This window comes from Allobosea sp., from assembly GCF_035944895.1.
GTDB lineage: Bacteria > Pseudomonadota > Alphaproteobacteria > Rhizobiales > Beijerinckiaceae > Allobosea.
Genome location: NZ_DASZAT010000012.1, coordinates 1 through 56,460 on the forward strand (window position 1 = coordinate 1; position 56,460 = coordinate 56,460).

Annotated in this window: 51 protein-coding genes and 1 riboswitch (1 of these 52 only partly in view); of the genes, 35 read left to right on the forward strand and 16 right to left on the reverse strand. The window is 69.5% G+C overall.

What is annotated here, in order from left to right; all coding sequences use genetic code 11:
- A partial coding sequence (locus VGV58_RS22120) for a c-type cytochrome (RefSeq protein ID WP_414644090.1) occupies positions 1-147 on the forward strand: 147 nt, incomplete at its 5' end.
- A gap of 134 nt (positions 148-281) precedes the next feature.
- On the forward strand, positions 282-746 hold the full coding sequence (locus VGV58_RS22125; protein ID WP_326876212.1) for an NUDIX hydrolase: 465 nt from the start codon (positions 282-284) through the stop codon (positions 744-746).
- Positions 747-755: 9 nt separating this feature from the next.
- On the opposite strand, the gene VGV58_RS22130 is transcribed toward VGV58_RS22125, so the two are convergent.
- Complete coding sequence (locus VGV58_RS22130) at positions 756-1,496, reverse strand: 2OG-Fe(II) oxygenase (protein WP_326876213.1); 741 nt, start codon at positions 1,494-1,496, stop codon at positions 756-758.
- A 185-nt stretch (positions 1,497-1,681) separates the two neighbouring features.
- On the opposite strand from VGV58_RS22130, the gene VGV58_RS22135 reads away from it, so the two are divergent.
- Together VGV58_RS22135 and cueR are read left to right on the forward strand one after the other, a co-directional pair.
- A complete protein-coding gene (locus VGV58_RS22135; protein WP_326876214.1) occupies positions 1,682-4,216 on the forward strand; it encodes a heavy metal translocating P-type ATPase in 2,535 nt (844 codons plus the stop codon).
- A complete protein-coding gene (gene cueR / locus VGV58_RS22140; protein WP_137882742.1) occupies positions 4,213-4,605 on the forward strand; it encodes a Cu(I)-responsive transcriptional regulator in 393 nt (130 codons plus the stop codon). The genes VGV58_RS22135 and cueR overlap by 4 nt, the downstream gene beginning before the upstream one ends.
- A gap of 84 nt (positions 4,606-4,689) precedes the next feature.
- Here cueR and VGV58_RS22145 read toward each other — a convergent pair whose 3' ends face one another.
- On the reverse strand, positions 4,690-4,971 hold the full coding sequence (locus tag VGV58_RS22145) for a hypothetical protein (RefSeq protein ID WP_326876215.1): 282 nt from the start codon (positions 4,969-4,971) through the stop codon (positions 4,690-4,692).
- A gap of 202 nt (positions 4,972-5,173) precedes the next feature.
- Between VGV58_RS22145 and VGV58_RS22150 the strand changes: the two genes are divergently transcribed.
- The 4 genes from VGV58_RS22150 (at position 5,174) to VGV58_RS22165 (ending at position 9,320) form a co-directional block, all read left to right on the forward strand.
- Entirely contained in the window at positions 5,174-6,622 is a 1,449-nt protein-coding gene (locus tag VGV58_RS22150; protein ID WP_326876216.1) for a cytochrome P450, read from the forward strand.
- A gap of 52 nt (positions 6,623-6,674) precedes the next feature.
- Positions 6,675-6,956 carry a hypothetical protein gene (locus tag VGV58_RS22155; RefSeq protein WP_326876217.1) on the forward strand — a complete coding sequence of 94 codons (282 nt, stop codon included), beginning with the start codon at positions 6,675-6,677 and terminating at the stop codon, positions 6,954-6,956.
- Positions 6,957-6,960: 4 nt separating this feature from the next.
- Positions 6,961-7,416 carry a glycine zipper domain-containing protein gene (locus VGV58_RS22160; protein ID WP_326876218.1) on the forward strand — a complete coding sequence of 152 codons (456 nt, stop codon included), beginning with the start codon at positions 6,961-6,963 and terminating at the stop codon, positions 7,414-7,416.
- A 68-nt stretch (positions 7,417-7,484) separates the two neighbouring features.
- Complete coding sequence (locus VGV58_RS22165; RefSeq protein WP_326876219.1) at positions 7,485-9,320, forward strand: hypothetical protein; 1,836 nt, start codon at positions 7,485-7,487, stop codon at positions 9,318-9,320.
- 16 nt (positions 9,321-9,336) lie between these two features.
- Here VGV58_RS22165 and VGV58_RS22170 read toward each other — a convergent pair whose 3' ends face one another.
- Positions 9,337-9,909, reverse strand: coding sequence for a hypothetical protein (locus VGV58_RS22170; RefSeq protein ID WP_326876220.1), 573 nt, complete (start codon positions 9,907-9,909; stop codon positions 9,337-9,339).
- A gap of 203 nt (positions 9,910-10,112) precedes the next feature.
- On the opposite strand from VGV58_RS22170, the gene VGV58_RS22175 reads away from it, so the two are divergent.
- From VGV58_RS22175 to VGV58_RS22195, 5 genes are all read left to right on the forward strand, one after another.
- Complete coding sequence (locus tag VGV58_RS22175; protein ID WP_326876221.1) at positions 10,113-12,485, forward strand: hypothetical protein; 2,373 nt, start codon at positions 10,113-10,115, stop codon at positions 12,483-12,485.
- A complete protein-coding gene (locus tag VGV58_RS22180) occupies positions 12,482-16,021 on the forward strand; it encodes a hypothetical protein (RefSeq protein WP_326876222.1) in 3,540 nt (1,179 codons plus the stop codon). Before VGV58_RS22175 ends, VGV58_RS22180 begins: the two co-directional genes overlap by 4 nt.
- A 126-nt stretch (positions 16,022-16,147) precedes the next feature.
- Complete coding sequence (locus tag VGV58_RS22185; RefSeq protein ID WP_326876223.1) at positions 16,148-17,635, forward strand: hypothetical protein; 1,488 nt, start codon at positions 16,148-16,150, stop codon at positions 17,633-17,635.
- Positions 17,632-20,289 carry a penicillin-binding transpeptidase domain-containing protein gene (locus tag VGV58_RS22190; protein WP_326876224.1) on the forward strand — a complete coding sequence of 886 codons (2,658 nt, stop codon included), beginning with the start codon at positions 17,632-17,634 and terminating at the stop codon, positions 20,287-20,289. Before VGV58_RS22185 ends, VGV58_RS22190 begins: the two co-directional genes overlap by 4 nt.
- Positions 20,286-23,321 carry a hypothetical protein gene (locus VGV58_RS22195; protein ID WP_326876225.1) on the forward strand — a complete coding sequence of 1,012 codons (3,036 nt, stop codon included), beginning with the start codon at positions 20,286-20,288 and terminating at the stop codon, positions 23,319-23,321. The genes VGV58_RS22190 and VGV58_RS22195 overlap by 4 nt, the downstream gene beginning before the upstream one ends.
- 128 nt (positions 23,322-23,449) lie before the next feature.
- On the opposite strand, the gene VGV58_RS22200 is transcribed toward VGV58_RS22195, so the two are convergent.
- The 5 genes from VGV58_RS22200 to VGV58_RS22220 form a co-directional block, all read right to left on the reverse strand.
- Positions 23,450-24,985: a hypothetical protein gene (locus tag VGV58_RS22200; RefSeq protein ID WP_326876226.1), complete on the reverse strand. Its 1,536-nt coding sequence runs from the start codon at positions 24,983-24,985 to the stop codon at positions 23,450-23,452.
- A 70-nt stretch (positions 24,986-25,055) separates the two neighbouring features.
- Positions 25,056-25,613 (reverse strand): hypothetical protein, encoded by a 558-nt coding sequence (locus VGV58_RS22205; RefSeq protein ID WP_091834600.1) that lies wholly within the window; start codon positions 25,611-25,613, stop codon positions 25,056-25,058.
- Positions 25,610-27,076 carry a hypothetical protein gene (locus VGV58_RS22210; protein WP_326876228.1) on the reverse strand — a complete coding sequence of 489 codons (1,467 nt, stop codon included), beginning with the start codon at positions 27,074-27,076 and terminating at the stop codon, positions 25,610-25,612. The genes VGV58_RS22205 and VGV58_RS22210 overlap by 4 nt, the downstream gene beginning before the upstream one ends.
- Before the next feature lie 274 nt (positions 27,077-27,350).
- The gene (locus VGV58_RS22215; protein ID WP_326876229.1) at positions 27,351-28,301 is read right to left on the reverse strand and encodes a hypothetical protein; all 951 of its coding nucleotides are present in this window, start codon (positions 28,299-28,301) and stop codon (positions 27,351-27,353) included.
- A gap of 47 nt (positions 28,302-28,348) precedes the next feature.
- A complete protein-coding gene (locus VGV58_RS22220; protein ID WP_326876230.1) occupies positions 28,349-28,978 on the reverse strand; it encodes an OmpA family protein in 630 nt (209 codons plus the stop codon).
- A gap of 307 nt (positions 28,979-29,285) precedes the next feature.
- Between VGV58_RS22220 and VGV58_RS22225 the strand changes: the two genes are divergently transcribed.
- Complete coding sequence (locus VGV58_RS22225) at positions 29,286-30,239, forward strand: hypothetical protein (protein WP_326876231.1); 954 nt, start codon at positions 29,286-29,288, stop codon at positions 30,237-30,239.
- A 117-nt stretch (positions 30,240-30,356) separates the two neighbouring features.
- On the opposite strand, the gene VGV58_RS22230 is transcribed toward VGV58_RS22225, so the two are convergent.
- Positions 30,357-31,328, reverse strand: coding sequence for a D-2-hydroxyacid dehydrogenase (locus VGV58_RS22230; protein ID WP_326876232.1), 972 nt, complete (start codon positions 31,326-31,328; stop codon positions 30,357-30,359).
- Positions 31,329-31,434: 106 nt separating this feature from the next.
- Positions 31,435-32,439 carry a threonine-phosphate decarboxylase CobD gene (cobD, locus tag VGV58_RS22235; protein ID WP_326876233.1) on the reverse strand — a complete coding sequence of 335 codons (1,005 nt, stop codon included), beginning with the start codon at positions 32,437-32,439 and terminating at the stop codon, positions 31,435-31,437.
- Between cobD and cbiB the strand changes: the two genes are divergently transcribed.
- Positions 32,438-33,418, forward strand: coding sequence for an adenosylcobinamide-phosphate synthase CbiB (gene cbiB, locus VGV58_RS22240; protein ID WP_326876234.1), 981 nt, complete (start codon positions 32,438-32,440; stop codon positions 33,416-33,418). The two genes, cobD and cbiB, sit on opposite strands and share 2 nt — an antisense overlap.
- Here cbiB and cobO read toward each other — a convergent pair.
- Together cobO and cobU are read right to left on the reverse strand one after the other, a co-directional pair.
- The gene (gene cobO, locus VGV58_RS22245) at positions 33,415-34,023 is read right to left on the reverse strand and encodes a cob(I)yrinic acid a,c-diamide adenosyltransferase (RefSeq protein ID WP_326876783.1); all 609 of its coding nucleotides are present in this window, start codon (positions 34,021-34,023) and stop codon (positions 33,415-33,417) included. The two genes, cbiB and cobO, sit on opposite strands and share 4 nt — an antisense overlap.
- Before the next feature lie 7 nt (positions 34,024-34,030).
- Positions 34,031-34,543, reverse strand: coding sequence for a bifunctional adenosylcobinamide kinase/adenosylcobinamide-phosphate guanylyltransferase (cobU, locus tag VGV58_RS22250; RefSeq protein ID WP_326876235.1), 513 nt, complete (start codon positions 34,541-34,543; stop codon positions 34,031-34,033).
- A gap of 58 nt (positions 34,544-34,601) precedes the next feature.
- Positions 34,602-34,782, forward strand: a riboswitch (cobalamin riboswitch).
- Positions 34,783-34,817: 35 nt separating this feature from the next.
- Between cobU and VGV58_RS22255 the strand changes: the two genes are divergently transcribed.
- Genes VGV58_RS22255 through cobJ form a run of 9 tightly spaced genes read left to right on the forward strand, consistent with a single transcriptional unit; the run spans position 34,818 to position 44,195 of the window.
- A complete protein-coding gene (locus tag VGV58_RS22255) occupies positions 34,818-34,991 on the forward strand; it encodes a CbtB domain-containing protein (RefSeq protein ID WP_082613285.1) in 174 nt (57 codons plus the stop codon).
- Between the two features lie 12 nt (positions 34,992-35,003).
- Complete coding sequence (locus tag VGV58_RS22260; protein WP_326876236.1) at positions 35,004-35,759, forward strand: CbtA family protein; 756 nt, start codon at positions 35,004-35,006, stop codon at positions 35,757-35,759.
- Positions 35,760-35,806: 47 nt separating this feature from the next.
- Positions 35,807-36,232, forward strand: coding sequence for a DUF1636 domain-containing protein (locus VGV58_RS22265; RefSeq protein ID WP_326876237.1), 426 nt, complete (start codon positions 35,807-35,809; stop codon positions 36,230-36,232).
- Positions 36,229-37,278 (forward strand): cobalamin biosynthesis protein CobW, encoded by a 1,050-nt coding sequence (cobW, locus tag VGV58_RS22270; RefSeq protein ID WP_326876238.1) that lies wholly within the window; start codon positions 36,229-36,231, stop codon positions 37,276-37,278. Before VGV58_RS22265 ends, cobW begins: the two co-directional genes overlap by 4 nt.
- 4 nt (positions 37,279-37,282) lie before the next feature.
- On the forward strand, positions 37,283-40,729 hold the full coding sequence (cobN, locus tag VGV58_RS22275; RefSeq protein ID WP_326876239.1) for a cobaltochelatase subunit CobN: 3,447 nt from the start codon (positions 37,283-37,285) through the stop codon (positions 40,727-40,729).
- Positions 40,726-42,009, forward strand: coding sequence for a precorrin-3B synthase (gene cobG, locus VGV58_RS22280; protein WP_326876240.1), 1,284 nt, complete (start codon positions 40,726-40,728; stop codon positions 42,007-42,009). Before cobN ends, cobG begins: the two co-directional genes overlap by 4 nt.
- Positions 42,010-42,025: 16 nt before the next feature.
- Positions 42,026-42,658 (forward strand): precorrin-8X methylmutase, encoded by a 633-nt coding sequence (locus tag VGV58_RS22285; RefSeq protein ID WP_326876241.1) that lies wholly within the window; start codon positions 42,026-42,028, stop codon positions 42,656-42,658.
- Positions 42,655-43,407, forward strand: a complete 753-nt coding sequence (locus tag VGV58_RS22290) for a precorrin-2 C(20)-methyltransferase (RefSeq protein WP_414644056.1) — start codon at positions 42,655-42,657, stop codon at positions 43,405-43,407. The genes VGV58_RS22285 and VGV58_RS22290 overlap by 4 nt, the downstream gene beginning before the upstream one ends.
- Positions 43,404-44,195, forward strand: a complete 792-nt coding sequence (gene cobJ, locus VGV58_RS22295) for a precorrin-3B C(17)-methyltransferase (RefSeq protein ID WP_326876243.1) — start codon at positions 43,404-43,406, stop codon at positions 44,193-44,195. Before VGV58_RS22290 ends, cobJ begins: the two co-directional genes overlap by 4 nt.
- On the opposite strand, the gene VGV58_RS22300 is transcribed toward cobJ, so the two are convergent.
- Positions 44,138-44,899 carry a cobalt-precorrin-6A reductase gene (locus tag VGV58_RS22300; RefSeq protein ID WP_326876244.1) on the reverse strand — a complete coding sequence of 254 codons (762 nt, stop codon included), beginning with the start codon at positions 44,897-44,899 and terminating at the stop codon, positions 44,138-44,140. The two genes, cobJ and VGV58_RS22300, sit on opposite strands and share 58 nt — an antisense overlap.
- On the opposite strand from VGV58_RS22300, the gene cbiE reads away from it, so the two are divergent.
- The 5 genes from cbiE to bluB are packed head-to-tail and all read left to right on the forward strand — an operon-like array spanning position 44,898 to position 49,246.
- Positions 44,898-46,148, forward strand: coding sequence for a precorrin-6y C5,15-methyltransferase (decarboxylating) subunit CbiE (gene cbiE, locus VGV58_RS22305; RefSeq protein ID WP_326876245.1), 1,251 nt, complete (start codon positions 44,898-44,900; stop codon positions 46,146-46,148). The genes VGV58_RS22300 and cbiE overlap by 2 nt on opposite strands.
- Complete coding sequence (locus VGV58_RS22310) at positions 46,145-46,531, forward strand: cobalamin biosynthesis protein (protein WP_326876246.1); 387 nt, start codon at positions 46,145-46,147, stop codon at positions 46,529-46,531. Before cbiE ends, VGV58_RS22310 begins: the two co-directional genes overlap by 4 nt.
- A complete protein-coding gene (cobM, locus tag VGV58_RS22315; RefSeq protein WP_326876247.1) occupies positions 46,528-47,295 on the forward strand; it encodes a precorrin-4 C(11)-methyltransferase in 768 nt (255 codons plus the stop codon). Before VGV58_RS22310 ends, cobM begins: the two co-directional genes overlap by 4 nt.
- Positions 47,292-48,617, forward strand: coding sequence for a cobyrinate a,c-diamide synthase (locus VGV58_RS22320; protein WP_326876248.1), 1,326 nt, complete (start codon positions 47,292-47,294; stop codon positions 48,615-48,617). The genes cobM and VGV58_RS22320 overlap by 4 nt, the downstream gene beginning before the upstream one ends.
- A complete protein-coding gene (gene bluB / locus VGV58_RS22325; RefSeq protein WP_326876249.1) occupies positions 48,614-49,246 on the forward strand; it encodes a 5,6-dimethylbenzimidazole synthase in 633 nt (210 codons plus the stop codon). The genes VGV58_RS22320 and bluB overlap by 4 nt, the downstream gene beginning before the upstream one ends.
- Here bluB and VGV58_RS22330 read toward each other — a convergent pair.
- The gene (locus VGV58_RS22330; protein ID WP_326876250.1) at positions 49,243-50,439 is read right to left on the reverse strand and encodes an MFS transporter; all 1,197 of its coding nucleotides are present in this window, start codon (positions 50,437-50,439) and stop codon (positions 49,243-49,245) included. The two genes, bluB and VGV58_RS22330, sit on opposite strands and share 4 nt — an antisense overlap.
- Before the next feature lie 147 nt (positions 50,440-50,586).
- Here VGV58_RS22330 and VGV58_RS22335 point away from each other — a divergent pair, with 147 nt between their 5' ends.
- Positions 50,587-51,507 (forward strand): LysR family transcriptional regulator, encoded by a 921-nt coding sequence (locus tag VGV58_RS22335; protein ID WP_326876251.1) that lies wholly within the window; start codon positions 50,587-50,589, stop codon positions 51,505-51,507.
- Here VGV58_RS22335 and VGV58_RS22340 read toward each other — a convergent pair.
- Positions 51,491-52,144, reverse strand: a complete 654-nt coding sequence (locus tag VGV58_RS22340; RefSeq protein WP_326876252.1) for a CoA transferase subunit B — start codon at positions 52,142-52,144, stop codon at positions 51,491-51,493. The genes VGV58_RS22335 and VGV58_RS22340 overlap by 17 nt on opposite strands.
- 15 nt (positions 52,145-52,159) lie before the next feature.
- Positions 52,160-52,867 carry a CoA transferase subunit A gene (locus VGV58_RS22345; RefSeq protein WP_326876253.1) on the reverse strand — a complete coding sequence of 236 codons (708 nt, stop codon included), beginning with the start codon at positions 52,865-52,867 and terminating at the stop codon, positions 52,160-52,162.
- Positions 52,868-53,065: 198 nt separating this feature from the next.
- Between VGV58_RS22345 and VGV58_RS22350 the strand changes: the two genes are divergently transcribed.
- From VGV58_RS22350 to VGV58_RS22370, 5 genes are all read left to right on the forward strand, one after another.
- Positions 53,066-54,334 carry a phosphopantothenoylcysteine decarboxylase domain-containing protein gene (locus VGV58_RS22350; RefSeq protein ID WP_326876254.1) on the forward strand — a complete coding sequence of 423 codons (1,269 nt, stop codon included), beginning with the start codon at positions 53,066-53,068 and terminating at the stop codon, positions 54,332-54,334.
- A gap of 4 nt (positions 54,335-54,338) precedes the next feature.
- Positions 54,339-54,824, forward strand: a complete 486-nt coding sequence (gene dut / locus VGV58_RS22355; RefSeq protein WP_326876255.1) for a dUTP diphosphatase — start codon at positions 54,339-54,341, stop codon at positions 54,822-54,824.
- Positions 54,821-55,273: an RrF2 family transcriptional regulator gene (locus VGV58_RS22360; RefSeq protein ID WP_326876256.1), complete on the forward strand. Its 453-nt coding sequence runs from the start codon at positions 54,821-54,823 to the stop codon at positions 55,271-55,273. Before dut ends, VGV58_RS22360 begins: the two co-directional genes overlap by 4 nt.
- Before the next feature lie 92 nt (positions 55,274-55,365).
- Positions 55,366-56,340, forward strand: a complete 975-nt coding sequence (gene cysK, locus VGV58_RS22365) for a cysteine synthase A (RefSeq protein ID WP_326876257.1) — start codon at positions 55,366-55,368, stop codon at positions 56,338-56,340.
- Positions 56,337-56,460: the start of a GNAT family N-acetyltransferase gene (locus VGV58_RS22370; RefSeq protein ID WP_326876258.1), read on the forward strand. Its footprint extends 329 nt past the window's final position; the window shows 124 of its 453 coding nt (coding positions 1-124); the start codon lies at positions 56,337-56,339; its stop codon lies off the right edge, out of view. Before cysK ends, VGV58_RS22370 begins: the two co-directional genes overlap by 4 nt.

The following is a 56,460-nucleotide window of genomic DNA, read 5'->3' on the forward strand; positions in this document are numbered from 1 at the left end:
GAGGCGGTCTTCGCCGAATACATTCGGGATCCCAAGGCCAAGATCCCCGGCACCAAGATGGTCTTCGCCGGCATCAAGAATGACAAGGAGATCGCCGATCTCACCGCCTTCCTCAAGCAGTTCGGCAAGGACGGCAAGAAGCTCTGAAAGACCACTCAAGACCCGCCGCTCCGGCTTGCGGCGGGTTCGCGGCCGGCGCGCTGCGCCTGAAAGTATTGCCGGCTACAAATTTGACTGGCGAGCAGCCCCCCGAATCACCATATGCTGCCGCCGGAGGGCACATGGGGAAGTTGGCAAGGGCAGCGAAGGCGACCGTCTCGAAGAAGGCGGGCGAGCCAAAAGTTCAGATCGGTGCGATCCCATATCGGCACCGGCCGGACGGTGCTGTCGAGATCATGCTGGTGACGACGCGCGAGACGCAGCGCTGGATCGTGCCGAAAGGCTGGCCGATCCGCGGGCTGAAAGGCCATGAGGCGGCGGCACGCGAAGCCATGGAGGAAGCCGGTCTCCTCGGCGACGTCGGCAAGAAGCCCGTCGGCCGCTACACCTACTGGAAGCGGCGCACCCGCGATTTCGTGCTGTGCAAGGTCAGGCTCTATCTTCTGGCAGTGAAGGAGCAGCTTCCGAGCTGGCCAGAACAGGACCAGCGTCGCTGCCAATGGTTCACCCAGGCCGATGCAGCCGATCTCGTCGATGAGCCGGCGCTCGGCACGATTCTCCGGGACCTGACGTTCAAGGCGTCCTGACGGCCTGGTTCAGCGCGCATCATGGAAGATCAGCCCGGTCGTATAGCGCTCGCCAGAGCGCACCCGACTGACACCATGGCGCAGATTGACGCGATAGGTTCCGCGCGTCCCCTGCACCGGCCGGTGCTGCACGGCAAAGATCGCAGCTTCGCCCTGCCGCAGCGGGACAACTTCCGGCCGGGACTGCATGCGCGGGCGCTGCTCGACCAGAGTGAACTCGCCGCCGGTAAAATCCTTTCCCGGCTCGGAAAGCAGGATCACCATCTGGAAGGGAAAGAACAGGTCGCCATAAAGATCCTGGTGCAGGCAATTATAGTCACCAGCGCCGTATTTCAGTAGCAGCGGCGTCGGCCGTTGCTGGCCTTGCCCATGGCAGAGCGCGAGGAAGTCGTCGAGCGCCTCCGGATAGCGCTGGGCAATGCCGAGCGCCGCATTCCAGCGATTGGCGATCGGTGCGAGGCGGCCATAGATCAACGGACGCAGCGCCGCGATCACATCGGGCAGCGGATGGGCGAAGTACTGGTATTCGCCGCGCCCGAAGCCATGGCGCGCCATGACGATACGGCTGCGGAAACGCTGAGGCTCGGCATAAAGCGCGCGCAATGCGGCACACGCATCGGCATCGAGCAGCGGGCCAGTCAGGCCAACGCCATGCTCGTCGAGCTCGCTCTCGATACGCGGCCAGTCGAGGGCGGCCGCGACGTCATCCACCGCCCGTCCTTCCGTCTCACGAAGCGCCGCTATTGCCATGTTCCACGTCCTTCACCGATCCTGCTGGCGATGAAGAAACGCGTCGGCAGCGGTTCGCGACACCCGGTTTCTGCCTGGCAGGAAGCCGGCGGAGCCATCGCGGCAATCAGAAAAAATAGCCGCTTGACCTTCCCATGATGGGAAGGTGTAGCCATCTTCCAACGAGAGAAGGAAGGTGATGCGTCATGACGATGCATGCGAAGCATGAAGGGTCCGCGAGTGGGCTCAGCGTGATCGATATCCCGGTCGACGGGATGACCTGCGCGTCCTGCGTCGGGCGCGTGGAAAAGGCGATCACGGCCGTTCCCGGTGTGAGCGCGGCTGCGGTCAATCTTGCGACCGGCAAGGCGCGGGTGACGCTGGCCGGAGCTGACATCAGCGCCGTCGCTGATGCGATCCGCGGCGCCGGCTACGAGCCGGCTGCGACGACGATCGCACTGGCGATCTCCGGCATGACCTGTGCCTCCTGCGTCGGCCGGGTCGAGAAGGCCTTGCGCGCCGTGCCGGGCGTTCTGAGCGCCGAGGTCAATCTCGCGACCGAGCGAGCCACAGTCCGGGCCGCCGATGGCGGCATCACGCCGGCGCTCGTCGCCGCCGTCGCGGCCGCCGGCTACGAGGCCAAGCCCCTCGACGAGGGACGCAGCGACGGCGGCGATGCCGCCACTGCGCGCCGCGAGGCCGAGCAGGCCGTGCTCGGCCGCGCGGTCGTCGTCGCGGCGCTGGCGACCCTGCCGCTGCTGGTGCTCGAGATGGGGCCGCATCTGAGCGACACCTTCCATCACTGGCTCTATGCCCGCATCGACGCCTTCGTGCTGAAGCTCATCGCCTTCGGCCTCACCACCATCGTGCTGTTCGGGCCGGGCCTGCGCTTTTTCCTCAAGGGCTGGCCGGCGCTGCTGCGCGGGGCGCCCGACATGAACGCGCTGGTCATGCTCGGCGCCGGCGCGGCCTATGCCTATTCGGTGGTCGCGACCTTCGCGCCGGACTGGCTGCCGGCCGGTACCGACTACACCTATTTCGAGACCGGGGCGGTGATCGTCACCCTGATCCTGCTCGGGCGCTGGTTCGAGGCCCGCGCCAAGGGCCGGACCAGCGAGGCGATCAAGCGGCTAGTGCAGTTGCAGGCGCGCTCCGCCCGGGTGTTGCGTGACGGTGTCGAGAGCGAGATCGCGATCGAGCATGTCCGGGTCGGCGATCTCGTCCTGGTCCGGCCGGGCGAGAAGATCCCGGTCGACGGCGAGGTCATCGACGGCGCGTCCTATGTCGACGAGGCCATGGTGACCGGCGAGCCGGCCCCTGCCCACAAGAGCGTCGGCTCGACCGTGATCGGTGGCACGATCAACCGCAACGGCGCGCTGCGCTTCCGGGCCGATAAGGTCGGCGGCGACACGCTGCTCGCCCAGATCCTGCGCATGGTTGAACAGGCGCAGGGCGCCAAGCTGCCGATCCAGGCGCTGGTCGACCGCGTCACCAACTGGTTCGTGCCGGCGGTGATCGCCGTTGCGCTGGTGGCTTTCGCGGCCTGGCTCGCCTTCGGCCCCTCGCCCGCGCTGACCTATGCCCTGGTCAATGCCGTCGCCGTGCTGATCGTCGCCTGCCCCTGTGCCATGGGCCTGGCGACACCCACCTCGATCATGGTCGGCACCGGCCGCGCAGCCGAACTCGGCATCCTCTTCCGCCAGGGCGCCGCGCTGCAGGGCCTGAGCGAGGTTACGACCATCGCATTCGACAAGACGGGAACGCTGACCAAGGGCCGGCCCGAGATGACGCACCTCATCGCCGCCGAGGGCTTCACCGAGGAGGAAGCGCTGCGCCTCGCCGCCTCGGCGGAAAGCGCCTCCGAGCATCCCTCCGCCGAGGCGATCGTCGCCGAGGCGAAGCGGCGCGGTCTTGTGCTTGCGGCCGCGGCTGGCTTCACGGCCGAGCCCGGCCTCGGCATCTCGGCCCAGGTCGAGGGGCGCGAGATCCTGGTCGGCTCGCAGAAGTTGATGGCACAGCGCAGCGTCGCTCTCGGCGACTTGACGAACAAGGCCGCCGCATTCGCTCGCGACGGTGAAAGCCCGCTCTATGTCGCTGTCGACGGCAGGCTCGCCGGCCTTGTCACCGTGGCCGACCAGGTCAAGCCCGGCACGCCCGCTGCGATCGCGGCGCTGAAGGCACTCGGCCTGCGCATCGTCATGGTGACCGGCGACAACCGCGCCACCGCCGAGGCGATCGCCGCCCGGCTCGGCATCGACGCCGTCGAAGCCGAGGTGCTGCCGACAGATAAGGCGGCGATCGTCACGCGCCTGCAGGCCAATGGCGGCAAGGTCGCCTTCGTCGGCGACGGCATCAACGATGCGCCGGCCCTGGCCCAGGCCGATATCGGCATCGCCATGGGCGCCGGCACCGACATCGCGATCGAGAGCGCCGACATCGTGCTGATCTCCGGCGACCTGCGTCATGTGCCGGAGGCGATCGGCCTGTCCAAGGCGACGATGACCAATATCCGCCAGAACCTCGGCTGGGCCTTCGGCTATAATGTGTTGCTGATCCCGGTCGCGGCCGGCGCACTCTACCCGCTCTGGGGCGTGCTGATGTCGCCGGTCTTCGCCAGCTTCGCCATGGCCTTCTCCAGCGTCAGCGTGCTGGCCAACGCACTCAGGCTGCGCCGCTTTTCGGCGCGGCAGGACATTGCCGCGGCGCCGAACCCGGCCCCGGCCTTCGGGAGGATGGGATGAATATCGGACAAGCCGCCGAGGCCTCCGGCGTCAGCGCCAAGATGATCCGCTATTACGAGCAGATCGGCTTGATCGAGCCGCCGGCCCGTTCGCAGTCGGGCTACCGGGTCTATGCCGAGCCGAACGTCCACACGCTGCGCTTCGTGCGCCGCGCCCGCAGCCTCGGCTTCTCGGTCGAGGAGACCGGGGCGCTGCTGGCACTCTGGCGCGACCGCTCGCGGGCGAGCGCCGACGTCAAGACGCTGGCGCTGAAGCATGTCGCCGAGCTCGAGGAGAAGGCGGCCGCCCTGCAGGCGATGGCAGCGACGCTGCGCCATCTCGCCAGCCATTGCCATGGCGACAAGCGGCCGGACTGCCCGATCCTCGACAAGATCGGTTCGCCGAACTGAGAGCCCGCACAGCAAAATGCCGGAGACCTTTCCAGGCCCCCGGCATTTGCCGATACGGGAAGACTGCGTCGTCGGCAGCGCCGCTCAGCGCCGCATCGCCTCGGCGAGGCGCGGCGAGAAGGTGCGTGTCGGCCGGCGGACGACCACGACGGACCGGTTCGGCGTCATCACCGTGGTGCGGTGCGCAGCCTTGCGGATCAGCGGCACGACCTCGGCGACGGGCACGCCCATCAGCTGAGCAGCGAGCTCGGCCTGGTGCTCCGGCGAATCGCTCATGCACTGCGCCGCCGTCACCGCCTCTTCGAGGGTCGGCAGCTCCTTGCGCGGGCGCAGGATGCGCGGCGGGGGATTCTTGTAGTCGGGCATCTCGATTGCTCCTTGGATGCCTAAAATAGCACTTATTGTGCACTGCACAAGATTTGCTGGATTATTCTCTGCAATGCAACAATCGCAGATCGGACTGGCACGCGATTTGCGCCTTCGGAATGCCTGAAACCGGCCGGAGATTGTCAACCTCAGAGCCGGTTCCGATCGGCCGGCTCGAATCGTCTCCATCGGGAGGGATCTCATGAGTGCAGCGGATGCGGCCATGCGGGCCGCGCAGCCCCGTCGACGCCGCCCACCTGCTCCCGTGCCGGAAGAGCACGAGTTCGGCCGGCTCGAATTGCTGCTGCGCCTGCGCCGCAACCCGCTGACGATCTGGCGCACCCGCCATTTCCGCGAGCCGATCGTCGCCGGCGAAGGTCTGTTCGGCTATGGCGTCGTCATCTCCGATCCGGACGCCGTCCGGCATGTTCTGGTCGAGAACGCGGCGAACTATCGCAAGGACGACCTGCAGCGCAGCGTCCTCGCGCCCGGGCTCGGCGAAGGCCTGCTGACGGCGGAGGGCGAGGCCTGGAAGCGGGCGCGGCGGACCTTGGCGCCGCTGTTCACGCCACGCAGGGTCGCGGCGCTGGCCGAGCGCATGACGGCGCCGGCCGAGCGGACGGTGATGCGCATGGCACGCCGACGCAGCGGCCGCATCGTCGACATCAGCACCGACATGACGCGCGTGACCTACGACATCCTGGCCGAGACGATGTTTTCCAACGCGATCGCCGGCGGCGCCGACGCCTTCGGCAAGGCGCTGACCCGCTATTTCGAGACACAAGGGCGGATCGACCCGCTCGATGTGCTCGGCGCCCCCTCCTGGCTGCCGCGGATCGGCCGCTGGATGGCGCGCCCGGCGATCTCGTTCTTCGAGGCGCAGGTCAAAGCGATCATCGCCGAGCGGCAGGGCCTGCATGCCGGCGGGACCTGGCATCCGGAGACGCCGGACCTGCTCGACGCCCTCCTCGCCGCACGCGATCCCGAGACCGGGACGGGCCTCAGCGACGCCGAGGTCGGCGCTAACATCGTCACCTTCATCGGTGCCGGCCACGAAACCACCGCCAACGCCCTGACCTGGGCGCTCTATCTCACATCGCTCGCACCGGATGTGCGCGACGCGCTGGAGGCCGAGATCGACGCCGCCGGCGAGAATCTCGCCGCTGCCGCCCTGTCGGGCGAGCGCCTCGCGCTCACCCGCGCCGTGATCGAGGAGGCGATGCGGCTCTACCCGCCGGTGCCGTCGCTGTCGCGCACGGCGCTGGCCGACGACATGGCGGGCGCCTGCGCCATCCCCAAGGGTGCGCTGGTGGTGATCTCGCCCTATCTGCTGCACCGGCACGAGACGCTCTGGCAGGCACCGGAGCAGTTCCGGCCCGAGCGCTTCCTGCCCGGCGCCCGCGACGCCATCCCGCGCTATGCCTACCTGCCCTTCGGTGCCGGCCCACGCGTCTGCATCGGCCAGCAATTCGCCATGGTCGAGGCGGTGATCGTTCTGGCCACGCTGCTGCGGCGGCTGCGCTTCGACTATGCCGGCGAGGAGGCGCCGATGCCGGTCCAGCGCATCACGCTGCGCCCGGGGCGAGGCATGCCGATGCGCGTCACCGTGCGGCAGGCCGAAGGACGGCCGCAGCCGACCGCGGCGAATTAACCACAGGCACCGGAAAAGCGTTAAAGATGAGCCCGATGTTTTTAAAGATATCGTGCCGGTGGTGTTCGGCGCGACGGAACAGCCACAACGCGAAACGACGCGGAGCCCCGTCGTTCTTGGCTCTTCGACCCATGACTGGACCGCGAACAATTTGGAACTTGGCAGAATCGTGACAAAGCGTGGCGGCTCTTGCCCAAAAAAGGCCAATATGGAACAGATGCCAGGTGTGGTGCTGCGTGGTCCTGCCCGGTTCTGCGAAACCGGCTCTGCCGGGGGCAAGGGCTACCAGATTGCCGGCACCATCAATTTTGGAAGCAACTTTTTACTGGGGTGACGTAATGCATGCCAAGACCTTGAAGGCCGGAACCATCCTCGTCGCGGGCGCCCTCGCGCTCGGCGGCTGCACCCAGTCGCAGGAACGCGTTGCGGCCGGTGGCGCGCTCGGTGCCGGCGCCGGCGCCCTGATCGGCGGCGCGGCCGGTGGCTGGCGCGGCGCAGCGATCGGCGCCCTGATCGGCGGCGTCGCCGGTCTCGTCATCGCCGACGCGATCGAGAAGGAGCGTGCCCGCGAGGCCGCCTACATCGCTGCTCGCTCGGGCGGCTCGAACACCCAGAGCTTCCGCAACTCGAGCGGCCAGGCCGTCGTGGTGCGCGCCCGCACCGTGCGCACCTACAACAACAGCCAGGGCCAGCGCATCCGCGTCGTCGAGCGCAGCGTAACCCGCGAGGGCAAGGCTGCCGGCACCGACCAGGTCGAGGTCAATCTGGCGACGAACGAAGCGTCCGGCATCTGAGCCGCGGCGAAACGAGAACCGGCCCTCCCTCGCTTGCGAGGGAGGGCCCCCATGAGCACCGAACCGAGATGACTGCGCGAGCGCTGACGAAACGAGCCCTATGCCTGACGGTTGCCTGCCTCGTGGCGGCACCGCCGATGGGGGCTACGGCGCAGACGCAGATGATGGCGGGCTTCGATCCGTACAACCCGTTCGGCTCGGCCGCCCAGATCCTCTGGCAGCGCATCCAGCAGCAATGCCCGCAGCTCAAGCTGCCGGTCACCATCGGCATCGCCTCGCGTCCCGCGACGCGCGACGCCTTCACGACCGACCAGGGCAACAACATCATGCAGCAGATTCGGGCTGCATTCTCGAACATCCCCGGCATCACGATGGCGCCCTGGCTCGACATCGACCCGATCAAGGGCATCGTCGACACCGGCGTGCTCGACAATCCGCTGGCCGGCGACAACAAGGAACAGCTCAGCAAGATCCAGCTCGAGGTCCGGGCTTCCGGCTACAAGGCTGGCGCGGCGACGCGCTTCAACCTGTCGGCGCATGGCTGGAACGGCTATGAGAGCTGCTCGCCGAGCCTCGATCCGTTCCCTGTCTCCCAGGATTTCATCGGCGAGGAATACAGCTCGACCGACGAGCTCTTCAACAAGGTCGCCGCCGGGGTCTGGGCGGCCTCGGTCGATACCGGCAATCCGATGACCTTGTCGGTCAGGATGCTGAGCGGGCTGCCTGTCAGCCCCGGCTGGCAGGAATTCTTCTCCGACAAGCTGCGGCGCGCGCTGAGCAAGCAGAACGCCGAGGAGAAGGAAACCAAGATCCGGGCCGAACGCCACGTTTCGCTGGTCATCGCACACGACCCCGCAACCACCGAGGACAAGCGCTGGGAGGGCATGGTCACAGTCGATCCGCGCCCGCTCGGCTATCGCATCTCGGTCAGCGTCAATCGCCGGAACACGACGCCGGTCTCCGAGGACGGGCTGGTCGCGCTCGACGAATTGCCGACGATGCAGCAATGGGCGGCGCTCGGGCCGGAGGCCCAGACGCCCCGGCTCGACCAGACGCCGATGCGGGTCAATGCGCGGATCGAGGGCGGCCGCGCCCTGCAGCAATATCCCTTCCTGGTCGCGCAGGAATCCTATGTCGAGGTCGACATCCCGACCGCCAGCGTCCGCGGCCCGCACCCGGCCGTGCCCGTCGACGTGCTCGGCCGCAACAACGCCGTGTTGAAGACCATCCACATCGTCAATCCGAGCCGGCCGAACCTGCGGCGCTACAAGCTCGGCCCCGGCGAATACACGATCCGGGTCGCCAGCGCCGGCCCCGTCGCGCAGGACTTCCAGCTGCGCGCGCGCGCCACCGACACCAAGGACATGCTGATGCCGGAGGCACCGGGACGGCTGCTGCGCCGGTTCCAGGACTGGTATGCCAGCGTCTCCGAGGATCCACGTACCGGCCAGCGCACCTGCTATGCCTATACTGCCGCGCAGGAAGCCGGGCCGCGCTACTGGCGCGAACAGGCGCCGTTCATCCTGTTGCAGGCCAGCAGTGCCGGCGTCGGCAACGGCGACCTCCAGCACCTGATCGAGGACAAGCGCTATTACAAGCCGAATACGCCCTTCGAAGCGGTGATCCGGGAAGGTGGCGGCATGGTGCGCCGGCTCAACGCCGCCCCGACCGCCGCGGGCAATTTCATCCGCCCGACGAAGCAGGGCTCGAACGGCCAGCCGATCCTCGATATGGACGCGGTCGCCGGCTACAACAGGGGCACCACGCTCGAGATCCAGGGCACGGCGACCGATGGCCGGCCGGCCCATGTGATCTACTCGCTGCAGGGCTACCGCGCTGCCGTCAACGCCATGTCGCTGGAATGCGGCCGCCGCGACCTCGCCAACGCGCTGGTCTGGAAGTAGTCGCCGGCCTATGCGCTCAGGCCAGCGCCAGCGCGGCCCGCGCCGGTCCCGCATCCTGCGCCGGCTCGAACCGGATCAGGCCTCGACGGACATTGGCGGCCGTGTCGAGCACTGCCGGAAGCGAGCGCGCGGACCGCTCGAGCACACCGAGCATGGCCGGTACGAGGCGGGGATCGTTCCAGACCTCCTGCGCCCGGCGACCGAATGGCGCCAGGAAAGGCTCGACCCCGCTCCAGGCCAGAATGATCTCGCGCGGGCGCGCCGCCGCGGCCTCCAGCCCCGACAGGATGCGCTCGATGATCGGGGCCCAGACGCCGTCATCGTAGCGCCCGACCGGCAGGAGCACGATCAGCCGCGCGGCGCCCAGCAGGGTCGCCTGGGCCTGCGAAGCCGCCTGAGCCGGATCGCGGAACAGGCGCGGCAGCAGGCGCGGCGCCAGGAAGCTCGCATCGACTTCGCGCGCGTCCACGCCGGACGCTTCGGAGAGAGCCAGGCGATGGTGCGTGACATCCTCGCCGGCGTTCGCTTGAGCGAGCGCAGCCGGCAGAGCGGCCGGCAAGGCGGCGAAGCAAACCGATTCTGCCGTCATCGCATCCCGCTCCGTCTTCAACCCGCACCGGCCTTCGTCGGCAGTCCGACGCGGCAGGTTTCCGCAAGTGCAGCCAGCCGGCCGCAAGATCAGGCCCGCACCGACAAGGTCGAGCCGAGCGCATGTCTTGCAAGACGGCGGCCCATCGCGCAAGGTCCGCTTACGTCGCCCCGCCCAATTCGTCTTCCCCGGAGCCTGTTTCCGTGACTCTTTCCGTGGCGCCGGTCGCCATCATCTGGGACGGCTCACGTCATGTCGCCGCGATCTGGCGGGACAGCGCATCAGCCCGCTTCATCGCTGCCGAAGAGGCGAGCGGCCGCATCAGCCTGATCGCCGCCGCAGACGCCGGGACGGCGCCGCTGTTCGCGACCCTGCCTCCCGGCAGCCATGTACTCCATGCCGTAACTGTCGAGCCCGATGGCGGGCTGGTCACGATCCCGGTGCAGCTCGACGACAAGCTGTCGCTGACCGAGGCCGATCGCAGCGCGGCCGACCTGGCACTGGTGCAGACCTATCTCGACGATGAAGGCCGGCTGGCTCAGCAGACCGGCCCCGCCGGCGCGGCCCCAACGGCGCTGGCGGCATTGCTGGCCTCCGGACTCAACCGGGCCAGCGGCTCGGACAGCGAGGGTTATCGGCTGCTGGCCGGCCCCTTCCTGCATCCGGACGACGAACGCGCCACGACGACGACACTGACGGCGCGCCGCGGCGAAGCCGGCGGCCTGACGCTTGCCTTCAGCGGCGACGAGGCCGAAACGGCGGTCGAAGGGCTGCTGGTGGCGCATCTGCCGGCAGCGATGCGCGAGGCGCGGCAGAACCTGGCGCAGATCGACCAGGACCTCCGGCTCTCCATCGAGGCCGAGCTCGATACGCTGGCTGCCTCGCCGGCCGATCAGCGCAACGTCGATGCGACGGGGCTTGGCCGCGTCGCCGCGCTGCGCCGCGGCTTCCGCCTGCTCCGGGCCCGCGCCGAGGCCGAAGGCGGCGTGCTCGCGCTCGCCGACTGGGTCGAGGCGGACGAGATCATCATCTTCGCCGAACCGCGGCGCCAGCTCGTCTGGGCGGGCGATGGCGAAGCCGTCAGCGGCAATCCGTTGACGCTGCGCTGGCAGGAGGGCGCCTTCGCGGTGCTCTCGCATGGCACGCGCTACACGGCATCGGCCGCAACCGGACTGACGCTCGGCCAAAGCGGCGGCAACGCGCTGGTCATTGCGACCGCCGGGAGTGCCGCGCCCTTGCATGACGACCTCGCCCTCGCGGCAGGGCGGCTGGCCGAGGGGCTCTGGCGAGCGACGAGCGCGGCCCGGCCGGCACGCCTCGGCGCCATCCTGCGCGAGATCGGCCTGCGCATGGCCCAGGCGCCGACCGGCGCTCTCGCCCGGCTCGATGCGCGCAGCAAGGCCCCCGAGGCGCCGGCAAGCCTGATGGAGGCGCTGGCCACGACGACAGGACTCGACCCGGACCGCATCGACGAACTCGGCGAGCGCACGCTCACCGAACAGCTCGCCATGCTCCTGCGTGCACTGGCGCAGCCGCAGTTCGCGGCGCGAGCCTGCGCCGCACGCCTCGTTCTGCCCATGCCGGGATCGGCACAGGACGAGGCCGGGCTGGAGCGCCTGCTCGCCTGGTACGAGGACCCCAATCTCCCGCAAGCGCTCGCCCGCGAAGCGATGGCGCTGGCCGGGCATGATCGGCGTGCGATGCGGCTTCTCCACGATGTCGCCGCCAGCGTCCATCAGAGCTGGATCGAGGCCGGGCTCGCCGCCGAGGTCGAGCAGGCGATGGCAGCGGCTGCGACGCAACGCGGGCAGCGCCGGCTCTCCCCGCTCGATGCCTTGTTGCTGGAATTGCGCCGACAGCCGCAGCGACAGCCGACACCGGGCCTCGAGGCGATCGCCCGCATGCGCAGCGAGCTCGGCGATGCCGCACGGCAGGCAAGCCAATCGCCGGCGATCACGGACGAGCTCGGGCGGCGGCTCGGCGAGCTGACCCCTGGCGAGATCGTCCTGCTGCACAGCCATTTCGCGTCCCTGAAACGCGAGGTCGAGCAGGCAGCGGCCGCCGCCGACCTCATCCGCGACTGGGAAGAAGTGGCCGGCTGTCCGGGTCTCGCGGCGCGCGCGCATCGATCAGGCGATCCCGTGCGCGGTGCGCAACGGCTCGCGACGGCCAGCCGCAATTTCGCCGGCTCTCTGTCGCGGATCGAAAGCCTTGCCCCGGCCCTGGCCGAACTTGCCACCGCGATCGACGGGCTGCTCGGCCCGGCCGGCGAGGGCACGGCGCGCAATCAGGCCCTGCGGCAGACGCTCGACGGCTATGGCCGCCTGCTTCTGGCGCAATTGGTCCGGCACGAGGCCGACGGCGCCTTCGCCAGCTTGCCCTTCGCCGGGAAGGCGCTGGCCGATTCTCAGGATACCGGCTTCGGCGCCGCCTATCGCCGGCTGAGGGCGGGCAGCGGCGACATGCTGCCGCGCTATCTCGCCGCCGCCGCCGCGCTCACCGGGCTCGATCACCAGTGGGGCACTGCCCTCGCCGCCAGGACCGGGGCAGGCGACGCTTCGAGGCAGGACGCATGACCACTCTGCCTTGCTACAATCTCGAGACCCGTCTCGGAAGCTTCGCCGCGACCATCGCGCTCGACCGCAGCGGCGAACTGATCGACCTCCTCGCCTTCGAGGCGCCCGAAGACATGGTCAAGGCGGTGACGGTCTCGCTGGTCTCGCATGCGCCGAGCCTTGCCAGCGGCATCGATATCGGCTGGCTGCAAGGCAATGCCCTTCTCGACAAGGCCGCAGTCCGGGCGGGCGAGCGTCTGGTGCTGGGGTTGAAGCGCGAAGCCGTGATGCGCGCCGTGGCGAACCACCGCGCGCAGGCCGATATCGACAGTGACGCCAGCCTCGAGATCGCGTTTTCCACCATCGTCGAGACCGGCAGTGGCACCCGCGCCTCGCCGCGACGCCTCCTCAAGATCGCTGCGCTCGCCGGCGCATCCCAACCTGAATGGCGGATCGAGCCGGTCGAGATCGACCTCGACTCACTGCAGGCCGGCAAGCAGATCGCGATCGGCCAGCTCGCGATCGACATCCCCAAGGACATCGTGCTCGAGGGCCGGCGCGGGCTGACCATCGAGGCGAGCTGCTTCGGTATCAAGGCGCAGCATCTCTCGCTCGGCGTCGCCGCCCCGATGGACCATTCGGTCTCGCTCCGGCGCTTCCCGGATGCCGGCACATCGACCAGCCGGCATCTGATCTGGCTCGCCGATGCGCCGGCGCTCGCCGGCCAGGAAGTGCGGCTCGACGTGACGCTGACGCGCGACGCCGTGCTCGACTTCGTCGACGAGACCAGCCAGGCCAATCCGAAGGCGCCGCTGCAGGTCAGGCTGACCGCCAAGCTCGGCGGCTGGGTCGCCCAGGACGGCGCCGGCCATGATCCGGACGGGCCGGCCAAACCCTGGTCGAGCGCGCTCGAATCCCGTTCGGTGCCGATCCTCAGCCAGAAGCGCGGCGAGGCCGCGCTGACCATCGCCGGACAGCACTTCACCTGCCCGCTCGGCGGAACCGCCCAGTTCGAGATCACGGGTGGGCTCAATGCCGAGGTCGACCCGGACGACGAGACCTCGATCGTGCGCTGCGACGGGCTGGTGATCGACCTGCGCCGCTGGCCGCTGACCCGGACCGCGCCGCTGACCGTCGAGGTCAGCAGCAGGATGGGCGACAGCGAAATCGCCGAGCCGCCCACGCCCTTCCCGCTCGAGATCGTGCGCGAGGGCGATTTCGGCCGGCGCGGCCGTGCCGTCGTGCCGATGCAGAACCTGACGACAACCTTGTCGCGCGCCGTGCGCACCAGCGGCGCCAATGTGCTGCGCGGCGAGATCACCGTCTCGCTGGCGATCAAGGCCGGCGACGAGGCTGGCCGGGCCTTCGCGCAGGCGAGCCTGCCGCTGCGCTATAGCCGCCGCGTCCATCGCCTGCCGATCTGCATCGACCTCGGGGCCTCTGCGACCTCGATCTGGTCGGGCGCACCGCGTGCCGCCGGCCGGGCGACCGAGATCAAGCCGCTGGCGCTCGGCACCTGGCTCGCCGCCCATGTCGATCCGCGCCATGGCGAGGCCGCCCTCAAGGATGCCGGCGCCGCGCCGCTGATCCCGAGCCATGTCGGCCTCGATTCCGGCAACAACCTGCGCGCCGACCACGCGCCGCACGCTTTGCCCGACCTAGCCCTGATCGGCTCCGACCGCGCCAGCGTGGCGCGCCGGCTCAAGGCCTTCGCGCGGCGCTATGACGTCTCGGCGCCGGCCCCGCCGCCACAACCCGGCCTGCCCGAGAGCGGCAAGCGGATCGATTCGCTCAAGCATGCGCTGACCTCCGGCGCGGTCTCGCTGACGCTGAACGAGCAGGTCCATCGCTACGATGCCGCCACCGACCGCGTCGTCGCCACCAACACCGTCGAGATCGCGCCTTTGGTCGCAGACGTGCTCGACGAACTGGTCGACCTTTATGTGCTGCGCCTCGGCGAGGACCGCCTGCGGGTCGAGGATCACGCGCCGCCGCCGGTGGTGCCGCGCATCCTCGTCTCCTGCCCGAGCGGCATCGGCGACGAGATCGCCTCACGCTACCGTGCCGCGCTTGAACTCTTCGCCCAGCGCCTGGAGCGGCTCTTTCCGGGCGCCACCAGCTTCCCGGATGCGGCCGTCACCGTGCCCGAGGCCGTGGCGGCGGCGCGCTATGTCGCCAGCCTGCCGGAGGTGCGGGCCGCCGTGCCGGACCAGAGCGAGGCGCTGCTGGTCACGCTCGACATCGGCGGCGGCACCAGCGACGTCGCGCTCGCCTCGCTGCGGCGCGACGGCGACCGGCTGAACCATCAGACGCTCGCCACCTTCGGCCTGCCCGTCGGCGGCGACCTGATCGACGAGGCGCTGACCGGCATCGCCGCGACCTTGATCGACCGGGCGATGGACGGCCAGGACGCGCATTGGCAGCCAGCCTTTGCCGAGGCTTCGCTCGCCCGCGCCATCCAGCGCGAGGACGCCGCCGCGCTGGCGGCGCGCGGCTGGCTGCGCAACGCGGTGAAGCAGGCCAAGGCGCAGCTCGCCACCCGCCTCAGCGAGAAGGCGCAGGCCGCCGGCACACGCTATCGCTGGGATGCGGACGCCGCCGACGAGACCTTCGACCTCGTCCTTGCCGAGCTGAAACCGGACGGCGATCGGGCGGGCCTCTATGTCGCCCAGAACGAGCCGGCACTGGCCGAGGTCACGCAGCGGCCGGGCCTGCAGCTTACGATCGACGGGCCGGGCAAGTCCGGAACGCGCCGGCTGGTGCTGAAGCTCGCGCGCAGCGCCGTGGAGAAGGGCGCGAGCGAAGCCTCGCAGCACCTCGCCGAGATCGGCGCCGTGCTTGGCGGCCTGCTGCCACGCCTCGCCCGCGCCGCCGGCCCGAACCCGGCGCGCCGGCCGACCGTGATCATGGTGCCGACCGGGCGCGCCGCGCTCTGGCCGCCTATCTTCGAGGCAATCGCGGCGGAAGCCGACGCCAGCCGCGCCGCCTTCCCGTTCGAGCGGCCATTCTCGCCGGCTGCGATGAAGAAGGCCGTGATCGCCGGCGCCGCCATCCTCGGCATCGAGGGCGACATGGCCGGCAGCGCCGTGCAGCACAAGAACCCGCTCGGCATCGCCGCGATGGCGGTGCAGATGCGCGATCTCGGCGCCACCGGCCTGCGCACCGAATTCGCAGCCGAGCGCATCCATTATCTCGGCTACGACATCGGCTCGGGTGCGCGCGTCCATGCCGAACATGACGAGGCGGCGCCCAGCCTCGGCGGGCGCGCCAATCTCGGCCGCCGCTTCCAGTTCGTGCGCACGATTCCGGGCCTCGACCCGCAGGGCAAGGCGCTGGCTCGCCTGCGGCCGCTGCTCGACGGTCAGGACCCGATGGTGCTGCTCGAGGGCGATTCGATCGTCGAAGCGCACCGCGAGGGGCTCGACGGCTTCGGTGTCTGCGAGATCATCAGCGAGGTGCTCTCGCCATCGAGCCGCAAGGTCACGGTCGTCGCCGCCAATGAAGGCTGGGAAGCCTGCTGGCGGATCGAGCACGACCGCGTCTCGCGCATCTACTAGGGGATCGCAGGATCGTCATGGCCCGCACGCGAAAACGGCTCTGGCGCTCACAAAGGCGGGCTTGGCCCGCCTCGTCGCGACCGCAATCCCATCACCCCGCCTTCCCCGCCCGAGTGAGCTGACGCCATGGCCCTGCCTGATCTCATGGACCTGGTGATGCACGACCCGCGGCGGCTGACGTCCTTGCGCGCCGTCGCCGGTGAGCCGGGCGAGGCCATGCCGGGAATCGAGAACCTCTGGCGCAAGCCGGTCTTCAGCCTGACCGCCGGCGGCCAGCCGACCAAGGACGGCAAGGCCTCGCTGGAGGATCTGATCGACCGCTATCGCAGCATCGCACTGACCGATGGCGGCAGCGGCCCGCAGCCGATCGACGTGCCTTTCACCTCGCTGGTGGTGCTGACCGCCGAGGCGCTGCCGGGCGCGCAGGAACTCGGGCGCTTCCTCGCCGACCGGATCGAGCAGCGCTTCCGCGACGTGATCGACCCCGATATCGGCGTCACCGTCCATGTCGAGCAGAGCCTGCATGCGACCGCACCGGTCGCAGTCTATCTCGGTCATGGCGTCCATGCCCCGCCGGCCGACAGCCGGCTGCCGCATGGCGAGGTGGTGATCCGGCAGGATGCGCAGACCGCGATCGGCCAGCCGATCATCGGCGTCAACACGCCGGGCGGGCTCTATTCCGGCCAGGCGCGCTTTGCCTTCTCGCGCAGCGAGATGCTGACGCCGGCGGTGCATCCCGATCTGCCGGGCGGCACGATCTTCTTCCTCGGCCGCTATCCGGTCGACGCCTCCGCCCGCGATGCCGGCGGCCTGCCACTGCTGACCGCCTTGCCGCAGACGCCCGAGGCGCGGGCACAGGCGATCCAGGTCGAGACCCTCGCGTTGCCCGGCGGCAATGTCGATGCCCGCTTCGAGATCCTCGGCGTGCGCCCGCAGGTCGGCCGCGTCTCGCTCGGCCTCGTCGACGTCACGCTCGATCGAAGGCCGTCCCGCCTGCAGGCGCAGCCGCCCAGGGGGCCGCACCTCGCCGTCACCGGCCTCGCCATTCCCGAGAATTTCGGCGGACGGCGCATGGCACGCTACTGGGTCGAGCGCAGCCATGGCGGGCGATTGATGTCCTCGGCGATGCTGGCCCAGCGCGACAGCATCGTCGTGCAGGGCCGCGACGCCCGTCGCTATGACCGGCGCGAGCTGCGTTACAGCCGCGTCGGCGGCGAGTTCCGCGCCGAGAGCATGAGCTTCGACGGTCGCCGCCGCTCGCTGCTGATGCTGGAGGATGGCGAGTTCGGCTATATCGGCCTGCCGCGCGAGCAGACCGCGATCGCCTTCGGCCCGGACCAGTCCTCGCGCGGCTACGGCACCTTCGACTGGCTCGGCGAGGCCGTGCGCGTCCAGTTCGGCTCCGGCGTGGTCGAGCGCCTCGACGACCTCTATGATCACAACCCGGTCGGCTTCATCGCGGCTGCGCCCGATGGCGTCGCCGTGCAGTCGGCCGGCGACATCTGGCTCCTCGGCGGGCGCAAGCCGCAGGCGGCCGGCACCTGCATCATCCCGCCGAACGGCCCCTTCGTGCTCGGGCCGCTGGTGGTCGAGCTCCGGGAGGCCACGCCATGAGCCATCCGCTCTTCCGCAGCCTGAAGCGCAGCCTCACCGCCGTCGCTGTCGGCGCCGTCACCATCGCCGGCTTCCTCTGGCTCTCGGGCGGGCTGATCGGCGAGCTCGCCGCCAGCCGCGCCTGGATCAAGCAGCCCGACTTCACCGAGACCAGCCGCTCGAACGAGGACCTGTTCCAGCAGGGCGTCGCGACCGGGCTGATCTGGCTCGATGCCGCCGGCCCGGTCATCCGCTCGCAGCCTTGCGAAGCGCTCTACGACGCCTCGCTGACCGTGCCGACGCCGCAGGGCACCAAGGAGTTCTCGCGGACCTTGCTCGACCGGCTCTGCAACCTGCCGGCCGGCGCGCAGATCCGCTCCGAGATGCTGGCCTGGAACAACTCCTTCCTGATCGCCGGCGCCCGCGACGACCGCGCGCCCGACCGGCGCTGCGCCGACGGCACGCCGCTGACGCTGCCGGTGGTGCCGGCCGGCTGCCGCCCGTCGAGCTGGACCGCCCGCGTCGCCCAGACCACCGACCTCGCCGCGCCGCTCAACGTGATGCCGAATGCGGTGCCGCCGCCGCGCGACTTCGCCGATTTCGCCAAGCGCCGAGGCAACCAGCTCTCCGACTGGGCCCTGTTCGGCCCCTTGCGCGCGCCCGAGGACAGGCTCGTGCTCTCGACGCGGCTGCCGGCCGGCAACCGCCGCGTCACCGTCGACATGATCCTCGAGCCGGCACGCGTCGTCGTCGGCAATGAGCGGGTCAATCTCGACCCCAAGCGTGACGAGCAGACCGTGCGCATCGCCGGGCTCGCCATCGCAGCCGAGCGCGTCTGCTCCGACAGCGACGACTTCGCGACCTGCGCCGAGGAAGCGCAGCAAGGCCTGCCGCATGGCTGGCGCTTCACCATCACCGGCGCGCGCCGGCGCGATGTCGAGATCGGCTTCGAGGGCCAGCCGGTCCGCGCCGTGCCGCCGCGCGCCCGCGAGATCCTCGGCGGCTCCGGCGTGCAGAGCGAGGACGGCAAGGTCAAGCTCTGGCGCTCCTCGCATATCGAGGCCGATTGCGAGCGGGCCAAGACCAAGCTGGTCTGCGAGCTCGGCTGGCGCGGCGCGGTCACGCAGCGGCGCACCGGTGCAGCCCGCGCGCTCTACTTCGCCGATGGCACGCCGGCGCTCGACAATAACGGCGTGCCGCTGCCGATCGTCGACGAGCTCGGCCTGACCGCGATGATCGGCTATGGCGCCGGCGATGTCGGCTCGCTCTCGGCCGCGCTCGGCCGGGCCCGCACCCGCGAAAACCTGACGCTCACCATCGAGCCGCGCCTGCAGAAGCTGGTGCAGGAAGCGGTCTACGGTCACATGGGCGAACGCCTCGGCCGCGGCAAGCGCCCGCGCAAGCCCGGCCCGCTGCCGGTCAACCTCGCGCCCGAGCAGGAGCCGCCGGACCAGGGCGACGGCCGCGCCGTCGTGCTGCTGATGGATGCCGGCGACGAGCCGGGCTCGCTGCTGGCCCTGGCGAGCTGGCCCGATTTCGTGCCGGGCATGCATAGCTGGGACATCCAGGCACTCTCGACCGGCCGCGACAGCGATTCGCCGCTCGCCGGCCATGGCTGGCGCGCCGGCGACGTCCACACCATGCCGGGCTCGACCTTCAAGCTGGTCACCGGCCTCGCCAGCATCCTCGGCATCCGCGAGCAGCCCCGCTTCCCCGACATGATCCTCGGCCGCACGCCGCCGGGGCAACAGGCGCAGATCTTCGGCATCGGCGGGGGCGGCGGCCTCAATGTCGATGGTGTCGGCATCGCCAACTATGGCGGCGCGGGCTTCAGTTACGGCATCCTGGCGCCGGCGCAGAGCGGTTGCCCGGACGGCGGCCGCGGCGCGCAGATCGGCTTCTGCGAGGCGCTGATCAAGTCGTCGAACCTGTGGTTCGCCGGCATGGCGCTGACCATGGACGGGCGCAAGGTCGGCGGCCGGCCATCGACGCAGCCCGGCCGCACCGGCACGATCCTGGCCGAGCTGACCGAGCATCTCTATCCGATCACCCAGCCGGGCTCGCTCGCCCAGCCCGGCGTCGACCTGACCCGCGGCATCGTGCCGGGCGCGCAGCGCCTGACCGGCGAAGCGCTCGATCTTGCGGTCGAGGACAAGCGCAATGCCCGCCGCATCGACCTCGCCACCAACTCCTACGGCCAGGGCGTGCGCGCGACACCGATCGCGATGGCCTCGATCTACGGTTCGGTCGGCGCCCGCAAGGTGATCCGCCCGCGCGTGCTGAAGCCTGTCTCCGACGTCGCCGAGACGCCGCAGCCGAACGAGGGCACGCCGGTCATCCCCGGCATGGATCCGCGCCAGGCCGAGCCCTTCCTCGACGGCGCCCAGCGCGGCCTTCACGGCGTGGTCAACTCGCCCGGCGGCACGGCGGCCGGCGTGATGGCCTCGCTGCCGCCGGATATCCGCAAGCGGATCTTCGGCAAGACCGGCACCGCCGACACCACCGACGGCATGAACTCGGCCTGGTTCACCGGCTGGATGGACAATGTCGCGGGACGCAAGCGCGTCGCCTTCAGCTGCCTGGTCTCGCATACGCGGGAAACCGGCGGACGCGCCTGCGGCCGCCTGATGGCCAGCCTGCTCGCCAAGGTGGCCGCCCTCGGAGACAAGAAGTGAGCGAGACCACCGCGCTGCGCCAGCTGATGGGGCGCTGGCTGACCTTGCGGCCGTTCCGCCTGCCACGCATCCGCATCGGCGGCGCCGGCGGGGCCGTGACCGGCCTCGTCCTGCTCGCGCTCTGCCTCGCCGTGCTCGGCTTCTGGTGGCACAACACCACCCATCTGATCGAGAGCGCCCGCCCGGTGGTCAGCCTGGAGCGGCTCGATCTCGCCCTCGCCCGCGGCGAGACCGTGACGATCGGCCGGCGCGAACTGCTGCAGCCGCAGCGCTTCGACGCAGCCGAGGCGCGCCATGTCGCCCTCACCCGCCAGCAGGACGGGCGCGTCACCATCCGCAACGTCGCCAATACGCGCCGGCTCTGGCTCGACTATCTCAACGGCGCCGGCAGCTTCTCGGCGCGCTGGCGTTTCCAGCCAGGAGACCGCATCGCCGCCGGTGCGCTCGCCATCGCAGTCGACGAGGCCCGACCCGGGCGCTTGGCGCTGACCCTGACCGAAGCCGGCAAACAGGGCACCCGCAAGCTCACCATCGACAGCACCGGCCCGCTCTCGACGCTCCGGCTCGACGGCAATGCCCTATCCGTCTGCCAGCCGCGCAGCGGCGCCGACCGCATCCGCGAGATCGTCACCGGCCTGATCGCCACCGACGAGCGCGGCGAGGACCGTATCGTCTCGCTCGGTGGCCGCCTGACCTGCTCGGTGCGCGAGGAAGCCCATGTCGGCGCCGGCGCCCTGCCTTTCAAGGCGCTGACCATCGTCGCGCGCGGCGGCAGCTATTTCCTGGCGCCGGGCGATGCCGTCGATGCGCCGCGCCCGCCCGTGCTGTTCGCACGCGGCAACCAGCGCATCACCGACTTCACCGACATCGCCTGGGAGCTCGATCCCGACGGGCCGGCACGACTCAGCCACATGATCATCGGCCGCACCCGCTATGCCGTCGACATCGGCGAGGAATCGAACGGGCGCCTGCCACTGCGCCTGACGCCGCTGAGCAAGACCCACCGCTTCGCCCCCGACGACGCCGAGGCCCTGCGCGCATCCGCGACGACCGACAGCGTCCGGCCGGTGGTGACGCCGCCGCGCCAGCCGATGTCGGCCGCCGAGCTCGGCAACCCGCTCTCGTCGCTCAATGGCGTCGAGCGGATCGTGCGCCTGCTGCTGACCCTCGGCGTCGCCGTGTTCGGCGTGCTCGCGGCGATGCACCACGCCACCCTGTTCCGGCGCAGCGCCATCCTCGTCCGGCTGGTCGGCGCGCTCGGCTCCACCGCCTTCATCGGGGCTACGGCGATGCTGGTGCTGGCGCCCGAGCTGTCGCGGCTCGGCGGCGCCTCGATCTCCTATGAGGCGGCGGTGCACGCCACCATCCTCGCCTATGCGATCGCCTGCATCGCGATCATGATCGGGCCACGCTTCACCACGCCGCTGCGCGTGACCTGGCTCGGCTTCGTCATGCTCTGCTGCCTGGGCAGCCTGACCCTGCTGGCGCTCGGCCTCGATGCGGAGAAGACCGACTTCACCATCCATGCCGAGAAGAACAAGCTGCTGTTCTTCGACCTGATCCCGGTCGTCGCGGTGGTGGTCGCCTTCCAGCCGCAGCGCTCGATCGCGGCGCTGCCGCGCTCCTTCTTCATGGGCGTCGGCTTCAAGGACCAGCTGCTGCGCGCCGTGCCGGCGATCCTGATCCTTGCCGCCTTCATCGCCTGGGGCGTGCTCGGCACCGAGACCGGCGTCGCCGGCTTCCAGCCGGTCGAGCTCGGCAAGATCGCGCTCGTCCTGGTGCTGGCGCACATCTTCCTCGGCTTCTCGCGGATCGACTATTTCTACAACCAGCGCCACTACATCTCCTGGCTGACCGTCAGCCTCGCGACGGTGCTGGTCTTCATCCTGTTCCTGACCGCGGTGCCGTTCCTGAAGAGCGACTATTCGCCGGCGCTGATCATCATCATCACCACCGTCGTGCTCGCCTTCGCCTTCCTCCTGCCGAGCACGCTTAAGCGCCTCTTCGAGATCATGCGCGTCTTCCTGCGCCGCGCCGACGCGCCGCAGCGCAAGGTGCGCCGGCTCGGCTGGCCGCGCGGCGGCGTGCTGGCGCTGGTGCTGGTGGTCCTGCTCGGCATCAACGCGGCGCTGATCTACGTCTTCCCGGGCCTCGTCACCTATGCGATCTCCGGCCAGTGGAGCCTGCCCAAGGAACGGCTCGCCGCAATCGACACGCTGGAGAAGGCGCGCGGCGGCCTGTTCCGCGTCCCGGCCGAGCGCCTGCTGACCTGGTACGATCTCGACCACGCCACCAAGCGCACGGCAACGGCGGCGCAGGACCGCAGCCCGGACGTGATCCACCGCGATCTCGGCTTCCAGCTGCTGCAGTCCAAGGTCGCGCTCGCCGAGATGCCGTGCACGCTGGCCAGGCTCGATCTCGGCCTCGACAAGACCCCGGTCGAGGTCCGCCGCGCGCTCGACGAACTGCCGCCCTCGCCGGTCTCGCTCTGCGCCATGCTGCCGGGCGCCCGCGTCACGCCGATCGCCGAACGCAAGGGCGAGGAGCAGGACGAGACCGTCAGCCGCTTCACCGTCAGCGACCTCGTCCGGTTGCCGGTGGTGCAGAACGACTTCATCGCCACCTTCCTGATGGTGCGCTTCGGCCTGCCGGCAGGGCTGGCGCTGCTGGCGGCGCAGGTGATCACCGTCTTCGGCCTGCTCTCATTGGCCGCGAGCCTGATGCGCGAGCGTGCCATGGGCTCGGCCCAGGAGGGGGCGAACAAGGGCATGGCGATCATCCTGGTAGGCATCGCCACGATCTTCTCGCTGCACTGGAGCATTTCCTGGGGCAACGCGCTCGGCCTGCTGCCGGTGATGGGCCAGCCGATGACCTTCATCGCCGCGGCAACCTCGCATCACATGCTGATGGCGCTGCCCTCGATCGCGATCGCGCTGATCGCCGGCCGGCTCGCCGCGATCCGCCAGCTCTCGCCGACCAGCGATCCGCCGCCCTGGGGCCTGTGGCGCGGGCTGACGCGGGCGGGGCTGTGAACCAGGCCGTCATTCTCGGCCGAAGCGGAGCGCAGAACCGAAAATCTCGTGACGAGAAGGCGCTGGCCGGAACCTCCTCCGGCCCGAGATGCTCAGGTCAAGCCCGAGCGTGCCGCCGGGGCAGCCGCTCAGCGCCGCCTGATCTCGACCGAGAGCGCCCTGGGTTCCTCGAACTGGATCACCGGGAAGGCCGCGATGCCGCCACGGATCGCGTTCGGATTGAACACCACGCGGGTCGACGTCGATTTCGAGGCGACAACGGCAGGTCCAGTCCCGTTCTGGAATTTCGCCTTGGCAGGCGCGACCGGATCGAGAGCCAGCCCGCAGATATCCTGGCCGTCGATCAGGACGCTCGCCATGTCGCCGACGTCCACCGCAGCCTCGCTATAGCGCGGACGCAGTTCGTAGATCTGGGCCTCGCAGGTGCTGCCTGCCGGTGCGGACAAGGTCACCAGCTTCGCCAGCGCGGCGCCCGTCATCGCCACAGGCCCACTTTGGGTGCTGGCATTCTGCTGGCCCAGAGAAGGCGCGGTCTGCTGTCCCAAAGCGGGAGCAGTCGTGCCTTGCTGACTGCCGATCGGCTGACCAGAGGTCGACTGCGACGCTCCACTGGTCCCGGGCTGCGTCAGCGTCGGCGGGACCTGATAGGGATCCTCCGCCGAGCCACCGCGGGTCAGATACCAGCCCGCTCCCGCCGCACCGGCGACGAGCACCAGGCCGGCAGCCGCGATCAGGGGCAGGCGCGAAGGCGAGGAGGCCGTGGCCGGCTTGTCACCCGGCAGCGGCCGGCGCGAGCGCGGCGCCTGCGGGCTCTTCAGCACATCCGCGATCGAGGGGTCGTCCCCAGCGGGACGCGGCTGGACGAGGGTCTGCTCCGGCTGCGCTGCCGCCGTTTGCGCGGACTGCGACTGAGCGGGCTGCTCTGCGCTCCTGGATTCGAACGGTCTCAGGGCCATCGAAGACGATCCCGGTGCTGCCGGCCGATCCGGCGCGGACGCCACGGCCTGCGGTTCGAAAGCACCACTGCGCAGGAAAAGGTCGATCGGCGCAGCGATGTCCGCGAGAGACGAGACCACCACGATATGATGCGGCTGGCCACCGAGAATCTTGCCGAGGATCGCGACGGCGCGCTCGGCTTCTTCCCCACGCGGCACCAGCGCCAGCACCGGGGTGGCGCCATGCTCGGCATCGGCGAAGAGATGGCGGCAGCGGTCGATCTTGGTGGTGAGGTGGTATTCCTGCTGGGTGACGCGCGCCTCGCCCGCCGTATCGGCGACCGAGAGGTCGATCGCGCCGGTGCCCCAGATCACGAGCTTGGCTTCGGAGGCCTTGTGCGTCACCGCCTCGCCATGGACGAGCGCGCAATGGGCGGCCAGCGTCGGCACCATCCAGCTCTTGCCCTGGTCGATCGAGCCGGAGGCGGCGAGGCGATAGCTGCCGCCATCGGGCAGGCCGAGGATCTGGCGCAGGGGTTCGCCGGGACGCAGCAGGTTGCTGTACTGCGTGCTCCAGGGCTCGCAGACCTCGGAGCTCTCGGTCGCCAGCACGACGCGCGAAACCGGCACGCGGGCCGACCAGGCGAGCTTTTTCAGGATGATCGGCTGGTCGGTCGTCGGCACGACGACGAAGACGCCGGAGCGCCTGACGTTCTGATCTCCCGCCATCATGTCTCCCGCAGGCCCTGCCGTCCCATCATGCCGGGCAGAAGCGCTGCTTTTGGCAGCGCTCCCGGCATTACAGCAGATAAACGCCCGCGAGCGGGTTGGCGAGCATCAATCGCAGCAGGTCGCGCTCGGCATCCTGCCGGGGCAGGTCGATGACGATGTGCTTGTCGACCGGCGCCGGCAGCGGCAGGCGGACCACGCCCTCGATCGAGACAACCTCGATCATGGTCGGGGCCGGGTCGGTCTCCGACAGGCACTGGATGACCAGAGCCGGCGGCGCATCGTCCTCCTCGATCACGTCGAGTTCGAACGAACCGATACGGCGGTGGGTCGCGCTGCTGTCATAGGCCGCGGCGGCGAGCTCGCTACGCGCCACGGCCTGGAAGGAGAGCAAGCGGCGGTAGAGCCGTGCAGCCTCCGGATCGGTGCGAATGGCGCGTTCGGCGGCGAAGTTGACGGGCTCGCCACGGACGCGGCGGGCATGCGCCCAGAGATCGGCGCGACTGATGCTCGCGGCGACGGCCTCCTCCGGCTCGGTGCTCGCAAGCGCCGCCAGAACCAGCCTGGCCGTGGCGCGGCCGGCGCGGAGGTCGTCTTCGAGCGGACCCTGGTTAGCGAAGTCTGTCATGGCCGTTTCGATCGCCCTTGATAGCGCTGCGAGAAGACGTTGGTGAACCGCGCCTCGTCGCTGGCGGCCTGGGCGACCAGGTCCGTCGTTTCTCCGAAGCGCTTTTGTTGCCTGTTGATCCGGTGCAGGGCTGCTGCGACCGTTCTCAGTGCTCCCCCATGCCTTGCGAAGGTCAGCGCCAGTTTCGCATCGTCGATCCGGAAGCTCGCACGATCATGGCGCCAGCGCCGCAAAAGCTTCTGTCCCTCGGCCGTCGCGGCATCGCTCTGCGGCCCCTCGATCGCCTCGAGCGCATTGCCTATCAGCAGCAATTCGTCGAGCCGCTTGCCCAAGGCGGCAAGGCTCGCGGCGATGCCGGCATAATCGAACGGCTCCGGGCTCTGGTCGACCTGGCCGCGATTGGAACCGGCGACGCGGCGACTGGCCTCGACCAGGCGATTCTCCCAGGGCGCAACGGCGCGCGAGCGCGCCAGCGTCAGCGGCTGCTCATGGGCGAGCGGCAGGATGGCGAGCGCCCGGCCGATCGCCTCGCGCTCCTCCTTGTTGAGGAATTTCGGCTCGGCCGGCAGGCGCATCAGCGCGGCATAGACGCGCTCGCGCACGATGCCGTCCTCATCCTCCTCCTCGGGCTCCTCGTCCTCGTCCGGTTCGTCGACCTCGAGCTCGCCGAGGATCGCCTGATGGTCGAGCCAGGCGATCAGCGCCTCCTCCGGGTTCTCCGAAGGCTGGCGCGCCATCAGGGTCTCCATCGAGGCCGGCGCCATGAAGTCGCGGCGGCCGACGCTGGAGCGCTCCTCGCGCATCAGGGCGCTGAAACGCTCGGCGAAGCGGGCGAAGCTCCAGGTCTCGCCATGCAGCAAAGCGAAGCTCCAGAGCGCGATCAGATCGTCCGGATCGAATTCGCGCTGGCGCTCACGCCGGCCGGAGGCGTTGAGGAAGGCCTCGCGCTGGCGGATCAGGTCGGCGAAGGCGAGCAGCGGCAGATGGCGCCGGCGCCAGGCCCGCATGAAACGGGCCGGCTCCTGCACCGCACGCTTCATGCCGTCCTCGTCGAAGGAGGACAGCGCGAAGACGGCGTCGAGCGCAGTGCGCAAGGCGACGAGCCCGCCTTCCGAGCGCTCATCCGCTTCGGCCGCGAAGAGGAAGTCGGCGAGGCCGAGCGCGCGCCTGATCCGGCTCCAGGAGAACGAGCGGGTCTTGGCCTCGCCCTTGTCGCCATAGGAGAGCACGATCTCGGCCGCGGAGGCTTCGATGGTCGCCCCGGCGAAGCTGGCGCGCACCGGCCCGTCCTGGCGCAGCGGTCGCAGCAGGATGCCGCTCTCGTCGAGCATGCAGCCGATGGCGGCGTCGCGGGCCGGCATGCGCGGATTTGCCGTCAGCGCCCCGAGCGAGAACAGGACCTGCAACATGTCCCAGAGTGGCAGGTCGGCATTCTCCGACCCGCCACCCGTGATCGCGAGCACGAATTTCTCTGTGTCCCGGGCGGAGAATCGCCGCGAAGACGCGATCGTGCTGATCTCCGCGACCCGTGCAGGGTCAATACCCCAATCCATGTGTCAAATATCCGCATCGAACACCGGCTCGGTCGCGGCGAACGGAACTCCTCCACTCCGTTCGCGCCAAGCCGGCGCATATTGCTGCCATAATTAAAGTAACAAGCCGCCCGGTCGATGTCGACCGGGCGGCTTTTTTGCAAGAAGGCGGCGGGCTTTATGGTTACCCGGCCAGCCAATCCGATCAGCGCGTGGCAACCTTGCTGACGACCACGCGGTTGCCGGAGAAGTTGACCTGACCGTTCAGGCCGACCAGCTCGAGCATCAGGCGGAAGTTGCGGGTCAGGCGGGCCGAGTCGGCCGAGGTGGTGTAGAAGAAATCGGCCGAGGTCGAGGTCATCTGCGTGGCGCGGTGGGCGCGGTAGCAACCCCAGCGGACGAATTCACCCTCGATCCGGTCGACTTCCGTAGCCGTGAAATCGCGCAGCTGGATCATGAAGTCGGTCGGCAGGCTGTTGCAGCCCTCGCCGCTCGCCGCGACCGGAGCCGCGCCGCCGGCGCCACCGCCGAGGACGATGCCGTCCTTGCCGACAGCAGCGCTGCCGCCACCGGCCGGACGGGCGAAGCCCTCGAGCTTCTGGGCGATCGCCGCGCCAAGATCGGCGGCGAGGAGGCGCGAGTGGGTGCCGACCGTCTCGAGCAGGCACTCGGCGCTGCAGGGGTTCGGCAAAGCAGGCAGCTGGAAGCCACCGACCTCGAAGGCCGCGATGAACTGGCCGGAGCGGACATTGAGCACGCGGCCGGCGATGCGGATCTCGGGGAAGCGGATGTCGGCAGCGACGGCGCGGCGGGCCGAGGCGTAGATCTGGTAGACGACCATGGCGTCGACCGGGGTCGAGACAGCGCGGGCGATCTCGATCAGCTCGGCGTCGCGGCGGCGGACCCGGGCGGTCTGGGTGATGCCGAGCGCCAGGCTGGTCTCGTCATAGACCTGGAAGCCGCGGGTGTTGAGATACTCCGAAAGCTGGAGCTGAACCCGGTTGAAGATGCGGTTGTTGCGCGGAACCGTGTCCGGATCGGCATCGTCCGACATCACCAGCAGGTTGATGCGGGAATTCGGCGATTGGGCGCTGGCAACGACGCTGAAGGACATCAGCAGCGCGAGACCGAGCATGAGACGCTTGAACAAAGCCATGACGATGCCCCCTGAGGCAAATGGTTGTTTCGGGAAGACGGTAGAAATCAGCCGGTGATGGCGATGACCTCGACGCGGCGGTTGACGGGAGAATAGGGGCTGCGCGGATTGCGCAGCATGTCCGGACCGAAGCCATGAGCGACGAGGCGGCCCGGCGAGATCTCGCCGTAGGAAACCAGCCAGTCGCGCACCGCAGCGGCCCGATCATGGGAGAGGTCGACATTGTAGTCGTAGTCGCCGTCCCTGCTGGTATGCCCGGCGATCAGGAAGCGCTGATCGAGCAGGATCGGATCGCGCAGCGCCAGAGCCAGGCGCATCAGCGTCGCCTCCGCGCCGGGGCGCAGCGCCGCCGAGTCGTTGTCGAAGAAGACGGTGACTTCGACGCGGCGGGTCAGATCGATCACGACATCCGAGCCATAGCCGCGGGGATGGACCCGGCGCGGCACCGGCGCGACACGGCGCACCACGACCCTGCCGCTGCTGCCACCACTCGAGCGGCCCGGGGCGCGATCATGCGGCGCCAGCGAGCGCAGGATGCTGGTCGCGGCCTGGTCGGTCTGCGCCAGAGCAGGAACAGCACTGAGCAGTGGCAGCGAAAGGACGAATCCGCCGAGCGCCCGGCGGGACATCATCTGGGGAAGCTCGACGTTGTCCTTGCGCTCATCTGCGTTCTTCATAGCCAGACCCCCTGTTTATCCTCTCTTCGCATAGTCCTGTAGCCTCGACAATGCGACGGCCGGCTCGAGCGAGACGGGACGCGGCAATGGCGTTGTCCGAGCCTTGCCACTGTTTGCCGCTTTTTCGCTGCGAACCGCATTTTTTCCTGAACAGCCGATGAATGCGCGCCCCTTGCGCGCGGCCCCTTACGCGCGCGCGTTCCTCATTCAGGCATCGCCTTTGCGCCGGCGTTTGCGAAACCGGCTCAGGGATCGCCAAGGGTCTGGCAACGTGCCCAGCGCACACCCGTTCATGAGGAGACCCGCCATGGGCTTCCAGCTCGACCAGACCACCCGCCTGCGCACCAACCGCCTGCGCCTCGCTGTCGCCGCCCTCGCCGTCATCGTCTCGGCCGGCGCCGGTTTCGCGCAGGCCGAAGGCGGTAACCCCGATGCGCCGAAGGTCGCCGAGCGGCCGCAGTCGCTGAAGCTGGAATTCTCCTCGCGCACCGTTTCGCTCGGCGTCGCCCAGGCGGCCCGCGAGATCATGACGACGCGCCAGATCGCCTTCGCGCCGGGCAGCTGGGAGGTTTCCTCCGACGCACGCCGCGCCATCACCCAGCTGCGCGACGTCTTCCGCGGCAATGCCCCCAAGGGTGCGCCCTTCGCCATCCTGGTCTCGGGCGGCGACGAGGTCGTCAATTTCCGCCGGGCCCGCGCGCTCCGCACGCAGCTGATCGAGATGCAGCTCGAGGATGCCGGCAAGGTCGTCATCGCCGCCCGCGCCACCGGCGAAGGCCAAGCCAATGACGATGGCAAGGCACGGGTCGATCTCGTCCCGCTCGACCCGGCCCGTTGCGGCGGTTGCGGCGATGCGCCCTTCCGCACGCTCGTCCTCGACACCGGCGTCCAGAAGCTGGTGCGTGCCAGCGCCGAGGACGTGGTCGTCCCCGCTTCGCAGGTCGCCGCCAAGGACGGCAAGGACACCGACGTCGCCGCGGCGCCGGTGCCGCCGGCGCGCCAGCAGGCCACCGAGAAGACGGCCGAGCGCACCCAGGCTCCGCGTCCGGCCCCGAAACTGGCGACCGCCCGACAGGCGGAACCGCGTTATGACGGCCGCACCGTCATGGTCGAGCCCGATGATTACGGGCAGCAGCGTCGCCGCATCAGCCGCAGCACCAACCGCGGCTGCGCCATGCCGGACATCGTCATCGACGACTACTATCCCGGCGGCCCGCTCGTCGGCTGCGACGGCAGCTACGGCCCGCGCCCGCGCTGGTGAATTCGAACCGGATCAGAGCCTCCCGGGCGAGCGCAGCTTCGCCGGGGAGGCTTAATCTTTTCGGCCCCGCGCAACTGCGGGGGCAACAAAACCGCCTGGCACCTGCGCTGGCGCTGCTCAGACGATCTGGTTGAGCAGCGCGGCCTCGCCGCGCTCCAGCCGGCCGAGATTGTCCAAGAGGATATCGACGACATTGCTCTCATAGGCGCGGGTCTCGCCCGCGCTATGCGGCGTCAGCAGCACCTGCGGCATCGCCCAGAGCGGCGAGCTTGCCGGCAGCGGCTCCTCGTACACGCAATCGATGCCGGCACCTGCGATACGGCCCGCTTCGAGTGCGGCGATGAGCGCCGGCTCGTCGACGACACGGCCCCGCGCGACATTGATCAGATAGGCAGATGGCTTCATCGCCGCGAGCGCGGCGGCATCGATCAGCCCTTCTGTCTCCGGCGTCAGCGGGCAGGTCAGAGCGACGAAATCGGCCTGCGCCAGCGCGGCGTGCAACTCAGCCGGCGGCACGATCGTCTCGACATTCGGCTCTGACCCCGGCCGGCGGCGCACGCCGATGACGCGCATGCCAAAAGCCGAGGCAATCGCCGCAAGTCGCAGCCCGATGCGGCCGAGCCCGACGATCACCAGCGTGCGGCCGCCGAGCTCGTCCTCGCGGCGGGAACGATCGCTGATCATCGGCCGCCAATAGGCCTTTGCCTGGTTGTCGCGGGCGAGATGAAGCTGACGCGCCAGCGCCAGGATCAGCGAGATCGCGTGCTCGGCCACGGCCCGCTCATTGCCGCCCTGGGCGCTGGCGAGACGGATGCCACCTGCGGCCAGCCTGGGCTTGTCGAACTGGTCGGTGCCAGCGCTGATCGACTGGATGAAGCGCAGCTTGCTCAAGCCCTCCAGCATGTCGTTGCGCCACAGGCCGGAGACGACCAGCACATCGGCTTCCGGCGCGCGGGCCCTGAGATCGTCGAGATTGCGGACCTCGAAGCTCGTCGCCTGGCCGTTGCGGGCGAGATATTCGTCGCGCATCTGATAGGCCGGATGGGCAAAACCGATGGTGAGAGCGGACTGCTTCGGCCAAGGCTGCATTGCGTCTTGTCTCCGGATCGCTGGAATCACCTGACGATAGCGCCAGGGCGCCGCTTCGTCCCGTACACCTCCGCATGCGCCGGCTGCGATGGCCGCGCAGCGAGGTTCAGGCCGGCATGAGCGCCTGCGCCAATCGCGACCAAGCCGCCTCGTCCCCCGGCAGGCCGAAGCGCAGGCGCGAGGGATCGTGCTGGAAGCGGCGGACATAGATGCCCACCCGGCCGAGCCGCTCGAACAGCGCTGGCGCCTGCGGCGTCTCGATCAGGCGATAGAGCACGGTTCCGCCGACGACCCGGCCATGCGGCGCAAGCAAGGTATCGAGCCGCCTGCTGTCGGCAGCGCGCGCTTCGCCCGCGGCGGACAGCCACTGCGCATCGCCGAGCGCGACAGCTCCGACATGCAGCGCCGGCCCGGCCACCGCCCAGGGGCCGAGCATTGCCTGCAGGGCATTGGTGAAGCGCGTCTCGCCCACCGCGAAGCCTAGCCTGAGGCCGGCGAGCCCATAGGCCTTGCCGAAGGAGCGCAGAACGAGAGCCCCTTCCGGCACGATCGGCAGCAGGCTGCTCTCGGGTGCGAAATCGGCAAAGGCTTCATCGACCACCAGCAAGCCGCCTCGCGCTGCAAGCGTACCCGCCAGTTCGACCAACCTTTGCTGCGCGACGACGCGCCCGTCCGGATTGTTCGGATTGACCAGCACCACGACATTGGCGCCCCCGATCTCGGCGAGGTCATCGATCTCGCGCACCGTCGCGCCCGCCCTGCGCCAGGCCGGCGCATGCTCGCCATAGGTCGGGCCGAGCACGGCGACATTCGCAGCCGGGACCAGACGCGGCAGCAATTCGATCAGGATCTGCGTGCCCGGCGCAGCGACGAGGCCGCTTTCGGAGCGAATGCGATAGGCCCTGCGGGCCGCGGCGTGCAGCGCCGCCTCGTCAACCTTACCCGGCAGGCGCTGCCACAGGCTTAACGGCAGCTCCGGAAGCGGATACGAGATCGGGTTGATACCGGTCGAGAGATCGATCCAGGGTTCTGGCGCCTGCGGGAACAGCGCCTGGGCCGTGGCGAGATCGCCGCCATGCCAGATCGCCTCCTTCGTTCCTTCGGCCGCCATGTCGCTCTCCGCAAGCCTGCCGCTCCTCCTCGCCGCCCTCGTGATCGAGGCGGCGATCGGCTATCCGGCGCGCCTGTTCGCATGGATCGGCCATCCCGTCACCTGGATCGGCGCGCTGATCGGCTGGCTGGATCGGAGCTTCAACCACGAGGCCATGAGCTTCGCGATGCGGCGAATGGCCGGTGTCGCCGCGCTCCTGATCCTGCTGGGCGTGACGCTCGTCGCTTCACTGGCGCTTGTCGCGCTCTGCCGCATCGCCGGGCCGCTCGCTCTGCTGTCGCTGGCTCTGCTGGCGTCGAGCCTGCTGGCGCAACGCAGCCTGCATGAGCATGTCGCCCGCGTCGCCGAGGGGCTGGAGCGCGACGGACTCGCTGGGGGGCGCAAGGCCGTGTCGATGATCGTCGGCCGCGATCCTGAGAGCCTCGATGAAGCCGGCGTCGCACGCGCCGCGATCGAGAGCTTGGCCGAGAACTTTTCCGACGGGATCGTCGCGCCGGCCTTCTGGCTCGGCGTCGGCGGCCTGCCGGGCGGGGCGCTTTACAAGGCGATCAACACCGCCGATTCGATGATCGGCCACAAATCGCCGCGCCATCTCGCCTTCGGCTGGGCGGCAGCGCGACTCGACGATCTCGTCAACCTCCCCGCCTCGCGGCTGACCGCGCTGCTGCTGACGGTCGCCGCGGCGCTCGACCGACAGGCCGATGCCGGCGCAGCCTGGCGCGCGGTACGCCGCGATGCCGGTCGCCACCGCTCGCCCAATGCCGGCTGGCCGGAGGCGGCGATGGCGGGCGCGCTCGGGCTTCGCCTCGCCGGTCCCCGCGTCTATGGCGCGGTCAGGGTCGAGGATGGCTGGATGGGCGATGGCAGGGCCGAGGCGACGGCTGCCGACATCCGGCGGGCGCTTGCCCTCTACCGGCGCGCCTGCCTGCTGCTTTGGGGATTGGCAGCGGCCGGGAGCCTTGCGGCGCTCACCCTCTAGAACTCGATCCCCTCCTGCGCCTTCACACCGGCGGCGAAATGATGCTTCACCAGCGTCATCTCGGTCACCAGATCGGCGACTTCGATCAGCTCCGGTTTGGCGTTGCGGCCGGTGACGACGATGTGGAGGTCGGGCCGGCGGGCCTGCAGCACCGTCACGACCTCTGCGAGCGGCAAATAGTCGTAGCGCAAGGCGATATTGAGCTCGTCGAGCACCAAGAGCCGGATGCTCTCGTCGGCCATCAATTCCCTCGCTTTCTCGAAAGCGCGGGTCGCGGCGGCGATGTCGCGGGCCTTGTCCTGCGTCTCCCAGGTGAAGCCCTCGCCCATGGAATGCCAGGAGATCTGGTCGCCGAAGGCTTCCAGCGCCTTGCGCTCGCCGGTCGACCAGGCGCCCTTGATGAACTGGACGACGCCGATGCGCCAGCCATGGCCGAGCGCGCGCAGGATCAGGCCGAAGGCGGCGGTCGACTTGCCCTTGCCCGGGCCGGTGTTGACGATCAGCAGGCCCTTTTCCAGCGTCTTGCCGGCGACTTCGGCGTCCTGCACCGCCTTGCGCTTTTCCATCTTCGCCTTGTGGCGGGCGGCGTCCTCGGCCTCATTCATCATCACGTCACTTCACCTGCATCGGCAATCCGGCGACCATGAAGACCACGCGCCCGGCCTGCGCCGCAAGCCGCTGATGCAGGCGGCCGGCCTCGTCGCGGAAGCGCCGGGCGAGGGCATTGTCCGGCACGATGCCGAGGCCGACCTCGTTGGAGACCAGCACGACGGGAGCGCTCGCCTCGCGGCAGGCGGCGACGAGCTCGCCGGTCGCGATCGCGATATCGCGCTCGGCGAGCAGCAGGTTGGTCAGCCAGAGCGTCAGGCAGTCGACCAGGATCGGCTGCCCCGCCCGCGCATTGCGGATCGCCTCGGGCAGAGCCACCGGCGCATCGACCGTCTGCCAGTCGCGGGAGCGACGGGCGCGGTGTTCGGCGATGCGGGCGCGCATCTCGTCGTCATAGGCCTGGGCGGTGGCGATATAGGTCCAGGGCGCCGGCAGCGCCTCGATCAGCGCCTCGGCATGGCGGCTCTTGCCGGAGCGGGCACCGCCCAGGACGAGGGTGAGCGGGGGAAGGGTCATGCGTGCCGCCATGCGCTTTCGGTCATGGCACTGCATTGCACAGTGCCTGCCGGATGGCTAATGATCGTCGGTGACGGTGCCTCGACAACGAGGTGAAAAGGGAACGCGGTGAAAGGCCGCGGCTGCCCCCGCAACTGTAAGCGGCGCGTCCTGCGCCATCGGCCACTGGGTTTCCCCGGGAAGGCGGAGCAGGACACCGAGCCGTGAGCCAGGAGACCTGCCGTCTTTCGATGTCGTCCAGCAGGCTGCCGGTGGGGTGGCCAAGGAGAACCAGATGAATACGGCTACCGTCACCAGCCAGGCCAGCGTTTCGGAGCGGGCGAAAGCCGTCGCCGCCGCGCTGATCCTCGGCTTCGTGCTGATCTACACCGTCGGCTTCGCCGCCTCGTCCACTGTCCACAACGCGGCGCACGACACCCGTCACGGCCTCGCCTTCCCCTGCCACTAAGGGGAAAGCCACATGGTCACGCGTGTTCTCACGGTCAGCATCCTGGCCGGGCTTCTGGCTGGGCTGCTGATCTCGGCGCTCCAGCACATCACCACCACCCCGCTGATCCTCAAGGCCGAGACCTATGAGGCCGCGCTGCGTGCGCAGGGCGGGCCGATGCAGGCCGCCTTCTCAGGCGAGGCCCGCATCCAACTCGCCCATAACGACCCGAAAGCCGGCGCGGAACATACGGGCGAGCACGAGTGGAAGCCGCAGGATGGCCTCCAACGCACCGCCTTCACCAGCCTGGTGACGATCGCCACCGCGATCGGCTTCGCCGCGCTGCTGCTGGCCGGGATGATCGCCGCGAACGAACAGATCGACCAGCGCCGGGCCCTCGCCTGGGCGGTGTGCGGTTTCCTCGCCTTCGGGCTCGCTCCGGCGATGGGATTGGCGCCCGAACTGCCGGGCTCGGCCGCAGCCGAGCTGCAACAGCGCCAGCTCTGGTGGCTGCTGACGGCGGTGGTCACCGCCGGCGCGCTCTTCGTCTTCCTGCGCGTCGAGGCCTCCTGGGCGCGGGCGCTCGCCGTGCTGGCGCTGCTGCTGCCGCACCTGATCGGCGCGCCGCATCCGGCCACTCCGGAAAGCAAGGTGCCGGCCGAGATCGCCGCGCATTTCGCCGCGCTCTCGCTCGCCATCCAGGCCGCGCTCTGGCTCGTCACCGGCTTCGCCGTCGGCGTGCTCTGGCCCTGGCTCGCTCGCCGCAGCGCCACCGCTGTCGCGGCCTGACGCCTCGCGCGGCCAGCGATGGCCGCGCCAGCCAAGGAGGCGTTTCGATGCTCGAAGGCGATCTTGCCCTCGCGAAGGAGGTCCGGCAGCAGCCGGGCTGCACCATCCATGTCTGCACCACCTGCCGGCGCCAGCGCGAAGACCTGCCGGAGGGCTATGACCAGCCCGGCATCGGCCTCGTGGCGCTGCTGGACGAGCGGCTGGCCGGCAGCGGCATCGCCGTCGTTCCGGTCGAATGCCTCTCCGTCTGCAAGCGACCCTGCACGATCGCGCTCGCTGCCGACGGCAAATGGACCTATCTGATCGGCGATCTCGACGCCGGTCTTCATCTCGACGAGATCGTCAGCGGGGCGGAGAAATTCGCCGCCAGCGCCAACGGCATCGTTCCCTGGAAGGAAAGACCCGCCTCGTTCCGCAAGGGCGTGGTCGCGCGCGTGCCACCATTGCCGCGCCAGCAAGGATCAAACGAATGAACGCTCCCCAGACTGCGACGCTCGGCAAGGTGCCCTGCACGATCATCACCGGCTTCCTCGGCGCCGGTAAGACCACCCTCGTCCGCCATCTCCTGGAGAATGCCGGCGGCAAGCGCCTCGCCGTTCTCGTCAACGAGTTCGGCGATCTCGGCTTCGACGGCTCGTTCATCGCCGGCTGCGGCATCGAGGGCTGCACGCAGGAGGACATCGTCGAACTGCCCAACGGCTGCATCTGCTGCACCGTCGCCGACGACTTCGTCCCGGCGCTGGAGACCCTGCTGAACCGGCCGAACCCGCCGCAGCACATCCTGATCGAGACCTCGGGCCTCGCTTTGCCGAAGCCGCTGGTCAAGGCCTTCAATTGGCCGGCGATCCGCAGCCGCGTCACCGTCGACGGTGTCATCGCCGTGGTCGACGGGCCGGCGGTGGCCGAGGGCCAGTTCGCCGACGATCCCGAAGCGCTGAAGGCGCAGGCCGCGCAGGATCAGGCCGTCGACCACGACAATCCGCTGGAGGAGGTGTTCGAGGACCAGATCCTCTGCGCCGACCTGATCCTGCTCAACAAGAGCGACCTCGTCGACGCGGAGGGCCGCGAGCGGGTCAAGGCCGAGATCGCCCAGCATTTGCCCAAGGCGATCAAGGTGGTCGAGACGGCCCATGGCAAGGTCGAGCCGGCGCTGATCATCGGTCTCGGCGCCGCGGCCGAGGCCGACCTTGCCGCCCGTCCTTCGCATCATGGCGAGGGCGAGGACCATGACCATGACGATTTCGACAGCGTCGCGCTGCCGCTGCCGCAGGCGGCGTCGCCAGAAGAACTCGTCGCCCGCGTCGCCAAGGCGGCCGAGGCCGAGGGCGTGCTGCGCCTCAAGGGCTTCGCCGGCATCCCCGGCAAGCCGATGCGGCTGGTGGTACAGGGCGTCGGCCGGCGCGTTGGCCACCACTATGATCGGGCCTGGGGAGCGGACGAGGCCCGCGACGGCCGGCTCGTGGTGATCGGCCTCAAGGGCTTCGACCGGACCGCCGTGGAAGCAGCGCTCGCAGGCTGATGCGATGCATCTTCTCCCGACCAGCGAGGTGAGGCTCGACGACGGCGAAGACGCCGTCGACCTCGCTTTGCCGCCGGGAGATCTCGTCGTCCTTTCCTTCAGCGACAACGACCTGTCGGCACTGGCGGCGGCCGCGCCCGATAGCGGGCTCGACCTTCGCCTGGTGCCGCTCCGACGCTTCAAGCACCCACTCTCGATCGACCTGCTGATCGAGAAGACGCTCGCCGGCTCGCGCTTCGTGCTGCTGCGCTGCCTCGGCGGGCTCGATTATCTGCGCTATGGCGTCGAGCAGATCGCCGCTGCCTGCCGGCAGCATGGCGTCGCGCTGGCGGTCTTGCCGGGCGATGACCGGGCGGATGAGCGGCTGGCCAGCTACGGCACGGTACCGGCTGAGTTCGCGGTAGACCTGCTCGGCTATTTCCACGCCGGTGGCGGCGCCGAGAACATGCGGCGGCTACTGGGGCGGACAAATGACTATCTCGCCGCGCTGCCCTCATCCGACCCGGCTTCGCCGGGCCACCTTCTCCCCCAAGGGGAGAAGGGTCGGCTAACGAAAGGCGCGACAGCAATGGAAGCCCCCTTCTCCCCTCGGGGGAGAAGGTCCCGGCAGGGGGATGAGGGCCGGCGCGACCTTGCCCCCCTCGAACTCCCCACGCTGTTCGCTCTCGGCCCGAACGCTACGCCCTTGCCTTGGCGCAAAGCGCTCGCAACTCTGCCTACCAACGCACCACTCGTCCCGATCCTCGTCTACCGCTCGGGCGTCGCCGCCGGTGACACCGCCATGGTCGAGGCGATCGCTGCGGCCCTTGCCACACGCGGCCTCAGCCCACTCCCGCTCGCCCTGACCAGCCTCAAGGACGCGAGCGTCGTTGCCGAGCTCGCCGCCCTGATCGCGACGCGCAAGCCAGCCCTGATCGTCACCACCACCGCCTTCTCGGCCCGCGACGGCGACAGTTTCGTGCTCGACGCCGCCGATTGCCCGATCCTGCAGGCTGTGCCGGTCGGCAGCGCGCGAGAGGCATGGGAGGCGTCGCCGCGCGGGCTCTCCGCCGCCGACCTCGCCATGCAGGCGGCCCTGCCGGAGTTCGACGGGAGGCTTGGCGCCATCCCCGTCGCCTTCAAGGAGGAAATCGCTGATCCCGCAACCGGGCTGACGCTGCGACGGCTGGCTCCCGATGCCGAGGGCATCGCGGCGCTCGCCGATCTCGCGGCGAACTGGGTCGCACTCGGCCGCAAACCGCGCAGTGAGCGCCGGATCGCGCTGGTGATGTCGGACTATCCTGCCCGCGGCGGCCGCGCCGGCTTCGCCGTCGGCCTCGATACGCCGGCGAGCGCACTGGAAACCCGGAAGCTTCTGGAGGCGGCGGGCTATGATGTCGGCACAGCCGCAGCCGATACCGGCAACCCGGACGGTGCGGACCTGATGCGGGCGCTCACCGAAGGCCCTGCCGATTTTTCTGTACCGCTGGCCGGCTACCGTGCCTGGCTCACCACCATTCCGGCCGTCGCGCGCGAAACCCTGTTCGCCAGCCACGGCCAGCCCGAAACCGACCCGGCCTGCGACGGCGAGGCTTTCCGTTTCCGGACGGTGCAATGGGGCAACCTCACCGTCGCGCTGCAGCCGGCGCGCGACGCCTCACCCGATCGCAAGGCGCGCTATCACGACCCCGATGCGCCGCCGGGACACGCCTATCTCGCCTTCTATCTCGGCCTTCGCGAGGTCTTCCGCGCCGATGTGCTGATCCATCTCGGCACCCATGGCACGACCGAATGGCTGCCCGGCAAGGCGGTGGCTCTGTCGGCCGCCTGCTGGCCACGGCTCGCGGTCGGCGCGCTGCCGGTGATCTACCCCTATGTGGTCGACGATCCCGGCGAGGCGGCGCCGGCCAAGCGCCGGCTCTCGGCGCTGACGCTCGGCCATCTGCCGCCGCCGCTGGCGAACCATGACACGGCCGGCGAGGCGGCGCTGCTGCGCGATCTCGTCGAGGAGTATTCGCAGGCGCAGGTGCTGGATCCACGCCGGGCCGAGCTCGTCGCACGCGAGATCCTCGACCGGGCCGAGCGCACCGGCCTTGCCGCGGCAAGCGGCGTCACGCCGGATCAGGACATGGCGAGTGCGCTCGCGGCGCTCGACGCCCATCTCTGCGACCTCGCCGAGACCGCCTTCCGCGACGGGCTCCATGTGTTCGGCTCCTCCGGGGCCGATCCCATCTCCGCCGAGAACGAACGCCGCAACCTGCTGAAGGCGCTCGATGCCAGCTTCGTGCCGCCCGGCCCGGCCGGCGCGCCGCATCGCGGCCGGCCTGACGTGCTGCCGAGCGGGCGCAACCTCTCGACGCTCGACCCGCGCGCCTTACCGACCCGCTCGGCCGCAAAGCTTGGCGCCAGGGCGGCGCAGGCGATCATCGCCCGTCATCTCCAGGACGAGGGCGACTATCCGCGCCGGATCGTGATGGATCTCTGGGCTTCGCCGACTTTGCGCTCGGGCGGCGAGGACATCGCCCATGCCCTGCATCTGATGGGCGTCGAACCGCTCTGGGACCATGGCTCGACCCGCGTCACCGGCTTCTCGATCATCCCGCAGGCCAAGCTCGCCGCGCCGCGTGCCGACGTCACCATCCGCATCTCCGGCGCCTTCCGCGACACCTTCCCGGCGCAGATCGCCTTGCTCGATGGCGCCGCGCGCGCCGTTGCCGCGCTCGACGAGCCGGACGACTGGAACGAGCCCGCCGCCGCCCGCCGCCGCGGCGAGGCGGGTGCACGCATCTTCGGTGCCGCGCCCGGCCGCTATGGCGCCGCCATGGCCGACCGGGCGCTCGACGGCGACTGGCAGGCGCGCGCCGAACTGGGCGAGGCCTATCTCGCCGCGACCAGCCATGCCTATGGCGGGCCGGATGGCACAGCGTCGCCTGATGAAAGCTTCACCACCCGGGTCAAGAAGGCCGAGGCCTTCGTCCATGTCAGCGACACCGCCGGGCGCGACATCCTGGAAGCGACCAGCGCCGCCGACGTGATCGGCGGCTTCGTCGCGGCGATGCAGGCCGAAGGTGGCAAGGTCGCGCTCTACAGCCTCGACACCTCCGATCCCGACAGGCCAAAGGCACGCACGCTGGCCGAGGATGTCTCGCGCATCGTCCATGGCCGGCTCTGTCATCCCCGCTGGATCGCGAGCCATCTCGCCCATGGCTGGCGCGGCGCGGCCGAATTGGCAGAAGCCGTCGATGCGCTCTTCGTCTATGCGGCTGCTACCGATGCGGTCTCCGACGGCCTGTTCGACGCGGTCTTCCAAGCCTATTGCGGTGACCCCGCCACCTGGCAGGCGCTGGAGCAGGCCAATGCGCCGGCCGCCGCCTCGATCCGCTCCCGCCTCGCCGAGGCGCAGGAGCGCGGACTCTGGAAGAGCCGCTCGAACTCAGCGGCAATGCTCTCGGGCCGGGAGGCGGCGGAATGAACGCCGCAACCCGCGAGACGATGCGGCGCGGCTGGTGCCCGGGCACCTTGCGACCGATGCTGACCGGCGACGGCCTGCTGGTGCGCCTGCATCCGCCGCGCAATGCGCTGACGCCGGACCAGCTCGCATCCATCGTCGAGTTGGCGAGCCGGCATGGCAACGGCCAGATCGAGATCTCCGCCCGCGGTAATCTGCAATTGCGCGGCATCCGCGAGGACACGCATCCGGCGCTGGTCGACGATCTGCTCGAAGCCGGGCTCGTCGACGAAGCCGAGGGCGACGGGCCGAACCGGCTGGTGCTGACCTCCCCGCTCGCAGGAAGGGCAGCGGACGATCTGCTCGACGCCGCTGCACTGGCTGAGGCGGTCGAGTGCGCCGGCCGCACCGTTTCGGGCCTGCCGGCGAAATTCTCGATCGTGGTCGATGGCGGCGGCGCGCTGGCACTCGATGGCTTCGCCGCTGATCTCAGGCTGCGCGCGGTCGCGGCCGATACGATCGCGTTTGGCCTGCCGGGCGACCTGTGGTTCGGGCCGGTTGCACTGGATGAGACACCGACACTGGCGGCCCGGCTGCTCAGCGGCTTTGCGGCCGCGAGCCATCGCAACCTCGGGCATGTTCGCCGCATGCGCGATCTCTCACCGGATACGCTGATCGCGCTGGCGACATCGTCTGGACTCGGGCCAATGCCGACGCCTGCCACCCGATCGAAGCCCTCACCGGTCGGCCTCTTCGCGGAACGGGACAACAGGATTGCCGTGCTGGCCGGATTGCCCTTTGGCCGAACGGACACAGACGGTCTACGCCGCCTGAGCGAACTCGCTCGCGAGGCCGGCGCCGACGAGATCAGGGTCTCGCCATGGCGTGGCTTTGCCTTCTGCGGCCTTTCGGCTGAAGCGGCGTATCTGTTGCGCGAGAGACTCCGAAACGAAGGCCTGATCGTCGAAGCTGACGATCCACGTCTTTCGGTTGCAGCCTGCACCGGTTCGCCGGCCTGCACGCGCGGTGAGGCGCCGGCCTTGGCCGATGCCGCAGTGCTGGCGGACGCGATGGCACCGCTTCTCGCCGACGGCCTCGGCCTACATGTCTCCGGCTGCACCAAGTCCTGCGCCCATCCCGGCAGCGCCGACCTCACTCTGGTCGGGCGCGACGGGCGCTACGATGTGATCATCGATGGCGGCACCAGCGACACCGCCGTGGCCCATCTTTCGCTGACGGAACTTGTGCGCCGGCTCGAACCGCGTCAGGACATCCGCGCGCGCCTGGAAGCGGCGCGCCACTAGAAGCAGGTCACAGAGTTTGAGCACGCGTCACGCCTATATCCGCGACGGAGCCGCGATCTATGAGCGCTCCTTCGCCATCATCCGGGCCGAATCCGACCTGTCGCGCTTTTCTGGCACGGCCGAGCGCGTCGTCGTCCGCATGATCCATGCCTGCGGCATGACCGACCTGCCCAGGGACGTGGCGATGTCGCCCGATTTCGCAGAGGCGGCCGAGGTCGCGCTGGCGAAGGGCGCGCCGATCCTGTGCGACGCCCGCATGGTCGCAGATGGTGTCACCCGCGCCCGCCTGCCGGCGAAGAACGAGGTGATCTGCACGCTGCCCGACCCGAGCGTGCCGAAGCTGGCGGAGGAGATGGGCACGACGCGCTCGGCCGCGGCGATGGAGCTCTGGCGTCCGCATCTCGCAGGTTCCGTCGTCGTGATCGGCAATGCGCCGACGTCGCTGTTCCGCCTGCTCGACATGCTCGACGACGGTGCGCCGAAGCCCGCGGCGGTGATCGGCATTCCCGTCGGCTTCGTCGGCGCGGCCGAATCGAAGGAGGCGCTGGCGCAGGATGGGCGCGTGCCTTTCCTCGTCGTGCACGGGCGGCGCGGCGGCTCGGCCATGGCGGCGGCGGCCGTCAACGCGCTGGCGCAGGTGAAGGAATGAGCGGCGTGAGCAATGAGGCGCCCCGCACCCTGCTCTATGGCGTCGGCCTCGGCCCGGGCGACCCCGACTACATGACGGTGCGCGCCCGCGACATCATCCTCAAGGCCGACCGTCTCGTGCACTTCTGCAAGCGCGGCCGGCGCGGCAATGCCCGTATCACCGCCGACGCGATCATCGCGCCGGATCCGGCCCGCGAGATCGAACTCGCCTTTCCGGTGACGATCGAGGTGCCGGTCGAGGACGAGGGCTATAGCGGCCCGATCGCCGCCTTCTACGACGAGGCGGCCGAACGGCTCGCCGGCGAGATGGCGGCAGGCCGCAGCATCGCCGTGCTCTGCGATGGCGATCCCTTCTTCTACGGCTCGTTCATGCATTTGTGGCGCCGCCTCGCCCATCGCTTCCCGACCGAAGTGGTCCCGGGCGTGACCGGCATGGCCGGCGCCTGGGCTCGCGCCGACGCCCCGATCAGCTGGGGCGACGATGTGATGACGGTGGTACCGGGCACGCTCGCCGAGGGCGAACTGACCCGCCGGCTGGCGGATACCGATGCGGCAGTGATCATGAAGCTCGGCCGCAACCTGCCAAAAGTGCGCCGCGCGCTGCAGGCGGCGGGGTTGATCAACCGCGCCATCTATGTCGAGCGCGCCACCATGGCCGGGCAGGTGGTGACCCGCCTCGCCGAGAAGGCCGACGACGAAGCCCCCTATTTCTCGATGATCCTCGTTCCCGGCGAAGGGCGGCGGCTGTGAGCGGCTCGCTCGCCATCATCGGCCTCGGTCCCGGCGAAGCGCGCTATCTGACGCCCGCGGCGCTGGCGGCGCTCGAAACCGCCAGCGACCTTATCGGCTACGGCCCCTATCTCGACCGCGTGCCGGCGCGCGCGGGCCAGACCAAGCACGCTTCCGACAACCGCGTCGAGGTCGAGCGCGCCCGGCATGCGCTGATGCTGGCCGCCGAAGGCAAAGCGGTCGCGGTCGTTTCCGGCGGCGATCCCGGCGTCTTCGCCATGGCGGCAGCGGTGTTCGAGGCGTTGGAAGCCGGCGAGCCGGACTGGCGCAAGCTCCAGATCAGCGTCGAGCCCGGCATCACCGCGATGCTCGCGGCCGCGGCCAAGATCGGTGCGCCGCTCGGCGGCGATTTCTGCGCGATCTCGCTCTCGGACAATCTCAAGCCCTGGGAGGTCGTCACGGCGCGGCTTACGGCTGCGCTGTCAGCCGATTTCGTGATCTCGCTCTATAACCCGATCTCGAAGGCACGGCCCTGGCAACTCGGCAAGGCGCTGGAGCTGGCGGCGACGATCCGCGCGGCGGAGACTCCGGTGATCTTCGCCCGTGCCGTCGGGCGGCCCGACGAGAGCCTGCGCATCCTGACGCTGGCGGAGGCGATTGCGGCAGCCGAGACCGCAGACATGGCGACCTTGGTGATGATCGGCGCCAGCGCGACACGATTGATCGCCCGCGAGGGCGAGAACCCGATCGTCTATACGCCGCGCTCGGTGACGAAGAGCCCCTGCGTCACCAGCCAGGGCAGGACCTGATCGATATGCTCGACGGTCTCGACATCGGGCTTGGGCGGCCGCTCGACCATCACCACCGGAAGCCCGAGCCGGCGCGCCGCGATGAGCTTGCCGAGCGTCATCGGCCCGCCGGCATTCTTGCTGACGAGGACCTCGATGCCCTCCTCCCGCATCAGCTTCTCCTCGGCCTCCGCCTCGAACGGCCCGCGCTGCTGCAACACCCTGGCGTGCGGCAGCGGCAGATCGTTCACGGGCTCGATGACGCGGATCAGGTAATGGTGCTGCGGGGCGGCGAAGACATGCGGCAATTCGAGCCGGCCGATGGTCAGGAAGACCCGGCGCGGCTCGTCGCCGAGCGCCTCGACGGCAGCGTCGATGTCGGGCACGCTCTTCCAGCGGTCGCCCTCCTGCGGCTTCCAGCTTTCACGCCGGATCGCCAGCAGCGGCACGCCTTCGGCCTTGCAGGCAGCCTGCGCATGATAAGGCATGATCGCGGCGAAGGGGTGGGTCGCGTCGATGACGGCGACGACGCCCTCGTCGAGGAGATATTGCCTGAGGCCGGCAATGCCGCCGAAGCCGCCGGTGCGGGTCGGCAAGGACAAAGGGCGCGGGTCGGAGGTATGACCTGCAAGCGAGATCACGGCGCGAATTTCGGGTGCCTGTTCGGCCAGGAGCTGATCGAGCGCAGCCGCTTCGCTGGTGCCGCCAAGGATGAGGACCGTCATGGAACAGTTTTCGCCTGAAACCGCCACGCTGTCGAGCGCACCGCCCGGACCCTGGCTGTCGCTGGTCGGGCTCGGCGAGGATGGTCGCGCCGGGCTCTGCGCCGAAGCGCTGGCCGCGCTGGAGAGTGCCGAGATCGTCTTCGGCGGCGAGCGCCATCTCAAGTTGATCGGCGATGTGCCCGGCGAAGCCAGGCCCTGGCCGCAGCCTTTCCGCAACGCGCTACCGGCGATCCTGGCCGAAAAGGGCCGCAATGTCTGCGTCCTCGCGACCAGCGACCCTTTCCACTACGGCATCGGCGCCGGGCTGACCAAGGCGGTGCCGGCGGCGGAGATGCGCGTCATCCCGCAGCTCTCCTCCTTCTCGATGGCCTGCACGCGGATGCGCTGGCCGCAGGAGGAATGCGGGTTGGTCTCTCTGCATGGCCGGGCCCTTCAGAGGATCATCCCTTTTCTCCAGCCGGGCGCGCGGGTTCTTGCGCTGTCCTGGGACGATTCGACGCCGCTCGCCGTCGCCCAATTGATGAGCGCGCGCGGCTTCGGCGAGAGCACGATCACCGTGCTGGAAACGATCGGCGGACCGAACGAACGCATCCGGCAGACCCGCGCCGACGCCTTCGCGCTCGACGGCATCGTACCGCTGAACCTGCTGGCGATCGAGGTCGTCGCCGGCCGCGATGCCCGCATCCTGCCCCTCGTGACCGGGCTTTCCGACGACTGGTTCGAGCATGATGGCCAGCTCACCAAGGCCGATATCCGCGCCATCACGCTCTCGGCGCTGGCGCCGCGCGCCGGCGAACTGCTCTGGGATATCGGCGCCGGCTCGGGCTCGATCGGCATCGAGTGGAGCCTGCGCCATCGCCATAACCGCGCCATCGCCTTCGAGGAGCGGCCGGAGCGCGCCGCCCGCATCGCCCGCAACCGGCTGGCGCTCGGTGCTCCGCCGCTCGAGGTGGTCGAGGGCAAGGCGCCGGAGAGCTTCGCCGGGAAAGCCTCGCCGGACGCCGTCTTCATCGGCGGCGGGCTGACCGATCCCGGCGTCTTCGAAGCCGCCTTCGCGGCGCTGAAGCCGCGCGGGCGGCTCGTCGCGAACGCCGTGACGATCGAGGGCGAAGCCCGGCTCGCCGCGCTGTTCTCGGTCCATGGCGGGAATCTCCGCCGCATCGGCGTTTCGCATCTCGATCCGATCGGGACGATGCATGGCTGGCGCGCCGCGATGGCGGTAACGCAATGGCGGGTGGTGAAGCCGTGAGCGGCATCACCGCCGGCATCGGCCTGCGCCCAGGGACGTCGGAAGCCGATATCGAAGCCTGCCTGACGCAGACGCTAGCCGCAGCCAACCTGCCGCCGGGCGCGATCGAGCGTCTCGCGACCTTGGCCTCGCGCCAAAGCGAACCGGGACTGACCGCGTTAGCTCAGGCCCATCACCTGACCCTCGTCGCTATCCCCGATGAGGCGCTCGTCGGCTTCGAGGCCGCCTGCGCCACGCGCTCGACCCGGATCTCGGGGCTCTACGGCGTCGGCTCGGTAGCCGAGGCAGCCGCGCTTGCCGCGGCCGGGCCGGGCGCCACCCTGATCCAGCCGCGCATCGCCACCGCTCGCGTTACCTGCGCACTCGCCCGGAGCGCCGCGTGACCGTCCATTTCATCGGCGCGGGCCCCGGCGCTGTCGACCTCATCACCTTGCGCGGGCGCGAACTGATCGGCGCCTGCCCGGTCTGCCTCTATGCGGGCTCGCTGATCCCCAAGGCGATGCTCGGCTGGTGCCCGCCCGGCGCGCGCATTGTCGACACCGCCCCGCTCGACCTCGATGCCATCATCATCGAAATCCAGGCCGCCCATGCCGAGGGCAAGGACGTGGCCCGGCTGCATTCCGGCGACATCTCGATCTGGAGCGCGACGGGCGAGCAGATGCGCCGGCTCGACCAGCTCGGCATCCCCTATCAGATCACGCCGGGCGTGCCGGCCTTCGCCGCCGCAGCCGCCGCGCTCAAGCGGGAACTGACCTTGCCGGGCCTGGCGCAGTCGCTGGTGCTGACGCGCACCTCCGGCCGCGCCTCGGCCATGCCGGAGACGGAGAAGCTGGCGACTTTCGCGGCCTCGGGCGCGACGCTCGCCATCCACCTCTCGATCCATGTGATCGAGCAGGTCGTAACCGAGCTGACGCCCTTCTATGGCACGGACTGCCCGGTCGCGATCGTCTTCCGCGCCTCCTGGCCGGAGGAGCGCGTCCTGCGTGGGCGGCTGTCAGATATCGCCGACAAGGTCCGGGCGGCCGAGCTGGAGCGGACCGCGCTGATCCTGGTCGGTCCGGCGCTGGCGGCAGAAGACTTTTCCGAAAGCGCGCTCTACTCCACCGGCTATGATCGCCGCTTCCGGCCGCGTGGAGGCCAGGAATGACTGCGCAGGGACTGCTCATCGCGGCGCCACGCTCCGGCTCGGGCAAGACCACGATCACGCTCGGGCTGCAGCGGGCACTGTCCCAGCGCGGCCTCAAGGTGCGCGGGCTGAAATGCGGACCTGATTATATCGACCCGGCGTTCCATGCCGCCGCGACCGGCTCCCCCAGTGCCAATCTCGACAGCTATGCGATGCCGGACGCGCTGCTCGGCCAGATCGCCCATGAGGCGGCCGGGGGCGCGGACATCATCGTCGCCGAGGGCTCGATGGGGCTGTTCGACGGCGTGCCCGGCCCCGATGGCCATACCGGCACGGGCGCCGACATCGCAGCGCTGCTGGGCTGGCCGGTGGTGCTGGTCATCGACGTCTCCGGCCAGGCGCAATCGGCGGGAGCGGTCGCGCTCGGCTGCATGCTCTACGACAAGCGCATCCGGGTCGCCGGCGTGATCCTCAACAAGGTCGCGAGCGAGCGCCATCGCCGCCTCGCCGCCGCCGGCATGGACAAGATCGGCCTGCCCGTGTTCGGCGCGCTGCCGCGCGAGGCCAGCCTGATCCTGCCTGAGCGCCATCTCGGCCTCGTCCAGGCCGGCGAGACCGAGGATCTGCATCAGCGACTCGATGCGCTCGCCGAAGCTGTCACGGCGGCTGTCGATCTCGACGCCGTCATCGCTGCTGCCGGCGCGACCGCTTTGCCCGCTTCCACGCTTCATATCGCGCCACTGCCGGCCCCGGGCAAGCGTCTCGCCATCGCCCGCGACGCCGCCTTCAGTTTCGTCTACCCGCATGTCGAGGCGGGCTGGCGAGCGCAAGGGACCGCGCTGGTGCCGTTCTCGCCACTGGCCGACGAACCGCCGCCGGAAGGCTGCGATGCCTGCTGGTTGCCGGGCGGCTATCCCGAACTGCACGCCGGCCGGATAGCTGGCGCCGCGCGCTTTCTCGACGGGCTGCGCGACTTCGCCCGGACCCGCCCGGTCCATGGCGAGTGCGGCGGCTATATGGTGCTGGGCAAGAGCCTGATCGATGCCGACGGCATGAGCCATGCCATGGCCGGGCTGCTCTCGGTCGAGACCAGCTTCGCCAGGCGCAAGATGAATCTCGGCTATCGCAATGCGGTGCTCTCCGCTGACGGGCCGCTCGGCCGCGCCGGCGACCGTCTCAGCGGCCATGAATTCCATTACGCGACCGTGATCTCGCAAGGCGAGGACCCGGCCTTCGCGGTGGTCACCGACCCACATGGCTCGGCGCCAGCGCCCGCCGGCAGCCGCCGCGGCCTCGTCTCGGGCTCATTCTTCCACGCCATCGCGGTGCGGGAGGGGACGTGAGTTCGCCGCCCGTCTTCGATGACGGCTTCCGCGACACGCTCGGCGAGCTCCTCGCCTGGCGCCGCGATGTCAGGCGCTTCCGGCGCGAGCCGGTGCCTGAGGCGCTGGTCGCCAAATTGCTCGAGCTGATGCAGCTTTCGCCCTCGGTCGGCCATTCGCAGCCCTGGCGCTGGCTGAGGGTGGACGATTCCCGCCAGCGAGCAGCGGTGCAGGCGAGCTTTTCCCACTGCAATGCCGATGCGCTGGCCGAGTACGAGGGCGAGCGCGCCGCGCTCTATGCCCGCCTCAAGCTCGAAGGCCTGCGCGAGTCGCCGGTGCAGTTCGCGGTGTTCTGCGACCACGCCACGGCGCAGGGCCATGGCCTCGGCCGACGGACCATGCCGGAGATGCTGGATTATTCGGTCGTGGCGGCGATCACGCAGTTCTGGCTCGCCGCCCGCGCCCACGGGCTCGGCCTCGGCTGGGTCTCGATCCTCGATCCCGCCGAGATCGCTCGAATCATCGGCGTCCCGCCGGAGTGGAAACTGATCGGCTATCTCTGCCTCGGCTATCCCGAGGAAGAGCATGAGATACCGGAGCTCGTCCGTGCCGGCTGGGAACGCGACCAGCGACTGACGGAACGCGATTAGAGCTTCCGCCCGGGCGCGCCGCGCAGGCCGAGCGCCGCCAGGATGGCGATCACGGCCGCACCGCCGACGAGCCCGGCCGCCGAAGACCAACCGAACGCTTCGATGACACTGCCGATGGCAACGGGACCGACGACCTGACCAAGATTGCTACCCTGCATCAGCAGACCGATGACGACGGGCGTCAACCCGGCCGCCGGCGCCAGAACCGGCGCAGACGAGAGCAGGGTCGCAGGAATGATGCCTCCGACCATCGAAAACAGGACGCAAAGCAGGAAGGTCGCGGAATCCGGCAGGAGGCCGAGGAAGATGCCGATGGCCGACAACCCCATGACGAGGCTCGCGGCCACGATCAGGCTGACGCGCGAGGCGCCGCGCGCGAGCAACAGGCCCGCAGTGAGGTTGCCGATGATGTTGACGGCGCTGGCGAGGGCGCCGAGCAGACCGGCCGTCGCGAGCGAGACCTGCATGCGCTGCATCAGCAGCACCGGCAGGAAATTGAACAGGGCGAAGAACATCAGCGCGTAGAGCGCGAAAATGAGGCCAAGCAGCGCCGGCCCGCGCGCGCCCAGCACCGCGCCGGCATCGCCGGCAAGAGCCGCCCAGGATGGCCGCGTGCCGCCGCTGGTGTTCGGCACCGTCAACACGGTCAGGACGATCGCGATGGCCGCGAGTACGCCGGTGACCTGCCAGATCATGCGCCAGTCGGTGAGCCAGAGCCCCGCGAGCATGGCGAGCGCGATGCCTGTCGGCATGAAGCAGCTCCACAGCGCCATGACGATATCGCGCTGGGCGGAGCTGGCGACACGCTGGAGGATTGCGGGGGCGGCAATGGTGATCAGCAGGAAGCCGAGGCCCTCGACGACGCGCGAGCCGAGGAGCATCGGAAAGCGTGGCGCCGATGCGCCCAGGAAGGCGCCGAGCGCGACCGCCAGCAAACCGAGCAGCAGAACGCGCCGTGCGCCGAGGCTGATGGCGAGCGTGCCAACCGGGATGCCGCCGACCATGCCGAGCACGGAGAAGATCGAGGCGAGCCAGCCGAGTGTGCCGAGGTCCAGCCCGAACTCGGCCTGCACCAGCGGCATCGCGATCGCCGCCTTGCCGACCTGCAGCGCCGCGACGATACCGCTGGCGACCACGACCGTGACAGCGAGCCAGTCGGTCCTGGCCGCGGGCGTTGCGACAGCGGCTGTCATGAGCGCGATCTCGCGACGACGGTCTCAGCAGGCAGATCGTCCATGCTCTGTTCCTTGGATGGCGCTACGGCGTCCCCCGGAGATGCGGTTTCCCGTCGATCTCGAAAAGTGAGATAATTGGCATCGAGTCGATCAAGGAAATCGATCATGCTCGATGCGCTCACGCTCGACCAGATGCGGACCTTCGTGACCGTAGCCGAAGCCGGCAGCTTCCGCTCGGCAGCGGCGCGGCTGTCGCGGGCCCAATCCGCCATCAGCCATGCCATCGCCAATCTGGAGGCGCAGCTCGGCCTCCAGCTGTTCGACCGCTCGGGCCATCGCCCGGCCCTGACGGCGGAAGGCAAGGCCTTGCTCGCCGACATCAGGGAGGTGTTGCTGCGGGTCGGTGCCTTGAAGGCCCGCGCCCATGGCCTGAGCCGTGGCGTCGAGATCGAGCTGTCGCTGACGATCGACGTGCTGTTTCCCTCGCCACTGATCGGTGCGGCGCTCGCCGGCCTGCGCGAGCGCTATCCTTCGGTCTCGATCAGGCTCGCCATCGAGCCGCTCGGCGGCCCGATCGCAGCCTTGCTGGAGCGACGCAGCGCGCTGGCCATCACGGTCGGCGAGAACTTCCGCGATCCGCGCATCGCGATCGAAGCGCTGACATCGATCGAGATGATCGCCGTCGTTGCGGCGACACATCCGCTCGCCCGGGCAGGCGACGGGCGCGTCCTGTCGCGCTCCGAACTCGCCGGACATCTCCAGATCGTGCAGATCGACCCGACACCGATCTCGGGCTCGCAGGATTTCGGCGTGCTCTCGCCACAGACCTGCCGCGTCACCGGGCAGGACACCAAGCATGCGATGATCCTGGCCGAGCTCGGCTGGGGCCGGCTGCCGAACTGGCTGATCGAGCGCGACCTTGCCGAGGGCAGACTGGTCAGGGTCGCGACCGGGGCGCTCGGCCGGAACGCACAGCTCCCGGCCGAAGCCTATCTCGCCCACCGCCTCGACGAGGCGATGGGCCCGGCCGCGCGCGCCTTCGCCGAGGCGCTGGCGCGGCTTTGCGAGGTCAGAGCGCGACCTTGAAGTCCGCCTCGGTCTTGGCCTTGATCTCGTCGAGGGACACGCCCTCGGCGAGCTCGATCAGGGTCATGCCGCCGCCATTCTCATCGATCTTGAAGACGCCGAGATCGGTGATCACCATGTCGACGACGCCGGCACCGGTCAGCGGCAGGTCGCAGGCCTTGAGCAGCTTCGGCGATTCCGAGCCGTCCTTGTTCTTGGCGACGTGCTCCATCACCACCACGACCTTCTTGACGCCGGCGACGAGGTCCATGGCGCCGCCCATGCCCTTCACCATCTTGCCGGGGATCATCCAGTTGGCGAGGTCGCCATTCTCGGCGACCTGCATGGCGCCGAGGATGGAGAGGTCGATATGGCCACCGCGGATCATGCCGAACGAGTCCGAGGACGAGAAATAGCTCGTCGTCGGCAGTTCGGTGATGGTCTGCTTGCCGGCATTGATCAGGTCGGGATCCTCCTCGCCCTCATAGGGGAAGGGGCCCATGCCGAGCATGCCGTTCTCCGACTGGAGCTGCACGCTCATGCCGTCGGGGATGTAGTTCGAGACGAGGGTGGGGATGCCGATGCCGAGATTGACGTAGAAGCCGTCCTTCAGCTCCTTGGCGGCGCGAGCGGCGATCTGTTCACGGGTCCAGGCCATGTGCGTGATCTCCTCTCAGGCCGTTTCGCGCTTGCGCACGGTGCGCTGCTCGATGCGCTTCACCGGATTGGCGACATGCACGATGCGCTTCACGAAGATGCCGGGCGTGTGCATGTGGTCGGGGTCGATCTCGCCGGCCGGGACGAGATGCTCGACCTGGGCGATCGTCATGCGCGAGGCCGAGGCCATCATCGGATTGAAGTTCCGCGCCGTCTTCCGGTAGACGAGGTTGCCCTCGGTATCGCCCTTCCAGGCATGGACGATCGAGATGTCGGCGAAGAGGCCGCGCTCCATGATGTAGCGCTCGCCATCGAAGACACGCTCTTCCTTGCCCTCGGCGATCAGCGTGCCGACACCGGTCTTGGTGTAGAAGGCGGGGATGCCGGCGCCGCCGGCGCGGATGCGCTCGGCCAGCGTGCCCTGCGGGTTGAATTCGAGCTCGAGCTCGCCGGCGAGATATTGCTGGGCGAAGAGCTTGTTCTCGCCGACATAGGACGAGATCATCTTCCTGATCTGCTTGGTCTCGAGCAGGATGCCAAGCCCGGCGCCGTCGACGCCGGCATTGTTGGAGATGAAGGTCAGGTTCCTGGCGCCGGAGTCGCGGATCGCCTCGATCAGCGTATCGGGAATGCCGCAGAGGCCGAAACCGCCGGCCATGATGGTCATGCCGTCCTTGACGACGCCGGCGAGCGCCGCCTTGGCGTCAGGAAAAACCTTCTTCATCGGGATGCCTTCGTCGCTGGGTGATCGTAAGGGAGCCTTTAAAAACAACTAGCCGAGCGCATGGTGCGGTTGCAACATGCGAAGCTGACGCGCCCGTCATGTAACGATGCGCAGCCGAGGGCCACCAACGGCGAGACATGACAGCCCGGCCCGGCCGATGCTACCAAACGGCGCGCCCTGCCTTCCGGAGCCACGCCCTTGCCCGCTTCCCGCTCCATCCTGCTCATCATCGGCGGCGGCATTGCCGCCTATAAATGCCTAGAGCTGATCCGGCGCCTGAAGGATCACGGCATCGCCTGCCGCTGCATCCTGACCAAGGCCGGCGAGCAGTTCGTCACACCGCTGGCCGTGTCATCGCTGGCGGGCGAGAAATGCTTCACCGACCTGTTCTCGCTGACGGACGAGGCCGATATCGGCCATATCGCCCTGTCGCGCTCGACCGATCTTCTCGTCGTCGCGCCTGCCACCGCCGACCTGATCGCCAAGATGGCCAATGGCCACGCCGACGATCTGGCCTCCACGGCGCTCCTCGCCACCGACAAGCGCGTCCTGATCGCCCCGGCGATGAACCCGCGGATGTGGGAGCATCCGGCGACGCGGCGCAACATGGCAACGCTGCAGAAGGACGGCGTCCTCGTCGTCGGCCCCAATTCCGGCGCCATGGCCGAGCGCGGCGAGAGCGGCCCCGGCCGCATGGCCGAGCCGCACGAGCTCCTGGCCGCGATCGAACTGGCCCTCGCCGGCGACAACAGGCAGACGCCTTCGATCGGTTTCCTCGGACGCCTGCCCGGCGGCGCTCCCTCCGGGCCGAAGCCGCTGGCGGGCAAGCGCGTGCTCGTCACCTCCGGGCCGACGCATGAGCCGATCGACCCGGTGCGCTACATCGCCAACCGCTCCTCCGGCAAGCAGGGCCACGCCATCGCCGCAGCCGCGGCGGCGGCGGGCGCTGAGGTGACCTTGATCTCCGGGCCGGTGACGATTGCCGATCCCGCTGGGGTCAATACCGTCCATGTCGAGAGCGCCCGCGACATGCTGGCGGCGACGGAAAGCGCACTGCCGGCCGATATCGCGATCTTCGCCGCCGCCGTCGCCGACTGGCGTACCGCCGGTGCCGCCGGACAGAAGATGAAGAAGGACGGCAAGAGCCCGCCCAGCCTCGCGCTGGTGGAGAACCCCGACATCCTCGCAACCATCGCGGCGCGCGAGATCGACCGGCCGGCCCTGGTCGTCGGCTTCGCGGCGGAGACGCAGAACGTCGTCGACTATGCTCGCGCCAAGCTGGCGAAGAAGGGCTGCGACCTGATCGTCGCCAATGATGTCGGCGGCACCGGGGTAATGGGCGGCGACGCCAACACCGTCCATCTCGTCAGCAGCGACAGCGTCGAGACCTGGCCGACCCTGCCGAAATCGGAAGTGGCGACGCGTCTCGTCGCCCATTTCGCCGACCTGCTGGCACAGAAGGTCTGAGGTGATGGCGACGCTCCGCATCAGGCGCCTGCCGCACGCCCAGGACCTGCCGCTACCGGCATACGAGACCGCAGGCGCCGCCGGGCTCGACCTGCGCGCCGCTTTGCCGGACGGGCCGCTGCGGCTCGAGCCGGGCGCGCGGCTGCTGGTGCCGACCGGGCTCGTGCTCGAACTGCCCGTGGGAACCGAAGGGCAGGTCCGGCCGCGCTCGGGCCTGGCGCTGCGCCATGGCGTCACCCTGCTCAACGCGCCCGGCACGATCGACGCCGACTATCGCGGCGAGGTCGGGGTCATCCTGATCAATCACGGCCGGGAGGACTTCACCATCCAGCACGGCGACCGCATCGCCCAGCTTGTCGTTGCGGCCGTGCTGCAGGCGGGAATCATCGAGGTCGAGCAGCTCAGCGAAACCACTCGTGGCTCAGGCGGTTTCGGCTCGACCGGGGTGAGCGATGCCGCCCTGCGGCGGGCGGCCGGAGGCAAGGCATGATCCAGCTCTCGCGCCGCAGCCTGCTCGCGGTCACCGCCGTCGTCGACATCGCCCTGCACGCCCGCCCGACCCCGGTCGCGGCCAAGGCGCTGGCGGCGCGGCACGAACTGCCGCCGCGCCATCTCGAGACCGTGCTGCAGGCGCTGGTCAGGGTAGGCATCCTCAAGGGCGTGCGCGGCCCGCGTGGCGGCTACGAGCTGGCCAAGGAGCGCCGCCGGATCACCGCCGGCGAGATCGTGCGCGCCGCGATGCAGGCCAATGCCGACGAAACCCTGCCGCCGCTGCCGCAATCTGCACTGGTGGATGCGGTCATCGACCCGATGATGCAGCAGGCCATGGAGGCCTGGCTCGCCAGGCTCGACGCCGTCTCCGTCGCCGATCTCTGCCGCGAGGCGGAAGAACGCGCAGCGACGGGCAAATCGGCGATCGACACAGATTTCACTATTTGATCTGTTTAATTCTTCATTCCTCGACAGATTCTGTGATTTGATGCTAGGCTGACCATAGGTTCTCGTTTCGGATCACCAGCAAGGAGGCCGCCATGGCCGATGCCGCCCAGAAGCCCGCCCATGTCCCCGGCCGCGGCCGCGTCTACGAGTCGATCACCGACACGATCGGCGACACCCCGCTGGTGCGCCTGAACCGCCTGCCGGCCGAGCGCGGCGTCAAGGCGACGATCCTGGCCAAGCTCGAATTCTTCAACCCGATCTCCAGCGTCAAGGACCGCATCGGCGTCGCCATGGTCGATGCGCTCGAAGCCTCCGGCGCGCTGAAGCCCGGCGGCACGCTGATCGAGCCGACCTCGGGCAATACCGGCATCGCGCTCGCCTTCGCCGCCGCCGCGCGTGGCTACCGCCTGATCCTGGTGATGCCGGAGACGATGTCGCTGGAGCGTCGCAAGATGCTGGCCTTCCTCGGCGCCGAGCTGGTGCTGACCCCTGGCCCCGGCGGCATGCGCGGCGCCATCGCCAAGGCCGAGGAACTCAAGAACGAGATTCCCGGCGCGATCATCCCGCAGCAGTTCGAGAACCCGGCCAATCCGGCGATTCACCGCAAGACCACGGCCGAGGAGATCTGGAACGACACCCAGGGCGCGGTCGACATCGTCATCTCCGGCGTCGGCACCGGCGGCACCATCACCGGCGTCGGCCAGGTGCTGAAGGCCAAGAAGCCCTCGGTGAAGATGGTCGCGGTCGAGCCGGAGGATTCGCCGGTCCTGTCGGGCGGCCAGGCCGGCCCGCACAAGATCCAGGGCATCGGCGCCGGCTTCGTGCCGGGCATCCTCGATCGCGGCGTCATCGACGAGGTCGTCACCGTCGGCAACCAGACGTCGTTCGAGACCTCGCGGGCGCTCGCCAAGGCCGAGGGCATCCCGGCAGGCATCTCCTCGGGCGCAGCCGTCGCAGCGGCGCTGGAGGTCGGCGCCCGGCCGGAGAACGCCGGCAAGACGATCGTGGTGATCATCCCCTCCTTCGCCGAGCGCTACATCTCCAGCGCGCTGTTCGAAGGTCTGTGACGCAAACAAGCCTGCAGATCGTCCGGCTCGGCGAAGCCCTGCCGGGCGATCTGCCCGCCTTGCAGGGCGAGGCGGCGGCCGAAGGCTACCGCTTCGTCGAGGGCATCCTGGAGGAGTGGG

What these genes read in the sequence shown, in the direction of transcription:
- VGV58_RS22320 (WP_326876248.1), top strand. Translation starts at nt 47,292, where the DNA reads ATGACTGCGCAGGGACTGCTCATCGCGGCGCCACGCTCCGGCTCGGGC.
- VGV58_RS22255 (WP_082613285.1), top strand. Translation starts at nt 34,818, where the DNA reads ATGAATACGGCTACCGTCACCAGCCAGGCCAGCGTTTCGGAGCGGGCG.
- VGV58_RS22340 (WP_326876252.1), bottom strand. Translation starts at nt 52,144, where the DNA reads ATGGCCTGGACCCGTGAACAGATCGCCGCTCGCGCCGCCAAGGAGCTG.
- cobU (WP_326876235.1), bottom strand. Translation starts at nt 34,543, where the DNA reads ATGACCCTTCCCCCGCTCACCCTCGTCCTGGGCGGTGCCCGCTCCGGC.
- VGV58_RS22290 (WP_414644056.1), top strand. Translation starts at nt 42,655, where the DNA reads ATGAGCGGCGTGAGCAATGAGGCGCCCCGCACCCTGCTCTATGGCGTC.
- VGV58_RS22130 (WP_326876213.1), bottom strand. Translation starts at nt 1,496, where the DNA reads ATGGCAATAGCGGCGCTTCGTGAGACGGAAGGACGGGCGGTGGATGAC.
- VGV58_RS22205 (WP_091834600.1), bottom strand. Translation starts at nt 25,613, where the DNA reads ATGACAGACTTCGCTAACCAGGGTCCGCTCGAAGACGACCTCCGCGCC.
- VGV58_RS22220 (WP_326876230.1), bottom strand. Translation starts at nt 28,978, where the DNA reads ATGAAGAACGCAGATGAGCGCAAGGACAACGTCGAGCTTCCCCAGATG.
- VGV58_RS22230 (WP_326876232.1), bottom strand. Translation starts at nt 31,328, where the DNA reads ATGCAGCCTTGGCCGAAGCAGTCCGCTCTCACCATCGGTTTTGCCCAT.
- cobG (WP_326876240.1), top strand. Translation starts at nt 40,726, where the DNA reads ATGAACGCCGCAACCCGCGAGACGATGCGGCGCGGCTGGTGCCCGGGC.
- VGV58_RS22190 (WP_326876224.1), top strand. Translation starts at nt 17,632, where the DNA reads ATGAGCCATCCGCTCTTCCGCAGCCTGAAGCGCAGCCTCACCGCCGTC.
- VGV58_RS22200 (WP_326876226.1), bottom strand. Translation starts at nt 24,985, where the DNA reads ATGGCGGGAGATCAGAACGTCAGGCGCTCCGGCGTCTTCGTCGTCGTG.
- cobW (WP_326876238.1), top strand. Translation starts at nt 36,229, where the DNA reads ATGAACGCTCCCCAGACTGCGACGCTCGGCAAGGTGCCCTGCACGATC.
- VGV58_RS22145 (WP_326876215.1), bottom strand. Translation starts at nt 4,971, where the DNA reads ATGCCCGACTACAAGAATCCCCCGCCGCGCATCCTGCGCCCGCGCAAG.
- VGV58_RS22335 (WP_326876251.1), top strand. Translation starts at nt 50,587, where the DNA reads ATGCTCGATGCGCTCACGCTCGACCAGATGCGGACCTTCGTGACCGTA.
- cobD (WP_326876233.1), bottom strand. Translation starts at nt 32,439, where the DNA reads ATGGCGGCCGAAGGAACGAAGGAGGCGATCTGGCATGGCGGCGATCTC.
- cysK (WP_326876257.1), top strand. Translation starts at nt 55,366, where the DNA reads ATGGCCGATGCCGCCCAGAAGCCCGCCCATGTCCCCGGCCGCGGCCGC.
- VGV58_RS22260 (WP_326876236.1), top strand. Translation starts at nt 35,004, where the DNA reads ATGGTCACGCGTGTTCTCACGGTCAGCATCCTGGCCGGGCTTCTGGCT.
- VGV58_RS22330 (WP_326876250.1), bottom strand. Translation starts at nt 50,439, where the DNA reads ATGACAGCCGCTGTCGCAACGCCCGCGGCCAGGACCGACTGGCTCGCT.
- cobN (WP_326876239.1), top strand. Translation starts at nt 37,283, where the DNA reads ATGCATCTTCTCCCGACCAGCGAGGTGAGGCTCGACGACGGCGAAGAC.
- VGV58_RS22345 (WP_326876253.1), bottom strand. Translation starts at nt 52,867, where the DNA reads ATGAAGAAGGTTTTTCCTGACGCCAAGGCGGCGCTCGCCGGCGTCGTC.
- dut (WP_326876255.1), top strand. Translation starts at nt 54,339, where the DNA reads ATGGCGACGCTCCGCATCAGGCGCCTGCCGCACGCCCAGGACCTGCCG.
- VGV58_RS22360 (WP_326876256.1), top strand. Translation starts at nt 54,821, where the DNA reads ATGATCCAGCTCTCGCGCCGCAGCCTGCTCGCGGTCACCGCCGTCGTC.
- VGV58_RS22160 (WP_326876218.1), top strand. Translation starts at nt 6,961, where the DNA reads ATGCATGCCAAGACCTTGAAGGCCGGAACCATCCTCGTCGCGGGCGCC.
- VGV58_RS22215 (WP_326876229.1), bottom strand. Translation starts at nt 28,301, where the DNA reads ATGGCTTTGTTCAAGCGTCTCATGCTCGGTCTCGCGCTGCTGATGTCC.
- VGV58_RS22170 (WP_326876220.1), bottom strand. Translation starts at nt 9,909, where the DNA reads ATGACGGCAGAATCGGTTTGCTTCGCCGCCTTGCCGGCCGCTCTGCCG.
- VGV58_RS22150 (WP_326876216.1), top strand. Translation starts at nt 5,174, where the DNA reads ATGAGTGCAGCGGATGCGGCCATGCGGGCCGCGCAGCCCCGTCGACGC.
- cbiB (WP_326876234.1), top strand. Translation starts at nt 32,438, where the DNA reads ATGTCGCTCTCCGCAAGCCTGCCGCTCCTCCTCGCCGCCCTCGTGATC.
- VGV58_RS22135 (WP_326876214.1), top strand. Translation starts at nt 1,682, where the DNA reads ATGACGATGCATGCGAAGCATGAAGGGTCCGCGAGTGGGCTCAGCGTG.
- cueR (WP_137882742.1), top strand. Translation starts at nt 4,213, where the DNA reads ATGAATATCGGACAAGCCGCCGAGGCCTCCGGCGTCAGCGCCAAGATG.
- VGV58_RS22180 (WP_326876222.1), top strand. Translation starts at nt 12,482, where the DNA reads ATGACCACTCTGCCTTGCTACAATCTCGAGACCCGTCTCGGAAGCTTC.
- VGV58_RS22265 (WP_326876237.1), top strand. Translation starts at nt 35,807, where the DNA reads ATGCTCGAAGGCGATCTTGCCCTCGCGAAGGAGGTCCGGCAGCAGCCG.
- cbiE (WP_326876245.1), top strand. Translation starts at nt 44,898, where the DNA reads ATGGAACAGTTTTCGCCTGAAACCGCCACGCTGTCGAGCGCACCGCCC.
- VGV58_RS22165 (WP_326876219.1), top strand. Translation starts at nt 7,485, where the DNA reads ATGACTGCGCGAGCGCTGACGAAACGAGCCCTATGCCTGACGGTTGCC.
- VGV58_RS22185 (WP_326876223.1), top strand. Translation starts at nt 16,148, where the DNA reads ATGGCCCTGCCTGATCTCATGGACCTGGTGATGCACGACCCGCGGCGG.
- VGV58_RS22300 (WP_326876244.1), bottom strand. Translation starts at nt 44,899, where the DNA reads ATGACGGTCCTCATCCTTGGCGGCACCAGCGAAGCGGCTGCGCTCGAT.
- VGV58_RS22125 (WP_326876212.1), top strand. Translation starts at nt 282, where the DNA reads ATGGGGAAGTTGGCAAGGGCAGCGAAGGCGACCGTCTCGAAGAAGGCG.
- cobO (WP_326876783.1), bottom strand. Translation starts at nt 34,023, where the DNA reads ATGAATGAGGCCGAGGACGCCGCCCGCCACAAGGCGAAGATGGAAAAG.
- VGV58_RS22225 (WP_326876231.1), top strand. Translation starts at nt 29,286, where the DNA reads ATGGGCTTCCAGCTCGACCAGACCACCCGCCTGCGCACCAACCGCCTG.